Annotated in this window: 48 protein-coding genes and 1 riboswitch; of the genes, 41 read left to right on the forward strand and 7 right to left on the reverse strand. The window is 61.3% G+C overall.

What is annotated here, in order from left to right:
* Positions 1 to 1467, forward strand: a 1467-nt coding sequence (ftsH, locus tag F561_RS0116345; protein WP_019011043.1) for an ATP-dependent zinc metalloprotease FtsH, incomplete at its 5' end; no start/stop codon positions are given.
* An 80-nt stretch (positions 1468 to 1547) separates the two neighbouring features.
* Here ftsH and F561_RS0116350 read toward each other — a convergent pair.
* Both F561_RS0116350 and F561_RS0116355 read right to left on the reverse strand, forming a co-directional pair.
* Positions 1548 to 1754, reverse strand: coding sequence for a hypothetical protein (locus tag F561_RS0116350; protein ID WP_245556554.1), 207 nt, complete (start codon positions 1752 to 1754; stop codon positions 1548 to 1550).
* Positions 1755 to 1770: 16 nt separating this feature from the next.
* Positions 1771 to 2574 (reverse strand): DsbA family oxidoreductase, encoded by an 804-nt coding sequence (locus tag F561_RS0116355; protein ID WP_019011045.1) that lies wholly within the window; start codon positions 2572 to 2574, stop codon positions 1771 to 1773.
* Between the two features lie 81 nt (positions 2575 to 2655).
* Here F561_RS0116355 and msrB point away from each other — a divergent pair, with 81 nt between their 5' ends.
* Positions 2656 to 3138: a peptide-methionine (R)-S-oxide reductase MsrB gene (gene msrB / locus F561_RS0116360; RefSeq protein ID WP_019011046.1), complete on the forward strand. Its 483-nt coding sequence runs from the start codon at positions 2656 to 2658 to the stop codon at positions 3136 to 3138.
* Positions 3139 to 3249: 111 nt separating this feature from the next.
* Here the strand turns inward: msrB and F561_RS0116365 are convergent, their stop codons facing one another.
* Positions 3250 to 3645, reverse strand: a complete 396-nt coding sequence (locus F561_RS0116365) for an excalibur calcium-binding domain-containing protein (protein ID WP_026298991.1) — start codon at positions 3643 to 3645, stop codon at positions 3250 to 3252.
* Positions 3646 to 3722: 77 nt separating this feature from the next.
* Complete coding sequence (carB, locus tag F561_RS0116370) at positions 3723 to 6809, reverse strand: carbamoyl-phosphate synthase large subunit (protein ID WP_019011048.1); 3087 nt, start codon at positions 6807 to 6809, stop codon at positions 3723 to 3725.
* Between the two features lie 245 nt (positions 6810 to 7054).
* Between carB and F561_RS25715 the strand changes: the two genes are divergently transcribed.
* On the forward strand, positions 7055 to 8194 hold the full coding sequence (locus F561_RS25715; protein WP_169389529.1) for a GGDEF domain-containing protein: 1140 nt from the start codon (positions 7055 to 7057) through the stop codon (positions 8192 to 8194).
* Between the two features lie 140 nt (positions 8195 to 8334).
* On the opposite strand, the gene F561_RS0116380 is transcribed toward F561_RS25715, so the two are convergent.
* On the reverse strand, positions 8335 to 8949 hold the full coding sequence (locus tag F561_RS0116380; RefSeq protein ID WP_051096967.1) for a LysE/ArgO family amino acid transporter: 615 nt from the start codon (positions 8947 to 8949) through the stop codon (positions 8335 to 8337).
* A gap of 94 nt (positions 8950 to 9043) precedes the next feature.
* On the opposite strand from F561_RS0116380, the gene F561_RS0116385 reads away from it, so the two are divergent.
* The 23 genes from F561_RS0116385 to F561_RS0116500 all read left to right on the forward strand — a co-directional run bounded on the left by F561_RS0116385 (position 9044) and on the right by F561_RS0116500 (position 39987).
* Positions 9044 to 10204, forward strand: coding sequence for a pyridoxal phosphate-dependent aminotransferase (locus F561_RS0116385; protein WP_019011051.1), 1161 nt, complete (start codon positions 9044 to 9046; stop codon positions 10202 to 10204).
* A 47-nt stretch (positions 10205 to 10251) separates the two neighbouring features.
* Positions 10252 to 10722 carry a hypothetical protein gene (locus F561_RS0116390; protein ID WP_026298993.1) on the forward strand — a complete coding sequence of 157 codons (471 nt, stop codon included), beginning with the start codon at positions 10252 to 10254 and terminating at the stop codon, positions 10720 to 10722.
* Positions 10723 to 10866: 144 nt separating this feature from the next.
* A complete protein-coding gene (locus F561_RS0116395; RefSeq protein ID WP_019011053.1) occupies positions 10867 to 11403 on the forward strand; it encodes a hypothetical protein in 537 nt (178 codons plus the stop codon).
* Between the two features lie 128 nt (positions 11404 to 11531).
* On the forward strand, positions 11532 to 12017 hold the full coding sequence (locus F561_RS0116400; RefSeq protein WP_026298994.1) for a hypothetical protein: 486 nt from the start codon (positions 11532 to 11534) through the stop codon (positions 12015 to 12017).
* Positions 12018 to 12301: 284 nt separating this feature from the next.
* The gene (locus tag F561_RS0116405) at positions 12302 to 13531 is read left to right on the forward strand and encodes an argininosuccinate synthase (RefSeq protein ID WP_019011055.1); all 1230 of its coding nucleotides are present in this window, start codon (positions 12302 to 12304) and stop codon (positions 13529 to 13531) included.
* Positions 13532 to 13534: 3 nt separating this feature from the next.
* Complete coding sequence (locus F561_RS0116410) at positions 13535 to 13972, forward strand: DinB family protein (RefSeq protein ID WP_019011056.1); 438 nt, start codon at positions 13535 to 13537, stop codon at positions 13970 to 13972.
* Entirely contained in the window at positions 13969 to 14439 is a 471-nt protein-coding gene (locus F561_RS0116415; RefSeq protein WP_019011057.1) for a GNAT family N-acetyltransferase, read from the forward strand. The genes F561_RS0116410 and F561_RS0116415 overlap by 4 nt, the downstream gene beginning before the upstream one ends.
* The gene (locus F561_RS27295; protein ID WP_019011058.1) at positions 14436 to 15140 is read left to right on the forward strand and encodes a GNAT family N-acetyltransferase; all 705 of its coding nucleotides are present in this window, start codon (positions 14436 to 14438) and stop codon (positions 15138 to 15140) included. Before F561_RS0116415 ends, F561_RS27295 begins: the two co-directional genes overlap by 4 nt.
* A 125-nt stretch (positions 15141 to 15265) precedes the next feature.
* Positions 15266 to 16663, forward strand: coding sequence for an argininosuccinate lyase (gene argH, locus F561_RS0116425; RefSeq protein WP_019011059.1), 1398 nt, complete (start codon positions 15266 to 15268; stop codon positions 16661 to 16663).
* On the forward strand, positions 16660 to 17187 hold the full coding sequence (locus F561_RS0116430) for a hypothetical protein (protein ID WP_019011060.1): 528 nt from the start codon (positions 16660 to 16662) through the stop codon (positions 17185 to 17187). The genes argH and F561_RS0116430 overlap by 4 nt, the downstream gene beginning before the upstream one ends.
* Positions 17184 to 18275 carry a GNAT family N-acetyltransferase gene (locus tag F561_RS30055; RefSeq protein ID WP_245556555.1) on the forward strand — a complete coding sequence of 364 codons (1092 nt, stop codon included), beginning with the start codon at positions 17184 to 17186 and terminating at the stop codon, positions 18273 to 18275. Before F561_RS0116430 ends, F561_RS30055 begins: the two co-directional genes overlap by 4 nt.
* A gap of 153 nt (positions 18276 to 18428) precedes the next feature.
* Positions 18429 to 18899: a GNAT family N-acetyltransferase gene (locus tag F561_RS0116445; RefSeq protein ID WP_019011062.1), complete on the forward strand. Its 471-nt coding sequence runs from the start codon at positions 18429 to 18431 to the stop codon at positions 18897 to 18899.
* Positions 18900 to 18996: 97 nt separating this feature from the next.
* Positions 18997 to 19533, forward strand: a complete 537-nt coding sequence (locus tag F561_RS0116450) for an N-acetyltransferase (RefSeq protein ID WP_019011063.1) — start codon at positions 18997 to 18999, stop codon at positions 19531 to 19533.
* Positions 19481 to 20188: a DNA alkylation repair protein gene (locus F561_RS0116455; RefSeq protein ID WP_169389530.1), complete on the forward strand. Its 708-nt coding sequence runs from the start codon at positions 19481 to 19483 to the stop codon at positions 20186 to 20188. Before F561_RS0116450 ends, F561_RS0116455 begins: the two co-directional genes overlap by 53 nt.
* Positions 20189 to 20263: 75 nt before the next feature.
* The gene (locus tag F561_RS0116460) at positions 20264 to 21952 is read left to right on the forward strand and encodes a hypothetical protein (protein WP_026298996.1); all 1689 of its coding nucleotides are present in this window, start codon (positions 20264 to 20266) and stop codon (positions 21950 to 21952) included.
* Positions 21953 to 22263: 311 nt separating this feature from the next.
* The gene (gene carA, locus F561_RS0116465; protein WP_019011066.1) at positions 22264 to 23448 is read left to right on the forward strand and encodes a glutamine-hydrolyzing carbamoyl-phosphate synthase small subunit; all 1185 of its coding nucleotides are present in this window, start codon (positions 22264 to 22266) and stop codon (positions 23446 to 23448) included.
* A 177-nt stretch (positions 23449 to 23625) separates the two neighbouring features.
* Positions 23626 to 23709, forward strand: a riboswitch (cyclic di-GMP riboswitch).
* Between the two features lie 48 nt (positions 23710 to 23757).
* Complete coding sequence (locus tag F561_RS25730) at positions 23758 to 24285, forward strand: hypothetical protein (protein WP_019011067.1); 528 nt, start codon at positions 23758 to 23760, stop codon at positions 24283 to 24285.
* Between the two features lie 101 nt (positions 24286 to 24386).
* Positions 24387 to 26444, forward strand: coding sequence for a DUF11 domain-containing protein (locus tag F561_RS0116475; protein ID WP_083922502.1), 2058 nt, complete (start codon positions 24387 to 24389; stop codon positions 26442 to 26444).
* A 161-nt stretch (positions 26445 to 26605) separates the two neighbouring features.
* Positions 26606 to 29494: a DUF7927 domain-containing protein gene (locus tag F561_RS0116480; RefSeq protein WP_019011069.1), complete on the forward strand. Its 2889-nt coding sequence runs from the start codon at positions 26606 to 26608 to the stop codon at positions 29492 to 29494.
* On the forward strand, positions 29495 to 34417 hold the full coding sequence (locus tag F561_RS0116485; RefSeq protein WP_019011070.1) for a DUF11 domain-containing protein: 4923 nt from the start codon (positions 29495 to 29497) through the stop codon (positions 34415 to 34417). It abuts the gene before it with no gap.
* A gap of 118 nt (positions 34418 to 34535) precedes the next feature.
* The gene (locus tag F561_RS0116490) at positions 34536 to 38042 is read left to right on the forward strand and encodes a DUF11 domain-containing protein (protein ID WP_019011071.1); all 3507 of its coding nucleotides are present in this window, start codon (positions 34536 to 34538) and stop codon (positions 38040 to 38042) included.
* A gap of 164 nt (positions 38043 to 38206) precedes the next feature.
* Positions 38207 to 38953 (forward strand): uracil-DNA glycosylase, encoded by a 747-nt coding sequence (locus tag F561_RS0116495; RefSeq protein WP_019011072.1) that lies wholly within the window; start codon positions 38207 to 38209, stop codon positions 38951 to 38953.
* The gene (locus F561_RS0116500; RefSeq protein ID WP_019011073.1) at positions 38953 to 39987 is read left to right on the forward strand and encodes a DNA topoisomerase IB; all 1035 of its coding nucleotides are present in this window, start codon (positions 38953 to 38955) and stop codon (positions 39985 to 39987) included. Before F561_RS0116495 ends, F561_RS0116500 begins: the two co-directional genes overlap by 1 nt.
* Before the next feature lie 11 nt (positions 39988 to 39998).
* On the opposite strand, the gene F561_RS0116505 is transcribed toward F561_RS0116500, so the two are convergent.
* Complete coding sequence (locus F561_RS0116505; protein ID WP_019011074.1) at positions 39999 to 41120, reverse strand: alpha-hydroxy acid oxidase; 1122 nt, start codon at positions 41118 to 41120, stop codon at positions 39999 to 40001.
* 125 nt (positions 41121 to 41245) lie between these two features.
* Between F561_RS0116505 and F561_RS0116510 the strand changes: the two genes are divergently transcribed.
* From F561_RS0116510 to F561_RS0116585, 15 genes are all read left to right on the forward strand, one after another.
* Complete coding sequence (locus F561_RS0116510; RefSeq protein ID WP_019011075.1) at positions 41246 to 41746, forward strand: DUF427 domain-containing protein; 501 nt, start codon at positions 41246 to 41248, stop codon at positions 41744 to 41746.
* A 39-nt stretch (positions 41747 to 41785) separates the two neighbouring features.
* A complete protein-coding gene (locus F561_RS0116515; protein ID WP_019011076.1) occupies positions 41786 to 42196 on the forward strand; it encodes a hypothetical protein in 411 nt (136 codons plus the stop codon).
* Position 42197: 1 nt separating this feature from the next.
* The gene (gene pth, locus F561_RS0116520; RefSeq protein ID WP_019011077.1) at positions 42198 to 42863 is read left to right on the forward strand and encodes an aminoacyl-tRNA hydrolase; all 666 of its coding nucleotides are present in this window, start codon (positions 42198 to 42200) and stop codon (positions 42861 to 42863) included.
* Positions 42864 to 42938: 75 nt separating this feature from the next.
* A complete protein-coding gene (locus F561_RS0116525) occupies positions 42939 to 43496 on the forward strand; it encodes a DUF4126 domain-containing protein (RefSeq protein ID WP_019011078.1) in 558 nt (185 codons plus the stop codon).
* Positions 43497 to 43815: 319 nt separating this feature from the next.
* Positions 43816 to 44190 carry a P-II family nitrogen regulator gene (locus F561_RS0116535; protein ID WP_026298997.1) on the forward strand — a complete coding sequence of 125 codons (375 nt, stop codon included), beginning with the start codon at positions 43816 to 43818 and terminating at the stop codon, positions 44188 to 44190.
* A gap of 40 nt (positions 44191 to 44230) precedes the next feature.
* Positions 44231 to 45538 (forward strand): ammonium transporter, encoded by a 1308-nt coding sequence (locus F561_RS0116540; protein ID WP_019011081.1) that lies wholly within the window; start codon positions 44231 to 44233, stop codon positions 45536 to 45538.
* A gap of 383 nt (positions 45539 to 45921) precedes the next feature.
* Positions 45922 to 46239: a V-type ATPase subunit subunit G family protein gene (locus F561_RS0116545; RefSeq protein ID WP_026298998.1), complete on the forward strand. Its 318-nt coding sequence runs from the start codon at positions 45922 to 45924 to the stop codon at positions 46237 to 46239.
* A complete protein-coding gene (locus F561_RS0116550) occupies positions 46236 to 48293 on the forward strand; it encodes a V-type ATP synthase subunit I (RefSeq protein WP_019011083.1) in 2058 nt (685 codons plus the stop codon). Before F561_RS0116545 ends, F561_RS0116550 begins: the two co-directional genes overlap by 4 nt.
* A 17-nt stretch (positions 48294 to 48310) precedes the next feature.
* Entirely contained in the window at positions 48311 to 48613 is a 303-nt protein-coding gene (locus F561_RS0116555; protein ID WP_019011084.1) for an ATP synthase subunit K, read from the forward strand.
* 1 nt (position 48614) lies between these two features.
* Complete coding sequence (locus F561_RS0116560; RefSeq protein WP_019011085.1) at positions 48615 to 49172, forward strand: V-type ATP synthase subunit E; 558 nt, start codon at positions 48615 to 48617, stop codon at positions 49170 to 49172.
* Between the two features lie 9 nt (positions 49173 to 49181).
* Entirely contained in the window at positions 49182 to 50159 is a 978-nt protein-coding gene (locus F561_RS0116565; protein ID WP_019011086.1) for a V0D/AC39 family V-type ATPase subunit, read from the forward strand.
* Positions 50156 to 50509 carry a V-type ATP synthase subunit F gene (locus tag F561_RS0116570; RefSeq protein ID WP_019011087.1) on the forward strand — a complete coding sequence of 118 codons (354 nt, stop codon included), beginning with the start codon at positions 50156 to 50158 and terminating at the stop codon, positions 50507 to 50509. The genes F561_RS0116565 and F561_RS0116570 overlap by 4 nt, the downstream gene beginning before the upstream one ends.
* A 130-nt stretch (positions 50510 to 50639) precedes the next feature.
* Entirely contained in the window at positions 50640 to 52388 is a 1749-nt protein-coding gene (locus tag F561_RS0116575; RefSeq protein WP_019011088.1) for a V-type ATP synthase subunit A, read from the forward strand.
* Positions 52385 to 53794: a V-type ATP synthase subunit B gene (locus tag F561_RS0116580; RefSeq protein WP_019011089.1), complete on the forward strand. Its 1410-nt coding sequence runs from the start codon at positions 52385 to 52387 to the stop codon at positions 53792 to 53794. Before F561_RS0116575 ends, F561_RS0116580 begins: the two co-directional genes overlap by 4 nt.
* Positions 53795 to 53885: 91 nt before the next feature.
* Positions 53886 to 54563, forward strand: a complete 678-nt coding sequence (locus F561_RS0116585; RefSeq protein WP_019011090.1) for a V-type ATP synthase subunit D — start codon at positions 53886 to 53888, stop codon at positions 54561 to 54563.
* 456 nt (positions 54564 to 55019) lie between these two features.
* On the opposite strand, the gene F561_RS27960 is transcribed toward F561_RS0116585, so the two are convergent.
* A partial coding sequence (locus tag F561_RS27960; RefSeq protein ID WP_083922504.1) for a transposase family protein occupies positions 55020 to 55263 on the reverse strand: 244 nt, incomplete at its 5' end.

Genomic DNA, 55263 nt, shown 5'->3' on the forward strand with positions numbered 1-55263 from the left:
GCCGCGAGCCAGTTTGGGAAGTCGAAGGCGGCGGTGATCGCTGAAGGCCAGATCAAGCAGACCTTCGCCGATGTCGCGGGCTGCGACGAAGCCAAGCAGGACCTGCAGGAAGTCGTCGAATTCCTGCGCCACCCCGAGCGTTACCACCAACTCGGCGCCCGCATTCCCCACGGCGTCCTGCTCGTCGGCCCTCCCGGCAGCGGCAAAACCCTGCTCGCCAAAGCTGTCGCTGGAGAAGCCAAAGTTCCCTATTACTCCATCTCCGGTTCCGATTTCGTCGAGATGTTCGTCGGCGTCGGGGCCGCCCGCGTCCGTGACCTGTTCGAGCAGGCCCGCAAAAGTGCGCCCTGCATCGTCTTTATCGATGAAATCGACGCGGTGGGCCGCAAACGCGGCGTGAGTTTGCAGGGCGGCAACGACGAACGCGAACAGACCCTCAATCAACTCTTGGTGGAGATGGACGGCTTCGGCAGTGGACAGGAAGTGATCATTCTGGCGGCCACCAATAGACCCGATGTGTTGGATGCGGCGTTGCTGCGTCCGGGGCGTTTTGACCGTCAGGTGGTGGTGGACGCGCCGGATGTGCGGGGCCGGGAAATGGTGCTGCGAATTCATGCCCGTAAAAAGCCGCTGGATGCCAGTGTGGATCTGGCACTGGTGGCCCGCAGAACGGCGGGGATGGTGGGGGCAGATCTGGAGAACCTGCTGAACGAAGCGGCGCTGTTGGCGGCGCGGGAAGGCCGGACGCGGATTACGGGGCGGGATGTGGATGAGGCACGGGACCGGGTCTTGATGGGGCCGGAACGCCGCTCGCTGGTGGTCCGGGAAGCCGACCGCAAGGTGACGGCCTACCACGAAGTCGGACACGCGCTGGCCGCTCAGTTGCTCCCACATGCAGACAAGGCCCACAAGCTGACCATCGTGCCGCGTGGCCGTTCGCTCGGCTCGGCCCTCTACACCCCCGAAGACCGGATGCACCACACCCGCGCCGCCCTGCTCGACCTGATCTGTGTGGCGCTGGCCGGACACGCCGCCGAGGACGTAGCCACCGGACAGATCACCACCGGGGCGGCCAACGATTTCCAGAAAGCCACCAGCATCGCCCGCCGGATGGTCACGGAATGGGGCATGTCCGGCGCGGGGCAACTGGCCCTGGCGCAGGACAGCAGCAATTACCTCGGCTTTGGCCCTCAGCCCACCAATTACAGCGATCACACGGCCCAGACCATCGACACCGAAACGGCCCTGATTCTCAACTCGCAGTATGACCGCGCCCACGCCCTCCTGACCGAGCATGCCCATGTGCTGCACCGCCTGACCGACGAACTGATGATCCGCGAAAGCCTCAGCGGAGACGATGTGCGAACTGTGCTGGCGGGAGGATTGTTGCCAGACTTGGAAGTTCCCCCCTTAGGCAGCAGCGACGGCCCAGCGCCCAGCGGGGAACTGACCCCCGGCCCAGCGTGAGGTCAAAAACTCAGTCCTGAACATTACAACGCCTGACAACACAGGATAAGACCTGCTCCCTTTAATTTGGGGAGCAGGTCTTATTTTGAGTGTCGTTCGTTGCCCCTGCGGTAGTTTCCGGTGATGCGGGCCAGTAAAAGTTGCTCATCCTCGGGCGAGCTGGCCTGTTGTAGATCGGTGCGCAGGCGTGCTGCACGGATTCCGCCCACAATCACCACCACGCGTCCACCCCTGGAAACCCGCACCGTGCCGCCTTGCACCAGCTGATAGGTAAAAGGATCGTCCATGAGGCCCATATGATGTTCAGGCCTGTTCTGCCATGGGCCGCTCTGAACCGCCCCGCTCAGGCACTGTTTTTTCTGGCACTGCACAGGACCCGTCCTCGCAGCCCTCGGCGGCCTCTGCCCCGGCCACCGGACTGAGCATGGTCAGCGGCGTGGGGTTCAGTTCGGCCCACAGTTGTTCCAGTGCACCGCGCAGTACCTCGGCGGGTTGTGCGCCACTGACGCCGTATTTGCCACCCAGCACAAAGAACGGCACGCCGCTGATGCCGTAGGCCCGAGCCTGCGCCTGATCCTGCCGCACCTCGGCGGCCCCGGCGTCGGTGTCCAGCGCGGCCCGCACCTCTGCACCGTCCAGTCCCACTTCGGCGGCCAGTTTTGCCAGCGTGTCGCGGTGGCCCACGTGCTGCCCCTCGGTAAAATAGGCGGCCATCAGGCGCTCTTTCATGGCGTCCTGTTGGCCTGCGTGCGCGGCCAGATGAATCACCCGGTGAGCATCGAAGGTATTGGTAGGAATGAGTCGCTCGAAGTGATATTCCAGCCCCTCTGCCGCCGCCGTCTGGGTCATGTTGTCCAGCATGCCCTGCGCCTGCGCCGCGCTCTGGCCGTACTTGTTGCCCAGAATGTCGCGCATCTTGCGGGTCTCTTCCACCGGAGCAGAGGGATCAAGCTCGAAGGCGTGCCACACCACCTCTACGAAGTCCCGACCTGTAAAATCGGCCAGCGCCGTCTCGAATCGCCGTTTGCCCACGTAGCACCACGGGCAGGCAATATCCGACCAGATGTCGACGCGCAGAGGTTGGGGGCCGGAACTGAGGACAGTCATTTGCCCAGTCTGCCACGCCCCCGGAACCCCGGCAGAGATCAGGCTTACGAACCGGATTGGGGGCAGCCCATACACTGATTCATGACCTCAACAGACTCACAGGCCCCTGCTTCCCAACAACCTTTCCAGAAGCCCAGCGACGCCGAACTGCGCCAGCGCCTCACGCCCGAGCAGTACCGCGTGACCCAGCACGAGGGCACCGAACGCGCTTTTACGGGTGAATATTGGGATCACGAGGGCGCGGGCATTTATGTGGATGTCGTGTCGGGGGAAGCCCTGTTCAGCAGCCTCGACAAGTACGACGCGGGCTGCGGCTGGCCTTCGTTTACGCGGCCTATTCCCGGCAAAGCCCTGACCGAAAACACCGATTACAAGATCGGCTACGCCCGCACCGAAGTTCGCTCGGCGGGGGCCGATTCCCACCTCGGGCACGTCTTCCCTGATGGCCCACAGGAGGCGGGCGGCCTGCGCTACTGCATCAATTCAGCGGCTCTGCGCTTCGTACCTGTGGAGGAACTGGAAGCTCAGGGGTACGGAGAATTCGCTGGGTTGTTCAGCCAATAGGGAGTCTATGGAGCAGGCCGCCCCGATCATGTGGGCGGCCTGCTTTCCATTCAAGTTTCTGTGGCTCCTGTGCTTTTCCGGTTTTCCCACTCACCACTCACTACTGACGCTTTATTCCCCGCGTTCGCAGGCCACACTGTTCTGATTGCGGTCAAGCGCGGTGCGGTAGGCAGGTTCGCCCAGTTTGACTGGGGCCACGCCTGCCGCCCGCATTTGGGTACAAGTGCGGTAATACACAGTTCCGTTTCCGGTCAGGCGGGCGCTTCCGGTCACGGGTTTCAGGAGGGACTGGGCCACATACCCCGCCGTTCCCTTGTAGGTCGTGCGGCACCACTGCCCAGAGCAGGCCACCAGCACCAGCGTATTCGTGGGCACGGTTCCCAGCACTGCGCCCGTGGTGGTGGGCGTGCGCCGCAAATTCGCATTGGCGGTGGTCAGCGCCGTCGCCGCCTCCGACATCCCCATCAAAGCTGCTGCCAGCGCCATCATCCGGACATAAGTTCTCATGAGACGCAAGATGACACGCCGGGATGAAGTGGGGCTGATGGAACGGGTTGTGGGAATCTGAAGGGACGGAGAAGCAGTCAGCTCACCCACTCCTGCAAGCTCTTAACCTCCAGTTCTGCTCCCTGTGCCACCACTGTTCGGGCCGCTGCAATAGCCTTCGCCGTCCATTCCGCGCCTTCCCGTGTAGATACGATGGGCACGCCGCGTTCCAGAGCAAGGCGCAGGAGTTTGGATTCGGTCACGTCGATCAAGAGGTCGGGCAACGTTTCGCCGTCGCGCTCGCGGATCACGCTCAGGCCCGCGCCTTCCAGCGTGGCGGCCACCTCATCCAGCCCACTGCCCAGCAGCAGCGCCGTGCCCGATAGCGGCAGGTAATTCTTGGCTCCCAACTGCGCCCGGTAAAACGCCAGATAGGGGTCGGCGTCGATGCCCATGCTCTCGCCCGTGCTCTTCATTTCTGGCCCCAGGATCGGCTGTACCCCCGCAAATTTCAGGAACGGCAGATGCACTTCCTTGACGCTGTACATGGCAGGCGTGGGAGTCTGGGTAAAGCCGATCTGCTCCAGCGTGTGGCCCACGGCAATCCGGGCGGCACTCTTGGCAAGCGCGTGATTGATGGCCTTAGACACGAAAGGCACGGTGCGGCTGGCGCGGGGGTTGGCTTCCAGAATGTACGGCAACCCGTCCTTGATGGCGTACTGCACGTTCATCAGGCCGCGCACACCCAGGGCGAGGGCCAGCCGCTCGGTGGTGGCTTTCACCTCGGCCAGCAGTTCGGGGCTGAGGCTGATGGGAGGCAGCACGCAGGCGCTGTCGCCGCTGTGAATTCCGGCGGCTTCCACGTGCTCCATGATTCCGGCCACCACCGCGATCTGGCCGTCACACAGCGTATCCACGTCCAGTTCCAGCGCTCCCTCCAGAAACTGATCCAGCAGGATGCTGGGCTGGCCTTCTACCGCCGCGTATACCTCGTCCAGATAGGTGCTCAGTTCTTCCATGCTGCGAACCGTTCGCATGGCGCGGCCCCCCAGCACATAACTCGGGCGGGCCATCAGCGGAAAGCCCAGTTCGGCGGCCAGAGCAAGGGCCTCGGCGGGGGTGGCGGCCACCTTGCCCAGCGGTTGCCGGATGCCCAGACGCTCGCACAGGGCATTGAAGCTGGCGCGGTCTTCCGCCTCGTGGATGGTTTCGGGAGAGGTGCCGATGATCGGAGCGCCTGCCTCGGCCAACCGTGCGGCCAGTTTCAGTGGCGTCTGCCCGCCCAGCTGCACGATCACGCCCACCGGCTTCTCGTGCTCCACGATGTTCATCACGTCTTCAAAGGTCAGCGGCTCGAAATACAGGCGGTCTGCGGTGTCGTAGTCCGTGCTGACCGTTTCCGGGTTGGAATTGATCATGATGGTTTCGTATCCCGCGTCCTGCAAGGCCCAGACCGCGTGCACGGTGGCGTAATCGAACTCCACGCCCTGCCCGATCCGGTTCGGCCCGCTGCCCAGAATCACCACTTTGGGCTTGTCGGTGTGCGTCACCTCGTCTTCCCATTCGTAGGTAGAGTAGTGATACGGCGTGTGGGCCTCGAATTCGGCGGCGCAGGTGTCCACCGTCTTGTACACGGGTGTGGCTTTGGCCTCTTTGCGGAGGCGGCGCACCTCCAGCTCACTCAGGCCCACCAGTTCGCCCAGCCGCGCATCCGAAAAGCCGAGGCGTTTGATCTCGCGCCACAGCTCGTACTTCCACTCGCCCATCTGACCCAGTTCTGTGATTTCGCGCTCTGCGGCCACAATTTCGGCCAACTGAGACAGGAACCACGGGTCTATTTTGGTGGCATCGAACAGTTGCCCGGTGGTTTCGCCGCGCCTGAGCAGTTCGATTACCGCTTCCAGTCGGCGGGGATTGCCGTACAGCAGGCCGCGCAACTCTTCATCGGTCATGGCCGCGAACGCGCCGCGCACGTCGGATTCCACCGAACGCATGGCTTTTTGCAGGCTTTCTTTGAAGGTGCGCCCAATCGCCATCACCTCGCCCACGCTGCGCATCTGCGTGCCCAGCGCGTCCGAGGTGCCGGGGAATTTCTCGAAGGCAAAGCGCGGAATCTTGGTGACGACGTAATCGATGCTGGGTTCAAACGACGCGGGCGTGACGCGGGTGATGTCGTTGGTCAGCTCGTCGAGGTGATAGCCCACCGCCAGCAGCGCGGCGATTTTGGCAATCGGGAATCCGGTGGCTTTGCTGGCAAGGGCTGACGAGCGGCTCACACGGGGATTCATCTCGATCACGATGACGCGGCCATTGGTGGGGTCCACGGCAAACTGAATGTTGCTGCCGCCCGTCGCCACGCCGATTTCCCGGATGATGGCAAGGCTCTGGTCGCGCAGGCGCTGGTATTCCACGTCGCTGAGGGTCTGGGCCGGGGCCACCGTGATGGAATCCCCGGTATGCACGCCCATCGGGTCAAAGTTTTCGATGCTGGTAATGATGATCACCGTGTCGGCGGTGTCGCGCATCACTTCCAGTTCGTATTCCTTCCAGCCCAAGATGCTTTCCTCCAGCAGCACCGAGGTGACTGGGCTGTCGCGCAGGCCGCCCTCGGTGATTGCCAGAAATTCTTCGTAGGTGTGGGCAATGCCGCCGCCCGTGCCCCCCAGCGTAAAACTGGGCCGAATCACGATGGGCAGGCCGATTTCCTTCTGGTATTCCACGGCCTCTTCCATGCTGTGAACCATCTGGCCGCGTGCAGTTTCCACGCCGATTTTTTTCATGGCGGCCTGAAACAGTTCGCGGTCTTCGCCTTTCTTGATGGCTTCTACGCCCGCGCCGATCAGCTCCACACCGTATTTATCCAGCGTGCCGCGCTCGTGCAACTCCATCGCGAGGTTCAGGGCCGTCTGACCGCCCAGCGTGGGCAACAGAGCGTCGGGTTTTTCTTTGGCAATCACGCGCTCCACGAATTCGGGCGTCAGCGGTTCCAGATAGGTCGCGTCGGCCAGATCGGGGTCGGTCATGATGGTGGCCGGGTTAGAGTTCACCAGAACGACTCGGTAGCCCTCTTTTTTCAGGGCCTTCAGCGCCTGCGTTCCCGAATAGTCGAACTCGGCGGCCTGCCCGATCTGAATAGGGCCGCTACCGAGAATAAGAATCGTCTGGATGTCAGTTCGCTTGGGCATTCCAGAGAAAGAGTATGGCACGCCTGAGGCCACGGCGGATGGGAGCGGCGTGCAAGGTTATGCAGGCCGGGTGGGTGAGCTTCTCTTTGCATTGATATTGACAGATAACCTGGTCAGATAATATAGAGTGAACGGATCAGACGAGATATGCTGAAATCAGAAATTCAACGCCAGCGTCGAGACAGCCAGAGGCCAACATGTCTGTATGCCAATGCTAGAGAATGCCACTACTAAGAGTAGGTGAGATGGTGTTCCAAAGCTTACCCGTTCGGTTGAGAGCATGGTCGTCACTTCAGCGGCAATGGAAAGATCCCCCGAAAATTCATAGTGCCAAGCGGCGCATCTATGCCATTTGCCTCATCATGGCTTCGATGGCGCTGGTCGTCACCACTTTTCTGTCACAAACAGATGTACGTATCTTCCAACTGAATTTGATCGTTAATAGCTTTGGAGTGATCTTGTCGCTGATCGCTTTATTATTATTATGGCGTTGGCATCTGTGGATGAGAATTATCGAAGTATTGATAGTGACAGGGATTTTCAGTTACACGATCTTGTGGGACGCGATGTATCTGAGATTTAACCTGTTGCCCAACCGTGAGTTTGTGATCACGTATCAACCTGTGTTTTTGCTGGGGGCCGTGATCCTCAGCCTGATGGTTCCTCAGCGGGCGCTGCTGCCTTTGCTGTCCGTTCCTTTTTTTACTCATGTGGTGCTGTCTCGGCTGCTGCTCTCGCACTTTATTTGGGGTGAGGTTCATTCTGCTCGGCTGATCACCGAATTGTCTACCTTGATCACGCTGATTCCCCTGACGTTGATAGGCGAGTACCAGCGGGCAGTGATTTTGGCCGAACAGGCCGCGCAGTCGATCCACAAATTGGCCGAAACCGATTCACTCACCGGCATTTTGAACCGCCGGGGTCTGATGTCACAGTTTGGTCAAGAGTTCGCGGTGGTGGCCCTGCTGGACATCGACCACTTCAAATCCATCAACGATACCTACGGACATGAACAGGGCGACGCCGTGTTGCAGGGAGTGGGAGAGTATCTGCATGGCTGGGCCAGCGCCGACCTGTCAAGCCATCAGAGTGTGCAGGTCGGGCGCTGGGGAGGAGAAGAATTTCTGGTGCTGCTGCGCCAGTGCCCCGCCGAGGGCATCGCGGTGTGGGCCGAGCGATTGCGAGCGGGCCTTGAGCGGCTCTGTCCCAGCGGCCTCGCCATTACGGTCAGTATTGGGGTGGCTGTGAAGTTATCCGAAGAATCTGTCACGCAGACCTTAAGAAGAGTGGATAAGTTGATGTATCAGGCCAAATTTGGTGGCCGCAACCGGGTTGCTGTCGCAGGTGGAGTGTCCCAACAAAGTGCCCTGGAAGTGACCCAATAATACGGATTCCGATGAAAGACCGGGCTTTTTGGTGTTTCATCCGGCTTGCAAAGCGAAGCGAGCAGGGAAGAGTACGGGCTACGTGTTACGGAGCTGCAAGCGGTGCTTCAGGGTTGTGGTGGGATGAAGCGGCGTCCGTATCATTTCCCCTGCACTGCGCCCCACACCAGCCCCGCCGCGATGACCCACATTATCACGCCGATGATCAGATCAAGAACCTGCCACGCACGCGGGTTTTTCATGATGGGGGCCAGTTGGCGGCCCGCCAGGGCCAGCCCAAAAAACCAGATCCACGACGCCAGAATCGTGCCGCCCAGAAAGCCCATGCGTCCGCTGCTGCCGAGGCCCGCGCTGGCCCCGCCGATCAGCACGATGGTATCCAGAAAGACGTGGGGATTGAGGAAGCTGAAGGCCAGAGCCGTGGCAACCACCGTGCGGGGCGACTGCTGCGCCTGACCTGCCGTTTCCAGCGTCCCCGGATGCTGCGCCGACCTAAAGGATTTCCAGCCGTACCACAGCAAAAACGCCGCGCCTGCCAGCGTTCCGGCCAACGTGAGGGCCGGACTGCGGGCCAGCCAGGCACCCACGCCCAGCACGCCCACACTGATCATCAGCGAATCGGTCAGCGCACATACGAGGGCGGCCAGCAGCGCATATTGCCGCGTCAGCCCTTGCCGCAGCACAAAGGCGTTTTGCGGCCCAATCGCCACGATCAGAGACAAACTGAGGGTCAAACCACGCAGAAAGGGAGGCACAAGTTCAAGATAACTGACCGCCCGATCCTGCCTTCTGGCTGCCTTGTCTGAACTGCCCCGCGCCCGCTTCTCCGCTTGCACCCAGACTGCACCTATGCCCGACCTCCTGCCCCGCGCCCGCACTTCTTCGGAAAGCATTTTTTCCCAGATGAGCCGCCTCGCCCTGCACTACGGCGCGGTGAACTTGGGGCAGGGCTTTCCCTCCGACCCGCCCCCGACCTTTTTGCTGGATGCGGCGCGGAGTGCGCTGGGCCGCTGGGATCAGTACGCACCCCCGGCAGGTTTGCCCATCCTGCGCGACGCCATCGGTGCAGATCTGGGTGTGGACGGTGCAGATGTGGTGGTCACGTCCGGCGCAACAGAGGCGCTGAATGTGCTGGCCCTGTCGCTCTACGGCCCTGGCGACGAGGTGCTGATGCTGGAGCCTGTGTTCGACGTGTATCTGCCTCAGGCCCGTCTGTCGGGGGCCACACCTGTCACTGTGCCCATGCGCCTGGACGATGTTTCGGGCTGGATACTGGATATGGACGCCCTCAAAGCCGCTGTCACTCCCCAGACGCGTGCACTGCTGCTCAATAGCCCCTTCAATCCTACTGGGACGGTCTTCAGCCCTGCCGAATGTGCCGAACTGGTGGCCCTCGCCCGCGCCCACGACCTCTGGATCATCAGCGATGAGGTCTACGACGAGCTTTATTTCGGGGAAAAGCCTGTATCGTTCCGCACGCTGGCCCCTGAACGTACTTTTACAGTAGGCAGCGCGGGCAAACGGCTGGAGGCTACCGGCTGGCGCGTGGGCTGGATCGCCTGCCCGCCGGGGCTTGCGCCGCTGCTGGCGGCCATTCGCCAGAACGGGTCTTTTTGTGCGCCCACGCCGTTTCAGGTGGCGGTGGCGGCGGCGCTTCCGGTGGCCCGCGAATCGGGGTTTTATGCCGGTTTGCGGGCAGGTTACGGCCAGCGGATGGAGCTATTGGCCTCGGGGCTGCGGGAATTGGGAGCCACCGTCTTTTTGCCCAGCGGCACGTATTTTCTCACCGCCCGGCACCCCCACTGGACCGCCGAATCATTGGTCAAAGAAGCGGGAGTCGCGGTCATTCCGGGCGCGGCCTTCTATGCACAACACGCCGCCCCAGAAGGTTTATTACGGTTTGCCTTCTGTAAATCGCGCTCCGAGATAGAGCGGGCGCTGGAATCGCTGTCGCGCAATAACGCTCCTGCTGCAGCCTCCACTGCTCATCAAAATGTACAGACTTTGTAAAGGTCGTCAACTTCCATAGCATGGAAAGCGACGTTACACTTGCGCCTATGAAGAAGGCTCTGATCGGAATTGCGCTCCTCGCTGCCGCCTCCTCTGCCTCGGCAGCCAGCTACGTTGGCGGCTCTATCGGCACGGGTCTGACGGTTCACCTTCAGAACGACCTTGACGCCACCTCGGCTGTCCGGTACGGCCTGAACCTCGACGCCATCAACCTGTTTCGCGGCGGCTCCCTAGCCGTTGGCGGCGACGTGGCCTACCTGAACGACATCACCGGTCAGGACCTGGGCGGCCTCAGCCCTTACTACGGCCTCGGCCTCGGCGCTTACGTGTCTTTGGGTAGCCCCACCGGTGTGTCGGTTTACCCCAACGGCATCCTGGGCCTCAAGTTCCAGGTTTCCGATCCCCTCTCCATCTTTGTGGAAGGCTCGGCTGGCCCCAGCGTCAGCATCTCCAGCGGTGGCACGGGCATCGGCTTCGGCTTCGGCGCACGTCTCGGCGTCAACTACCAGTTGCCCTGAACCCCGAATCCTGATCCGGCCGCCCTGCCTTGTGTGGGGCGGTTTTTCGCGTCTAGCAGGCAATTGAGATAAATTCTCCACGGTTGTCTAGCCAGATTCATCACTTGCGCCTAAGAGATTTGTGAATTTTGTTAAGGTTCAAGTGTGAAAAAGATCATTCTTGCCCTGACCGCTCTGACCGCTGTTTCGACTGCGGGGGCCGACAGCCTTGGCCTCCGTGCCAACTACAGCCACTTCTTTGTTGCCAATTCCACGGGCAACTTTACCTTCGGTGTGGAATACGCCTACGACCTCGACAGCAAGTCTGCCGTGCGCGTGGGTGTTGACCTCGACCCCGACGTGATCGGCAGCGGCGTCTTTGCTTTGGAGGGCGACGTGGCCTACCTCCGCAACTTCGACGGAGTAGGCAACGCCAGCTACAACGTCTACTACGGCGGCAGCCTTGGCCTGGGAGTGGCTACCGCAGCTTCTGGAAGCGCCCGCCTTACTGTTCTGGAAGTTTCGCCCACTGCCGTTGTGGGCACGCGTTACTTCCTGACTCCCGAGTTTGGCCTCAGCGCTGAAGCCAACGTTGGCCCCACGTTTGCGTTTGGATTTGCCAGCGGTGGTTCTCAGAGCGCTTCCGCAAGGGAAACTGCCTTCGGCGCAGGCGTGCGCTTCGGCGTCAACTACCGCTTCTAAGCCCTCACTCTGACCCAGCCGCCCTGCCTTGTGCGGGGCGGTTTTTACGATCTTTGGTCAGCCATATCTGTCTAGTCACGTGGTCAGGTTTTCCCGACCTTCTTCATGAAGCCCATTACAGTGACCGAGTGAATAAAACACTTCTGAGTTTGTCTGTTCTGGCTGCCCTGTCCACCGTTTCTACTGCGAGTGCCGCAGAAAAAGTTGGCTTTTTCCTCGTGGGCGGCCAATATGAGCGCGACATTAACACTACCGATTCTTACCGCGTGGGCGTGGGCTTGCCGCTGGTGGGCCTGTTTGGAGTTTTTAGCGTATCCGGTGACGTGTCTTACCTCCGCCATACCACCCCGCTGACAACAGGTGGGTTCCAGCCTTACTACGGCGGTGGCTTAGGGTTGTCTGGAACTGTTTTCACAGGTGCTGATATTTCACCCTATGTCGGCCTAACGTTGTATCCCAATGTCTTGGGCGGCGCAAATTACGCTTTTACCGATCAGTGGAGTGCTTTTGCAGAAGCTTCGGCTGGCCCCAACATCTCAATCGGCAATAGATATGGTTCTGGTATCGTCTTCGGCTTGGGCATCCGCTTGGGAGCCAACTACAAGTTCCGCTAAAGAAGTACTTCATTCCAAAAAAGAGGCCGCCCCGTGCGGTCTTTTTGGGTTCTGGCCTGCCCAGCGGCTTGACCCCTCCCCCCATGCCTGCTACCCTCTGCATACCTATGCGTTAAACGCGCATAACCATACGCTATGACCTCTCTTTCCCTCCGACGCTAAAGCTCCAGCCTTCCTGAATCTAGGATTGGCTGGACGCGCTGCGCCGGGGGATTTTTGCGCTGCCCGCCAACGTATTCAAGCAACCCCTCTTCCTTCCTCACCCAAACCGGAGACAATAAGCCATGACCACCGATACAGCACCCAAGCAAAAAATCGTTCTCGCCTATTCGGGCGGCCTCGATACCTCCATCATCCTGAAGTGGCTGCAAACCGAGCGCAATTACGATGTGGTGTGCTTTACCGCCGATCTGGGGCAGGGCGACGAGGTGGAAGAAGCCCGCGTGAAGGCGCTGAATACGGGCGCAGTGGCCGCCTACGCACTGGACCTGCGTGAAGAATTTGTGCGCGACTACGTGTTTGCCATGTTCCGCAGCAGCGCTCTGTATGAAGGCTATTACCTGCTGGGCACCTCTATTGCCCGCCCACTGATCGCCAAGAAAATGGTGGAAATTGCCCAGAAGGAAGGCGCGGTAGCGGTGTCTCACGGCGCGACGGGTAAGGGCAACGATCAGGTGCGCTTTGAAATGACGGCCTACGCCCTCCAGCCCGACATCGTGACGGTGGCCCCCTGGCGAGACTGGGAGTTTCAGGGCCGCGCCGACCTCGAAGCTTTTGCCCACGAACACGGCATTCCCGTGCCCACCACCAAAAAAGACCCGTGGAGCACCGACGCCAACATGCTGCACATCTCCTATGAAGGCGGCATTCTGGAAGATCCATGGGCCGAGCCGCCCGCCCATATGTTCAAGCTGACGGTGGCCCCCGAAGCCGCGCCCGACGAGGCCGAATATGTGGAGGTGGAATTCCTGAACGGCGACCCGGTGGCGATCAACGGCGAAGCCCTCAGCCCCGCCGCCCTGCTGACCAAAGCCAACGAAATCGGTGGTCGGCACGGCGTAGGCCGCCTTGACCTCGTGGAGAACCGCTTTGTGGGCATGAAGTCTCGCGGCGTGTACGAAACACCCGGCGGCACGCTGCTGTATCACGCCCGCCGCGCCGTGGAAAGCCTGACCCTTGACCGCGAAGTGCTGCACCAGCGCGACGCCCTGGCCCCCAAATACGCCGAACTGGTCTACAACGGCTTCTGGTTTGCGCCCGAGCGCGAGGCATTGCAGGTTTACATGGATCACGTTGCCCAGAGCGTGACCGGCACCGCCCGCCTGAAGCTGTACAAGGGCAACTGCATCGTGGTGGGCCGCAAAGCTCCCAAGAGCCTCTATGACAAGGACTTGGTCAGCTTTGAGGCGGGCGGCGACTACAACCAGCACGACGCCGGAGCCTTCATCAAGCTGAATGCCCTGAGAATGCGCGTGCAGGCGCGGGTAGAAGCCAAGGCCGCCAAGAAGGACTGACCCATGACCCTGACTGATCTGGTGGCCCACACCCTGCCCCGCCTGCAAGCCCTGACCGATGCGCAGGCCAGCGCGAAAGCCTCGCCGGACGTGTGGAGCGCCAAAGAAATCCTGGGCCACCTGATCGACAGCGGCGTGAACAACCATGCCCGCTTTGTGCGGGTCAGCAGACAGAGTGGGCTGGAATTGCCCGGTTATGCCCAGAACGAGTGGGTAGCGGCGGGCGGCTACGGGGCGCGGGCCTGGGCCGATCTGGTTTCCCTCTGGGCGGCCTATCAGTTGCAGTTGGCGCACGTTATTACTCTGTTGCCCCCGCCTTCGCTGGCCCATACGGTGCGCGTGGGTGGGGGAGAGGCCGTGACGCTGGAATTTCTGACGACAGATTATGTGGCCCACCAGCAGCACCATCTGAACCAACTCTGGGAGCGCACAGGCGCATGAGTTGGCCTGACGGGTACGTGTTGCGCCCCGCCACTCCTGCCGATGCCGCCCTGATCGCGGCCCAGCGGGAGGCCATGTTTGCCGATATGGGCGTGGAATACAGCGAAGACACCGCCCAGTTTGCGCCGTGGGTAGAGGCGCGGCTCTCGGCGGGCACCTATCTGGGCTGGATCGTAGAACACGGTGAGGTGGCGGTGGCCGGTGCGGGCCTGATGATTCTGGATTGGCCGCCCCACTTTATTGATCCACAGCCGCTTCGCAGCTATTTGCTGAATGTGTATACGCACCCTCAGCACCGGGGCCGGGGCTTGGCGCGTGTGCTGACCCAGACGGCCCTTCAGGAAACGCAGCGGCGCGGCATCCGCATCATGAGTCTGCACGCCAGCGAATTCGGACGGCCCCTCTACGAAAAACTGGGATTCGCGGCCACCAACGAAATGCGAATTGTACTGGAGGGCGGGGAATGACCTTTTCCCTGCGCCCCGTCACCCGCGCCGACCTGCCCGCCTTCCACACGGTCATGATGGCCGCTGGCATGGATTCCCGCTCCAGTTGGAACCGTACCACCGTCACCGATCTGGAACGTTCCCTGTTCGGCGTCGGCTCGGGCGGGTTTCTGGCCTGGGCAGGTGCGGAGGCGGTGGGCTGCGTCGGCTTTCGCCCTGATGGCTTGGACACCCTCACCCTGAATAAATTGGCAACCCTGCCCAGCGCACGCGGTCAGGGCATCGGCGCGGCGCTGGTGCAGGCTGTAGAAGAGTTGGCCGCCGAACGGGACTACGGGCGTGTTCTTTTGGCCGTCTCGCAATTCAATCTGGAAGTCATCCCTTTTTACGAACGGCTGGGATATGGGCAGGATTCGCAGGCGGTGTATGCCCATGCCAACCTGAATAGTCCGAAGCCAGTGGTGCTGGTGAAGGGCGTACTAAATGAAATGCACCTTAAACGCCTTGCGGAGCAGGGGCACTCTCTACGCTCATTGATAGAGGTCTGTAAAGGGGTTGGATATGGCCCAGCAGGGATTGCAATTCTATTTGCGAAAGCATTTAAAATCCCAATTCGATATGCACATGACATAGGTGGTTATGCTGAGACTAAAAACCCTTCTTTCCTAAAAAATTTAGAGGAAGTCCCTCAAATCAATAAATACTTTGGAAGGAACCTTTGAAAAGCATGTTATGTAAGTGTTTGTGGTTTTTCTATCTCTTCTAAAGCAATAAATAAATTCATTCATGATTTTAGACCAGAGAGAAATTTCCAGTGAAAGTGTTTTTAGTTGAATGAGGAGTCGAAATGACCAATACAACTCAACCTAAAAAGCTCTGGGGTGGCCGCTTTGCCGAAGCCACGGACGGACTTGTCGAACTGTTTAACGCCTCTGTGGGCTTCGATCAGCGCTTGGCCGAGCAGGATATTCGCGGCAGCCTCGCGCATGTGGCGATGCTGGGCAGCGTGGGCATTCTGGACGATACGGAAGTCGCGCAGATTACTGATGGCCTGAATAACGTGCTGGCCGATATCCGCGCCGGGAATTTTGAATGGCGACTGGACCGCGAAGACGTGCATATGAACGTGGAAGCCGCGTTGCGTGACCGAATTGGCCCGGTGGCGGGCAAGCTGCACACCGCCCGCAGCCGCAACGATCAGGTGGCGGTGGATTTCCGGCTGTTTACCAAAGAGGCGGCGCTGGATCTAGCCGACAAAACACGGGCTTTGCGGGCAGTCATGCTGGCCGAGGCCGAAAAGCACCTGGCCGACGAAGTGATTTTGCCGGGCTACACGCATTTGCAGGTGGCCCAGCCCATCTTGCTCAGTCACTGGTTCATGGCCTACGTTGCCATGCTGGAGCGCGATGAAGGCCGCTTCCGCGACGCTGCCGAGCGCATGGACGAATCTCCGCTGGGCAGCAGTGCGCTGGCGGGCACGCCCTGGCCCATAGACCGCCATAGCGTTGCCGCCGCCCTCGGGTTTGCCCGTCCTACCGCCAATTCTCTGGACGGCGTGGGCAGCCGCGATTTTGCACTGGAATTCCTGAGCGCCTGCGCCATTCTCAGCGCCCATCTGTCGCGCCTCTCCGAAGAACTGATCCTGTATTCCACCTTTGAATTCGGTTTTATCACGCTGCCCGATTCGCACACCACGGGCAGTAGCATCATGCCGCAGAAGAAAAACCCGGATGTGTCCGAGCTGGCACGCGGCAAGGCGGGGCGCGTATTCGGCAACCTGATGGGCCTGCTGACGGTGGTCAAGGGCACGCCGCTGGCCTACAACAAGGATTTGCAGGAAGACAAAGAGGGTGTGTTCGACTCCTACGACACCCTCAGCATCGTGCTGCGCCTGTATGCCGACATGATGCCCAAGACCGTCTGGCACGCCGAAAAAACCAAAGCGGCAGCGGCGCGAGGCTACAGCACCGCCACCGATGTGGCCGATTATCTGGCCCGGAGTGGCGTCCCCTTCCGCGAGGCCCATGAAGTCGTGGGCGGGCTGGTGGGCATTGCTTCGCGCTCTGGCCGCCAGCTCTGGGAACTGACCGACGCCGAACTGAAGGCCGCCCACCCGCTGCTGAGTGCAGAAGTAGCCCAGAACCTGACCGTAGAAGAAAGCGTGAAAAACCGCGCCAGCTACGGCGGCACTGCGCCCCTGCGGGTGCGGGAAGCGATTGCTGCGGCTAGGGCGGCGCTGGAATGACCTATTCAGAGGTTTGGGGGACGTTGGAACAGGGTTGGTGTGGCCCTGACGATGACATTTGGCGCGGAAAACTTGAGACAGAAGACGGCAATCTGTATCTCTGGATTGAGGCTCAAGAAATGCCTGACCTGCTGCCTCAACCTTTCCAACGCGCTCTTCTGCAAGAGGCTGTGACCGACTGGCAGGCGCTCAAACGTAAAGCAGTGGTTTATATGCGTGAGCGTATCTTGGCTACTCCCGCTCACTATGGTCTAGACCAAGACGAACGCCGCAAAGATGGCGGCCCGGACTGGTTACGGGCGAGTCTGGACGAGTATCTGCACGATTTCAAGCTGCGTCAGATCGGTGTGCCTGACCAGAGAGTTGATGCTCAGCAGGTCTACCTTGGGCTTGAGACTCACATGGACATTGAACATGGCTGTGCGGTTGAAATGAAGGCTGGGCAAGCTGTGTTCGATGGAATGTGGGCGGATTTCGGCTCCATGCTGATTCTTGAGAGCGAGTCGCATTCGAGACTGCTATGAGGCTAGAGCTAGAGCTGGACGGCACATTGCTGGGCAAGCGCCAGCAGGAATGGGCGCAGCATCTGGCGAACCCGGCCCAGAACCCGCTGCTTAACCGCGCCGAGTTTGCAGGCGGAGAAGTCGTGCTGGAAAACGACCTGTGCGTCTATACCTACGACAGCCGTTACACAGATGGCCTGCCATTCTCTGGCCTGATCGTGACCAAGCGCCCGTGTGCCACCGTATTCGACCTCACGCCCGCCGAAGCTGCTGCCACACACGCACTTTTGGCCGAAGTGAAGGCGCACCTTGACGCCACCGTGCAACCCGACGGCTATACGGTGGGCTGGAACGTGAACCCGGCGGGCGGGCAGCACATCCCGCATGTGCATCTGCACGTCATTCCCCGCTGGAACAGTGACGCGGCGGCAGGCGTGGGCCTCCGCTGGTTTTTCCGGCAGGTGGCAGACCAAGAAGCGCAGGCCAAATCGGTACAGGAACGACGACGAAGTCTGGCCGAAGCTTCCGCACCCGCCGCACCTCCGCCCGTTTCTGAATCTGAAGGAGTTCCCATGACTGCCACTGAACTCAGCACCATTCCCACTGTTCTTCCTCTGGCCCAGCAGCACGTCAAATTGCGCGAAGCCCTGCCCGCCGACTTCCCCGTGATTCTGGAACTGCTGACCCGCTGTGACCTGCACACATCAAGCGTGACGCCCGAAGGCAGCACCTACTGGATTGCCGACCTGAACGGCGTTCCCGGTGGCTGCATCGGCCTGGAGCATGGGCAGGGTGTGTCCCTGATCCGCTCTACTGCGGTGCTGCCCGACTCACGTTCTCAGGGTCTGGGCCGCGCTCTGGTGCGCAGCGCACTCACGCAGGCCAGTTTGCGCGGCGACCATACCGTGTACCTGTTCAGTCAGGAGGCGGGCGACTACTGGCGGCGGTTCGGGTTTGTGCCCACCAGCGGCGACGAGTTGTCGGCGGCCCTGAACGACGCGCCACAGGTCAAAAGTGGCCTGTGCCGGGGCTGGATTCACGAGGAACAGGCGTGGAAACTGACCCTTATCCATCAGGAGAGCGTGCAGCAGGAGAGCGCGGGGCAGTGAAACAGGGTGTGAATCCGGTTGCTGTCCGCACATGGGAGCGTTCCCAAATGGGCGCGGTGCGCTATGCTGTCGCCACGCAAAACCCAAGCGACCCGGACGCCCCCTCAGGCTTCCCCGCCGCGCCGTTCATTCCCACAGCTGGAGGCATCTACCATGACCGACTCATCTGTTCAAATTCGTCTCGCCAATGCCCAAGACAAAGACACCGTGGTTCGCGTGATGGAAGAAGCGGGCCTCAGCACCGAAGCGGCCCTGGCCGAAGGCACCACCTACTGGGTTGCAGAGCGCGGCGGGCAACCGGTAGGGGCCATCGGGCTGGAGCACGGCGACACGGCCTCCTTGCTGCGTGGAGCGGCCATTATTCCCACAGCGCGGGGCGGCGGGCTGGGCAGGCGCCTGGTCATGAGTGCCGTGGAATATGCGCAGGGACGCGGAGACCGCGCCATCTACATGTTCAGCAAGGGCGGCGACTGGGGCACCTTTGGATTTACGCAGGTGCCGCTGGCTGTAGTCATGGGCGACCTGCCCAACGCGCCGCAGATTCAGGCCTACAAAGCCAAAAGCGAGCGCCCCGGCGGAACCACATGGATGCGGGCACTGGATACGGGCGCAAGCAAAGCGTAAGTGGGGTTGTAGAGGGTGGATCGTGGATCGTCGTTTGGTCTAAATCTTTTCCCACGATTCACGTTCCACAATCCAGTTTCAGTCTTGGGGGCCACCCATGACCCTTTCCCTCGATTCCATCGCCGTTCCCGACCTGCACCCCGACGCGCCCCTCAGCACCCGTAAGGCCCGCCTTAGCGATATAGAGGCGATTCATGAGCTGATCGGATACTGGGCGGCGCGGGGATTGATGCTGGTGCGTTCGCGGGCACTGCTGGCCGAAACCATCCGCGACTTTCACCTGTATCTGGCTTCAGCCCACGCGGGCCACCCCGGCGGTCTGGCGGGTGTGTGCGGCCTGCACATGCTGGCCCCCGATCTGGCCGAGGTGCGCGGCCTCGCCATTCATCCGGCCATGCAGGGGCGTGGGCTGGGCAAAAAACTGGTGGAAGCCTGTGAGCAGGAGGCACGCGAAATTGCCCTGCCTGCCCTTTTTGCATGGACCTATCAGCAGGGATTTTTTGAAAAGTGCGGCTTTGTCCGCATCGACAAAACCAACCTTCATCCCAAAGTCTGGAGCGAATGCCAGCGCTGCGCCTTCTTTGAAAATTGCAACGAAATTGCGATGTTCAGAGAGCTGGGTTCAGGGAATTGATCTGACCTCTTCTCTGGCACAGGACATTCGCACGGGCCTGCATGACCGGGCCAACCCTGCCCTTGCTCCGGTCATGTTCGCCTATATGAAAGGCATCCAACCATTTTTGGGGGTGCAGACTCCAGCACGGCGCGAAATAGTCCGGGCAGCGCTGAAGTTTGAGCCTGACCGGGCGGCTCGCTTGGTTGCCGCCTCAGAACTGTGGGCAGGCGAATTCCGGGAAGAGCGGTATACGGCGCTCGACATTCTGGCAAGCAGTCGCCCCGGCCCCGCCGATCTGCCCTTTCTGGAAGGTCTGTTGCCAGAGGCCGACCATTGGGATCTTCTCGACACTTTGGTGCCGCTGCTGGCTCAGGCTTTTGCCGATGGGCAGCAGAGGCGCGAGCGGGTAGAAAGCTGGCGGGTCAGCCCCCACCTGTGGACGCGGCGGGCGGCAGTCCTGGCCCAACTGAAGGCCAAACACACCACCGATCAGGATCTGCTGCTGGGCACCATCCGCACCGTGCAGCACGAGCGAGAGTTTTTTATTCAGAAGGCGATAGGCTGGGCCTTGCGTGAGTACGCCAAAACCGATCCGCAGTGGGTGAGAGAAGCTGTAGAAACGCTGGGCCTCACCGGGCTGGCGCGGCGGGAAGCTCTCAAGCATCTGACCTAACCAAGCCCTCATCTGATGTGGGCGGTAGGCCAATATGCGCCTCCATCCGGCCTGCTGCCCCCTTAAGATGAACTCATGAAAAGAATGCTCTCGCTGACTTTGCTCCTCGCTGCCCTTGGTTCGGGGGCACAGGCCGCCACTCTGGCCCAGAATATGCCGGCTGGGGCGCTCCTGACTCTGGAAAGCAAGAATGCGGGTGGGGCTATAGACCGCCTGTTCGGGCTGGTGGGTCAGGTGGCTGAAACTGTCGGTGCAGACTCAGACTCTGAAATGGGCGACATCAGTCAGACTCTGGCTGGATTTCAGCAGATTTTGAAGGGATCGCTGGGACAGGAAAGCGCATTGGGGGTGTTCACGGTGGGCGCACCCGGCAAACCTTTTGCGCTGCATGTGCTGGCTGCCTCGCGCACCGATGACCTCTCCAAAGAGCTGCTGAGTGACATGCTGTCCGGCAAGCCCGGCGCGAAAGTCGGGCTGTATTCCTTTTCGCGGCAGGGTGACCTGTTCGTGGGCCAGTCGCAGGGATTGGTCTACATGTCCAGCAACAAAACCCTCCTGATGAACTACCTGGGCCGCCTGAGTGGCAGCACGGCCCCCCGCCTGCTGAATTCGGTGGCTTATACCACTCCTACTGCGGCAAAAGGCGCACAGGAACTCTCGTTCTTCGTCAATTTCTCGGCGGCAGCCAAAGTCGCCCGCAGTCAGTTCTCACGCTTCTTCCTGCCGCGCCTGCTGTCGCCCATCGTGGATGCCATCGATACTCTGGGCCAGTATTCGGCGGGATTCACCACCACGGCGGCGGGCCTGACCGGGCAATCGGCGCACGCAGTGAACTCGGCAGGCAAAGACAAACCGCTGAGCCGAATGCTGACCAGCACCACCGATTTTGCCGTGCAGAACATCATTCCTGCCAGTGCCGAAACGGTCAAAGCAACGGCCTGCGCCCCCGAGGCCAACGCCTACGCCGCCCGCTGGCTCACCCGCATCGATCTGCTTGATCCGGTGGGCTTCCTGACCGACAGCCAGCTTGCCAGCCACCTGGAGCGTTCGGCGCAGTACCTTGGCAACGAATGTGCTCAGGTGACGTTGGAGGGTGCGCAGGCAGCAGGCTTTGACGCCGCCAACCCGCTGAGCACCCTGGATTACAGCGTGACCTATCAGCGTGTGTCCGATCTGGACGCCGCTGAAGCGCATATGCCTGAATATACAGAGGCTGTGAATACGGCGCTGACAGGCCTGGCCCAGAGCCTGCGCGATCTGGTCAAGAACACGGATATGAGCGATCTGCCGGACATGGGCGGTATGAGCGAACTTCCCAGCGGTGCACAGGCAGGTGCATTGGCCGCCGCGCTCGGCAGCGTGGACAACCTGACCGATCTGATCGGCGGCCTGAAGATGGTGTATGCCTTCCGGGACGGCTACCTGATCACGGCTTTCAGCCAGACCGCCCTCGACGCAGCTCTGGACGAGGAAACTCCTGTATTGGCCGAGGACACAGACTTCAAGGTCGCCGAACTGAAAGCTCAGGGGTCGGCAGGCTGGCAGTATGCCCGCAACGCCGACGACGTAACCGAAGAACAGGTCATGGGCGTGTTTGCCAATGCCCTGCCCGAAGACCTGATGGACAGCGATATGGGGGATATCTTCAAGCCCGTGGGCAGCGTCCTGACCGATCTGATCAACCGTTACGACGGCATGACTTCCCAGAGCGCGGTCAGCGGCAATCTGATCGTCAGCAAATCCAACATCAAATTCGTCTGGTAAGACCGAATCCATCCATCTCAACAGCCAACACGCGGATCCTCTGTCCTGAATAAACGTTCCCAGCTTCCCTATTCATTCCAGATGCATTAAAATACGGCCTGCCAATGGGTGCGGCAAGCAAAAGAGGCTTTCCTGACTGCGTTTTGGTTGGGAAAGCCTCTTTTCTGGAGTGTATGAATACAACACCTTTGGTGCGGAGCTGTGCATCTCGCAGGTATTGCCCATCCGGATGCCCGCTATGATGCAGCACGCGCCATGAACTGCGTCCTGAGAGGCGCGAATGGAGGAGGACAGATATGAGTCTAATCAGTATGCTGAAAAAAGAACGGGCGATTTTGGCCCTCGAAGACGGCACGGTTTACCGGGGCTACGCGTATGGGCACCGGGGCGAAACGGTGGGCGAAGTGGTGTTCAACACCTCCATGACCGGGTATCAGGAAATCATGACCGACCCCAGCTACAACGGGCAGATCGTGACCATCACGTATCCGCATGTGGGCAACTACGGCGTAGCGATCTACGACATGGAATCCAATAAGCCCTATGTACGCGGCTTTATTTCCCGCGAGTTTTCCGGCACTTACAGTAACCACCGCGCCCAGCAGTCTTTAGAGGCGTTTATGCAGCAGTACGGCGTGGTCAGCATTCAGGGCATCGACACGCGGGCGCTGGTGCGCCGGTTGCGTTCGGGTGGCGTGGTGAAGGGTGTCATCGCCCACCGCTCCTACACCCATCCCGAAGACGCTTACGGCGAATTTACGCCCGCCGAAGAACAGGTCTATGTGCGCCGCGCTCAGGGTCATCAGGACATTGACGGCTTTGACATGACCCGCGAAGTAACCACCGCGCTGCCCTACGCTTTCCCGACCCTCCGCAGCGGCAAGCGCGTAGTCCTGATGGATTTTGGCATCAAGCACACCATTATCGAGCGGCTGGCCGAGGTGGGCATCGAACCTATCGTGGTTCCGGCCCACACGACCCCGGCGCAGATCATGGCGTTGCAGCCTCACGGCCTCTTTCTGAGTAACGGCCCCGGCGATCCCGCACCGCTGGAATATGCCCACAAAGCTGCCTGGGAACTGATGGGCCTGCTGCCCACTTTCGGCATCTGCCTCGGCCATCAGATTCTGGGCCTCGCGGCAGGCGGCAAAACCTTCAAGATGAAGTTCGGTCACCGGGGCGGCAATCAGCCTGTCAAAAACCTCTTAACAAACACGGTAGAAATCACATCTCAAAATCATGGATACGCTGTCGATCTGGAATCCATTCCCAATGGAGCCTTTGTCGCCACGCACGTGAACCTGAACGATGGAACATTGGAAGGGATGGCCCATACCCGTTATCCGGTGTTTTCGGTGCAGTATCACCCGGAGGCCAGTCCCGGCCCACACGACAGCCGCTACCTCTTCAACAGATTTATAGAGGAGATAGATTTATTTGATGGGGGTACTGGTACACCCGTTGCCAAAGCTTCTACGGGCCGCTTTGGGGTTTGACAAACACTCTTCGGACCGGGATGATGCTGGAGGCTGAGAAGTAAGAAATTTCATACTTCAATAGAATTGCCATTCTATACTCAGCAAGTACTCATCTTCAGCGGCCTCTGCCCACGCGTCAGAGGGTGTCAATGTTCACAGTCCTATTTTTGATTTGTGAATTTTTCGACATATAATTAGCTGTTCCGGAGCTATGAACCATCTGGCCTATACGGGCGCCTGCCAGATGCGGAGCGAGTGGCGCGACCGACAGAACTGTGGAGTTTTTTCCACGTCTGTCGGTCTTTTTTTGTATAGGAGGAGTTCACGTTGAACCGCACCCCTGTTGTTCTTTCCAGCCTGTGGCTTGGCCTGACGGTCATGGCCGTGGCCCAGACCACCCCGTCCACCAGCGGCACGGTCAACAAGGCCATCAAATTCGTGCTGGCACAGGATCTGATCAAGATCACCACTGCCGAGGGCAAAACCACCGAGCAGGTGATTCTGGCTCCCAAAACAGTGCTGCCCAACGACATTCTGCGCGAGGAAGTCAACGTGACCAACATCAGTGGTCAGGTGCTCAACGGGGTCCTGGTGGGCATCCCAGTACCCAAGGGGACCGAGTTTAGCGGTCAGGCGACGCCCAGCAACGAGCGCTGGAAGCTGCTGTATTCCATTGACGGCGGCAAATCGTACTCGGCCACACCGACCCGGACGGTGACAGTAACGGAAAACGGCAAAAGTGTGACCAAGCAGGTCGCTGCCCCGACCAACACGTATACCCACGTGCGCTGGACGCTCGCCACCCTCAAGAAGGACGAATCGTTGAAGCTCAGCTTCCGCGTCAAAGTCAAATAGCACCTCAGCCGTTCAGCCCCACTTATTGAGCAGGTTTTTGTCCGGAAGTTCATTTGCATTGTCAGGAAGTCGTTGAGTCCGAGCACTAAACAGGAGAACACATGAAGAAGTCTTGGTCGTTCATTTCTATGCTGGCAGCCCTCGCTCTGGGCACCGCCTCTGCCGCAGGCACCACCGCTGGCACGCAGATCATCAACAAAGCCGAAATCGTGTTCACGCCCGAAGTTCCCACGGGTACCACGCCTCCCACTCCTATCACTGTGCCTTCTAACCCTGTGGTGACCACGGTGCTGCCCGTGCCCAGCTTTACCATCACGCCCAACGATGAGGGTGCGGCTGGCCCCACCTTCGAGACCCAGAACAACGATCTGAAAAAACCACTGAAGCCCGGCGATACTGCCGTGTTTCATTACGTTTTGACCAACACCGGCAACGTGCCAAACGAAAGCTACGCCCTGACCAGCCTGACCGACAGTCTGTCCGGTGCGCCCAAGCCTACCGACGTGCGTTACTACCTTGATGCTGATAAAGATGGCGTTCTTAGCCCTGCTGAAATTACAGCAGGTCCTATCACGAGCATCACGGGTGTCAACCCCGGCGATACCGATGCCAAACAATTCTTCCAGGTGTACACGGTGCCCACCACCGCTGTAGACGGCAACAAGTTGGGTGCCGATCCCGTCGGTACGCGTCTGCCCAATGCGGGCACTAATCTCGAACCCGCTGCTCCTTTCACGCAGCCTGTCGATAACGACAACTACAACACCGTGACCGTACAGCGTACCGACGCTGGCGTAATCGGGCCTAAGAGCGATCCTGACGGCAACGGTACGCCCACCACGCCTGCCTACCCCTCCACCGATCCTACCCCCGTGACCGTGACGCCCACTGCGACCGATACGCAGGAAGCTCCCGCCACCACGACCACCACCCAGATTACCTTCACCAACACCGTCCAGAACAACGGCAACCGTCCTGATGTTTTCGATATCACCACTGTTCAGGACAACTTCCCCGGCGCAACGGTGGTCCTGTACACCAAAAACCCCGACGGCAGCAAAGGCCCCGTGTTGCCCGACACCGACGGCGACGGCAAGCCCGACACCGGCAGCCTGCAACCCGGCGAGGTCAAGGACATTCTGGTGCAGGTCACCTTCCCTGCAGGCACCCAGCCCGCCGATCCTCTGGTCAAGCCCACGGTAGTTGTCACGGCCACAAGCAGCAACGATCCCACCAAGAGCGACTCCACCAAGGACATCGTGAACCTGCCCAAGGTTTCGTTCGGTGATCCCACGCCGACCCCCGGCGGTGACATTACGCCTCCTCAGACCGGCACTCCACCCGTCGATTCCACTGGCACCCCGGTCAACCCCGGCACTCCCCAATGTGTTACCACCGTCACCAGCTACTTCGCTATGGAAGTCGCCAACCTCGGTACTGCTCCCGACCTGTTCAACATCAGTGGCGTAGCCCCCATCAAGCTGACCAACGGCACGGTTGTGAACACCCCTGTGACCTACTACCGTGACGTGAACGGTAACGGCGTGAAAGATGCTGGCGATACCCTCCTGACCGACAGTGCCGCCGACACCGACAGCATTCCCGATACGGGCCTCATCGCTCCCAACGCCGAAGTGAAGCTGATCGCGGCGCTGGCTATTCCCTGTGACGCTGCTGCCCAGACCATCGTGCTGAACCAGACGGCCACCTCGCCCATCAGCGGCGTAACGGTGACCGACCCCAACGACACGGTCACGGTGGGCACGACGCCTGTTGCCATGCCTGACAAGAAAGGCCCCGCGACTGCCAAGCCCGGCGAACTGATCACCTACACCATCGTGGGCAAGAACACCAGCAACGCCAACATCACCAAGGCGTTCGTGAAGGACACCGTGCCTGCCAACACTGCCTTTACGTCCCTCGTAAGTGGTGGCGTGACCAAGACGGCCAGCTGGACGGCCACCAGCACGGCAGCGGGTACCATTCTTTACAGCACCAACGGCACCAGCTGGAGCGCCACGGCCCCCGCCGTTCCTCAGGCGGATAGCACGACCTTCTACGCGGCTGTCGATACCAACGGTGACAGCACCATCACCATTGCCGACATCCTGAAGCCCGGCGAGAGCATCACCGTCACCTTCAGCGTCATCGTCAAGTAATCCTCTCCTGGCGCACCCTGCCTGCTTGGTGGGGTGCGCTCTGCACACCGAATCCCCCATTTTTCTTTGACTTTGAATCCCAGCTTTCTCTGACAACATAAGACTTCTTTTTCTCAACACTTCGGAAGATCAGACCCCTGAGTCCATTTCCGGGAGGCAACGTGCGTAAACCCTTTGTGCTCAATACGCTGGCGGCTCTGGCGCTGGCCCTCGCCAGTTCCGCGTTCGCCGCAGGCTCGCCCGCCGGAAGCGTGATTCAGAATCGGGCCTTCCTCGAATTCACGCCCGGTGAGGGGCAGCCCCCTGTGGTTCTTCCCTCTCCTCCGGTAGAAACCACCGTATTGCCTGTCTGTGCCGTCAGTGTGCTGCCCAATGGTACGCGGGCCGCGCCTGGTCAGAGTTACAGCCTGCTGCCCGGAGAAGACGCGGTGCTGCGCTATGTGGTCGCCAATACCGGCAACGCCAGTAACACGCTGTCATTGCAAGTAGCTACCGACGCGGCGTCCCAGTTCACGCCCGGTGACCTGAGCCTGCACATCGACAGCAACGGCAACGGCATCATCGACGCCAATGAACCCGCCGTGACCCAGATCACGCTGGCCGCCGACCAGACCGCAGACATGCTGGTGCAGGTCGCCACTGCCCAGAACGCACGCGGCGACGCCTTCCTGAACCTGATCGGCAGTTGCACGACCAATCTCACGGCAACGGCAGGCGAGCGCGACGAAGACAACGTGGCCCGCGTAACTGTCGGTGATCCGCCCACCCTCAGCGTGACCAAAACCTTCTCGCCGCCCAGCCTGAAACCCGGCGAAGAAACCACCGTGACTGTCACCGCCCGCAACACGGGTACAGGCGCTTCCCGCGAGGTGCTGATCACCGACATGATCAACACCGCCGCCATGAAAGACTTTATCTTCATTGGTGGTAGCGCCCGCCTCACCGACGCGCAATCTGCCGCCATTGGCAGCATCGAGTACACGCCCGACGGCACTGTTTGGCAAGCGGCCGAGTCCGTGCCTCTGGCGGGCTTGCGGGGCCGGATTTCCAGCCTTGCGCCCAATACCAGCGTTGTACTGTCTTTCCGCCTGCGTGCGCCCCTGACCGAACTGGGCACGCGCCGTAATATCGCCAACCTTGTCAGCAGCGACCAGACGGTAGAGGCCCCCGCTGACGTGACCGTGAAATATAACCCCGAGCTGGCGCTGGGGCCGGTGGGCAACCCGCGTGCCCTGCCGGGCGGCGAACTGAGCCCCAACGATCTGCAGGTCAAAGACGCGGCGGTGCTGGGTCAGGAAGTCTGTTTTGTCCAGACGGTGCAAAACCTGGGAGACCGCCCCGACACGCTGACCATCACGGGCCGCCTGCTGATCGGGGAAGCCGCCCTGCGCTTTACGCAGGTAGACGGCACCGCGATCACCGAGCCATTCCAGATTCCTAACCTTGCACCGCAGGCCACTCAGGATTTCCGGGTGTGCGTGACGCCCAGCAAGGCAGGCATGGGCACAGAAGCCCTGCGTCTGGAACTGACGGCCAAGAGCAGTGTGGGAGCCGCCGACAACCTGACCATCGACAGCATCCTGACCCTGGCGGCCAATGCCCTGAAACCCGTCAAGGCCGTGGACGCGGGCGACATGAAACTGGTGGATCCGGGTCAGAACCTGACCTATACCCTGACCTTCACCAACGCCCAGACCTTCGCCCTGACAGACGTGGTGGTGCGCGATAACCTGAACGTGATTCAGATTCTGGACGCCGCAGGCAAGCTGACCCGCACAGATACCCTGGAATTTGTGAGTGCCGATCAGGGGGGCGTACTGGAAGGCACCGAAGCTGTGTGGCGCTTTCCCAGTGTGGCAGCGGGCCAGACCTTGACCCTGACCCTGAAGACCCGCGTGCCTGCCACCACCCCTGACGGAGCGAGCGTCGTCAATACCTTTACCGTCTCCAGTGGTGAAATCCCCGCGCCCGTACCGTCCAACCCCATCAAAAACCCGGTGTTCGACGATGCCAATCTGACCCTCGTCAAGAGCAGTACGCCCGCGCTGGTGTCGTTTGGACAGGAGATCACCTACACCTTCACCGTGACCAACAAGAGCACTGCCGCCAACCTGACGCTGATCGAGGTGACGGACAATCTGCCCAAAGGTCTGGTGTATGTGGAAGGCAGCAGCACGCTGGACGGCGCGTCCATCACGCCCACTGTCACGGGCCGTCAGTATGTCTGGCGCATTCCTGGCCTCGCCGCCGGGCAGGTGGCCGAGGTCCGTTTCCGCGCCCTCGTGACACCCGATGCGGGCACCGAAATTCGCAACAGCGCAATCGCCTCAGGGATCTCGCCCGGCGGCGTGCCCACCAACCCTACGCCTCCCAGTACGACCGTGACCATCATCACCCCTGAGAGCATTTTCGGGCGCAGCACCGCCGATATCGTGGGCTACGTGTTCCTCGACCGCAACCGGGACGGCATTTACAACAAAGGCTCGGATGTGCCCTACCCCAATGCCCGCGTGATTCTGGCAAACGGACGCATTGCCCTGACCGACCTGGAAGGCCGCTACCACTTCGGCAACATTATGGAAGGCACGGTGGCTGTGCGCCTCGACCCGAACAGCGTCGTTCCCCAGAATCTCAGTGTGCCGCAGGACGCTGGTCTATCGGGCAGCCGCCTGGTGTACGTGCGGAACCTGACCAGCATCGACTTCCCCCTCGCCCCGGACGGCGGCGACATCGCGGTGATCCGCGACACCACCCTGCGCATGCGCGGCGGCCTGCCCGAAGCTCAGAACAGCTTTGCCGTTCGCAAGCAGGTCTTCACCACCGAGGAGACGGGCGTGTACCGCGTGCAGCTGATTCTATCGGCCAGCGCAGACCTGCCAGGCTTTGAACTCACCGATCCCTTGCCCGCTGACGCCACGCTGCTCGACGGCCAGAACGTCCTGAATTTCGACACGCTTCCCAGTGGAGAACGGGCGGTCACGTACCGCTTCCGCTGGGCAGGCGATTCCAAAGGTGCCGTCACCGACCCGACGGCCAGCTGGAGGTACTGAGTGAAACGCGCTCTGACAACCCTCACGGCGGCGCTGCTCAGCACAGCCGTCGCCCAAGAAATCGCCACTTCTCTGCCCATGACCAGCATCGGCAACAAGCTGATGTGGACGGTCGGTGATCAAGACCTGAAACTGGTGGTGGGCCTGAGTTCCCGCGTGCAGCTTGATGTCTACGGGGCACAGTTCGATCCGCAGGATTACCGTGGTGACAACTACTACGGCGATGAGAACTATTCGACTGAACGCCCCAAAGTACCGGTCACCAGCACATTTACGCTGATCGATGCGAGTGGGCAGGTGGTCAAAGAGCAGAACTTCGGTGTGGGTGCCCAGGACTGGCAGACCTTCCTGAATGCCGACCTGCCCGCTGGAAACTACACCCTGAGGGTTCGCACCGAGGGTAGCGGTAAAAATACCTTCGCCTTCCGCCTGAACTCCATCAGCGCCGCTGTGGAAGCCGAGCACCTGAACGTCACCATCCGGTCGAACGACTGGGTTCCGGCGCTGAATGTGATCAATCCCGGCGGCGACATGAGCATCCGGATGTACGACGGCGACGGCGCGGGCGAACTGGAAGCCGAACTGCGCGACGCGGCGGGCAACGTCTATCCCCAGAAGGTCAGCGGCCAGTTGCAGTGGGACGACATTCAGGTGCCTGCCGAGAAGGGGAACTACACCCTGTATCTGCGCCAGCCCAAGGGAACTTTTCAGTATTCCAACTCGGTCGGCTTTGAGCTGAGTACTGGCCCGATCAAGGTTGTGGTGGCCGATACCACCGGACGCCTGGAAGTGCTGGCCGAACTGGTGCTGCCCGACGAGGTGCTGCCCACGCAGGCGACCGTAACTGTTGGCGAGCAGGCTTACAACGTGAACGGTTCGGTCGGCCCGCTGACTGTGCCTGCCAACGACTACCCGGTCAAGGTGGAGCCCATCAAGGGCGCGGTCGTTACCTCCGACAAAGAAACCGTCACGGTCGTCAAAAAAGAGACCGCGCAGGTCAAGGTACAGGTCAAGCCCGATGTGGCTCTGTCCTTCAGCGCCGACAAGCCGGAAGTGTGTGTGGGCGACGTGGTGACCTTTACGGCCCGTGCCAGCACCGAATTTGTGCGTCAGACCCTGCCCGCCCAGTTGCGTGTCAAGTTGCCTGCGGGCTTCACGGCTGCCGGAGAAACCACTGCCACCGCCCGCATAGATGCCAGCAATCCCAGCGTTCTGACCTTCGAGGCCAAGGCCGATACGGCAGGCAGCGGAGACTTTACCGCGACCCTGTTGCCCTGGAACAAAACTCAGGCTCTGGGCGTCAAGGTGCTGCCCACCGCCACCCAGATCGAACTGCGCCGCGCACCTCTGGCCCCCACTCTGGCCGGAGAAGTGGTCACGGTCAGTTTGACGGTCAAGAACACCAGCGCCGCAGACGCGCCCTATACCCTCACCGATACGCCCGGCGAGACGCTGGAAGCCCTCGATCCGGTGGTCTTCAGCGGCACCCTGAAACCCGGCGAAGAACAGACCCTCAGCTACCGCGCCCGCGTGCGTGGCGACGCCGGAGCCGAAGGCCAACTGAACGCCACCCTGACCAGCAACTGTGAGAGCAGTCAGACGGTGGGCGGCGTCCTGGGCGTGCAGACTCCGCCGCCTGTGGTGGTCGCTCCGACGCCTGTGGTATCGGTGGCCCGTGAAAGCACGGTGCGGATTCCCTTCGACGCGCCCAAGGCGGCCACCCAGATCGTCATCGCGCATCAGCCGCCCGCTGCTTCGGTGTATGTGCCCGGCACCAGCACCCTCAGCGGCAAGGCGATTGCCGACCCCCAGACCGGTCCCAGCGGGAAGTTTTACTGGACGACCCCCGGTGCGGCCACTGGCGTACTGACCTACCGCGTGACGCATGAGGGCAGCCTGCCCGCGCTGGCAAGCCCCACCCTTATCGGCAAATACGCCAAAGACCGCCTGGAAGTCCTGGTCGGTGACGGCCAACTCGACGACCTGAAAGCCCTCACTTCGCTGACCCAGAGTGCGGTGGCCGCGAATGAAAATGCCGGGGCTGTGAAGTTACCCCTCGACGGGGCCGTCTTCCGTGACCGCGACCGCATCACCATTGCCGTGCAGGGCGACGTGACCGACAGGGCAGTGCCCAGTATCAACGGCGCACCCATCAGCGCGGCGACCCTCGGCAAGACTGTCGTGGACGCTACGGGCACGACTCAACGTCAGGAATATTTCGGGATTCCGCTGCGTACCGGTGAAAACACCATCACCTACGGCGGCCAGAGCATCAAAGTGTTCCTGTCGGGCAGCCCGGTCGCCGCCCAATTTACGCCCCAACAGCTCATTGCAGACGGTGTGACTCCCCTGCGCGTGGGTATTCGCCTCACCGACGCTGCCGGAATTACCACCGCCAGCTCCAACGTGACGGTGCAGGCCGATCTGGAAGTCACCCAGGGCGACAGCCAACCGCGTGTGGGGTCGTATCAGGTCAAATTGACCGATGGCGTGGGTGTGCTGGAACTCGAACCCCTCAGCGCCCCGACCAGCTTTACCGTGCGCCTGCTGCTGGGCGAAAAAGTGATCAGCCGCTCGTTCGAGGCGGTGCCCAGCAAAACCCGCGTGGGCATCGGCATGCTCAGCGTGGGCGCAATCTTGCAGCAGGGCGGCGACCTCTCGGGCACCGTTGCCAGCGAAGGCCGGGTGCACGGCTACCTGGAAACCCCGATTGGCGACGGCAAACTGTACGTGGCCGCCAGCGGCGCAGTAACCGGGCAGGGCACCACCTTTACCCGTGATCTGGGCGTCAACCTGCCCACCACAGCCAATCCGCTGGTGCGTTACTCCAACTACGGCGATTCCTCCAGCGAGCAGATTCCGTTGCAGGGTATCGACCCCATCGCTGCCCGCTACGAGCACCCGGCCTTCAATGTGCAGTACCGCCAGTCGGCTGTGCCGGTCGATGTGTTCAATGTCGGGGTCACGCCCACGGCGCTCAGCGGCTTTACCCGCAGTAACCCGCAGGTGTCGGGCTTTGCGGCCTTGTTGCCTGCCGACCTGATCACCAAAACCTTTGCAGCCAACGGAACCCGCATCCTGACGCTGGGCAGCAGCGACCTGCAACCCGACAGCGAAACGGTAGAACTGGTCACCCTGGACCGTCTGACCGGAGCCGAGCAGATTCAGACCCTCCGGCGTCTGACGGACTACACCCTTGATCCAGCGGCGGGCGTGCTGTCTTTCCAGCGCCCCATGAATCTGGTCGATGAGCGCGGCAACGAAGTGCGTGTGCGCGTGTCCTACCGCCTGAACGATCCCCTCGGTGAGCGTCAGTTGGCGTGGGGCGTACAGGTCGCTTCTCGCCTGGGCGATTCCCTGAAAGTTGGGGCCGCTGTGGTGCAGATGGACAGCGTGACCTCGGTGGGAGCGCGTGCCCAGTACGACGACGGCACCAGCCGCGCCGACGTGCTGGCCGCCTACGCCGGATCGGGCCTGCTGCTGAACGGCACGGCCAGCGCCCAGACCGACCGCTTCAGCGCCAGCGGCAGCTTCCGCCTTCAGGGAGACGGTTATACGGGCCTGAACAGCGTCAAACCCGGTCTGGCCGTGGCTGCCGACGCCACCTATAAACTCAGCGACCACTTTGGCGTGAATGCACGCGGCACCTACCACCGCGAAGCCGACACCAACAACAATCCCAGCGACGATGTCAGCGGTGGCTACGCCGACCTGCGCGGCCTCTATACTTTTGCCCCATTTACGCTGGGTGCGGGGATCCGCGCAGGCGTCGGCGATCAGCAGGGCTTCGGCGTGGTGGGCAGCGTGGGCTATACACGCGGCGGCACCAGCCTGACGCTCGACCACGCCCAGGGCATCAGCGGTGACCTCGCCACAGTCACCACCCTGAAAGCCAGCGTACCTGTGGCCGAAAACGTGACTGCCGAAGCTCTGGACGTGTATACGTGGGGCACCGGGCACCGCGCCTCGGTGGGTCTGAAAGCCAAACTGGGGATGACCAACCTGGCCCTGAACTACGATCTGCCCACCGCAGACGGCGCAGGCAACCGTGCCCGCTTCGGCGCAGATACGGCCCTGCCGCTCTCCGACAAATTGTCGCTGGGCCTGAACGGCAGCTACGTGATGGATCTGGCAGGGGATGAGGATGGCTGGAACACCGGAGCGAGCCTGCGCTTCAAGGAAGAGCGCCTGAGTGCCACCGTCGGCGGCGATCTGAGCAGTGTGGGCGAGGGTGGAGTTCGCGCCGTACTGAAGGGCGGAGCCGCCTACAGCTTGAACGACGAATGGACACTCAGCGCAGACGGCACCCGCGTGTTTGCCGCCACTGCCGCCGAAAGTGGCAGCGCGTTCGCAGTCTCGGGGACGTTGCGGGCCAGCCAGTGGCAGGGCCTCGCCTACCTGCGTTACAAAGGCGGCGTGCTGGCGGGCGGTAAACCCGAAGTCATTGCCGAGGCCAACCTCGAATACCACGTGCCCAAATACGCGGTGCGCGGTGGTCTGGCTGCCCGCTCACTGCTCGACACACCCGGTAGCCTCACCTATCAGGCGTCGGCCAGCGGCACCTATTACGTCACCGACCGCCTCGGCCTCGGCCTGGCTGCCCGCGCCCTCGTGCAGCCCGCCACCAATGTCAGCGCCGTCAGTTTGGGCCTCGAGGGCAGCTACCGTGTCCTGCCCGGCACCTGGGTCACGGCAGGGTACAACCCGCTGGGCTTTCAGGGCATCGGCACCAATATCTACACCCGTCAGGGCGCGTATCTGCGCCTCGACCTGATGCTCGACGATGGACAGCCCAACGGCGTCCGGGTGGGTTCGGGGTCTCCGGCCTCGATTCCAGCGGGCCTGACGGCCTCGGCTGATCCTTTCTCGGCTCTGGCCCCGGCTCCAGCCTCAGGCTTTCCGGTTCTGCCAGGGGATCGCTGATGGATGCCTTGTTTCAGAGTGGGTTATCCAAATTCATATCTATACGCTTGTCCGGACTGCGCCGCGCCCCACGCACAGTCGTTTTAGGTAAAGACCATCCTTTTTGGAGAAATAACATATGAGACTGAACTGGTTGCCTGTTTCGCAAAGGCTCAAGGCGTACGCGCGTTCGGCCTTCCGCCTCGGTTTCGCAGTTCCGGTCTTGGGGGCAGCCCTCTTGGGCAGCTCGGCACTGGCCCAAACGACTGCTCAGAGCGGAAGTTACTGCACGGCCATTTACGGCGTCGGTTCGGACGGCGCGATCACGTTTTTCAATACGGCCAACAAGACGTTTATGCAACTGTCTAGTGCGCCAGTGACGAACATCAATGCGGCGGCGGTTGATCCTTCCAGTGGACTGCTTTATTACATAGACCGGGCGGTATCAAGGCTGTACAGCTACAATCCAGTGACGCAGGCCCACACGGCCATCGGTTTGTTCAAGTCTCCTTCCGGCACCAGCGACAGCAGCCACCTGATTGCGGGTGGGTTCGATGAAAACGGCAACTACTATATTTATTACGATGACGGTCAATATACGACGATCAACAAAGCCACAGCTGCAATTACTGGCTATAAAAAGTTGACCTCGACCAGCGCGTTATCCACTTTATCCAACGGTGACTTGGCCTTTAACGGTGCCAGCGGGTACGCCATTTTTGAAACAGGCGCGGAGCGGCGATCCAATGTCTTCCGGTTCAATCCGTCCACAGGCGTGCTGTCTAATCCCAAGCCAATGACGTTGAATGGAAACGCCGTCTATAACGTCATCAACGGTCTAGCCTACGAAGCTGTTTCGGGCAAGTTTTTTGTCAGTGCCAGTAACGCATCTGGAGGTGCAGGCACGTCGCTTGGCCTCTTTGAACTCGATGTCACCACTGGAAACATGACCTCGGTCAACAACATTGCGAATCTGACAGACCTTTCCAGTTGCTCGCGTCCCCTGCCGTTTCCTCCCACCCTGACCAAGAGCTTTTCTCCTCAGAATGTGGTGGGCGCTCCAGCCACGACCCGCCTGAGTCTCACCATCGGCAATCCCAATGAGGCCCCGATCTACCTCAATTCAGACTTTGTCGATCAGTTGCCCAGCATTCCTGCCCAGATGCGGGTGGCAGCCCAGCCCAATATTGGCGGGACTTGCCCGGTCAGCGCCGTTACGGCAGTCGCAGCCGACACCAAAGTCGTTCTCAAAGCTGGCACCGCCATTCCAGCATCGGGCTGCACGATCAGTGTCGATGTGACCGTTCCGCAGGCGGGCACCTATACCAATGTCGTTGCGGCGAGTGCCCTGAGTACCACGGTGGGTTCTCCGTCTCAGCCCGCCACTGCCACGCTGACCGTGACTGCCGCCTCCAACCTGTCGTTGACCAAAACTGCCGATAAAACCAGTCTGCTGCCTGGCGGCGACGTGGTCTTTACGATTATCGTCAACAACACTGGTGGAGCAGCAGGGACCAACGTCGTGATCCGCGATCAGTTGCCCAAGGGCTTCACCTTCGTGAGCGCCACCCCAGCCCCGACCAGTACCGCCCCGACCAGTGATGGCCGCGCCACCGATCTGATGTTTACGTTGGGCACCCTGGCGGCCAACTCGCAGACCACCATCACGGTGCGGGCCAAAGGAGTCAACCCGAACCTCATCGTCGCTCCCTCTTTCGACAATGATCTGAATTACCGCAACATCGCGGAAGTGTTCAGAAACGATACGCCGGATATCAACAGCGTTCCTGCCAACTGCACCAGCAGCACGCTGACCGCAGAAGACGATTGCAGTTCGGTGCGTGTGCCTGTCACCGTGCCTCAGGTCTCCACTGACCTCGCGGTGTACAAGTACGTCGATCTGACGAATGCTGAATATCCCAGCCGCAATCCCGAGATCAGCCAGTACTACAAGGGCGACACCGTGCCGTACTACTTTGAGGCCTACAACAACGGTCCGAATGCCGCCGACGGAGCCACGCTTGTCGATGCACCGCGATTGGCGGGTCAGCTGACCTACGTGTCCTGGACCTGTACGGCCAGTGGAGGTGCACAGTGTCCGGCTGCCAGCGGTCTGGGCGCTCCCAATCTGACTCTGCCCAAGTTTCCTTCCGGCGGAAAAGTGGTGGTGCGCTACCTCGCGGTGGTCAACGTCGTGATCAGTCAGTTGTACAACGTGGTCACGATTGCGCCTCCTCTGGGCGTCACCGATACTCAACCTGCCAACAACAGCGACACAGTCTATATCTGTGCCCACCTTGTCCCCGACCTCACGCTGACCAAGACCAGCAACGGGCCTTGGACGGTCTTGCAGCCCGGAGCGACCTACACGCTCACGGTGACCAACATTGGTACGGCCAGTACAGGCGGCGCACTGATCACCGTTGAAGATTTGTTGCCAGTGGGAATTGGCGCGGCTTTCACCAGCGGCTTTTCTCCTGCGCCTGGCTGGACATGCACGTATTCCGATGAAGCCAGTCAGGGCCGAGGCACCAATCTGAATCCTTACGAAGCCCAGCGGGTGTTGTGTACCAGCACCGTTTCTGTGGCCGTCAACGGGGTCGTGAGCCTGACCCTGCCGGTCAACGTGACGCCCAACGCCCCCGCCACCGTGTTTAACCGTGCCAGCGTGGGCAAAAGCAACGACTCCGATCCCCGACCCAACCCAACGATGTGCAGCAAGACTTCCTATCCGTGTGCTGTAGATACCACGGCGGTCACCCCGCGCCCCTTGCCCCCGACCGCCTGTGTGGTGGGCAGTGCAGCCGCGACCAACCTGTTGGCCCAACCGCTCACCGGTTATCAGAACAACGACACCGCCACGATCGAAACCTCTGCCACCCTGGTGAGCAGCGCCGCTGGCCTGACGGCGGGCACTGGCCCCAATGGAAGCTTCGTGATTGACGGTACCTATACCTTCAACAACGGTTACGGCCCTATGAGTAGAGCCACACGCTTTGAACTCGTGGTTGACGGTACGGTCTACGCCACCTTCCTGACCGAAGACGGTTACAGTGGCCGTGCCAGCGTGACTGCCCAGAACGGCGCGACCCTGGTGGGTGGGGCCACCTCCTTGCAGCTCAACCGCATCGGTTCTTCGCGGGTATGGGTCACCTTGCCCAGCAGTGTCCAGTCTGTTGCGAGCCTGAAAGTCAGATTCGTACCGAGTGGAACCAGCGGCCAGATTTCGGACGATTACGGGTTCAGCATTACGGGCCTGCTGGGGTGCGTCAGACCTGACCCCAAAGCTGCCGTGACCAAGACCGTACAGAACATCACGGCGGGTGGGCCAGTGGGCGCAACTGGAACAGGCAAGCCGGGTGAGGTACTGGAATACTGCATTGCCACCCTGAACACCGGCAACGTGAACCTGACCAAGCTGGGCTTTGGCGACAACGTACCTGCCAATACCTCCTTCCAGATAGGCGCGTACGGTGTGGACAAGGACATCCGGCTGACCTACCCGACAGGCGACGTTTTCCTGACCGCTGCCGCCGACGCTGATACGGGCGTACTGACCGCAGGACGTGTCACAGTCAGCCCCGGAACCTTCGTGCTGGTTCCTGGTGCCCAATTTACGGTGTGCTTCCGGGCCACCATCGGCTGATCTAAAGATTCTTCTGGTTCAGGCGGGCCGCTCTCTGTACGGGGGCGGCCCGCTTCCGACCAAGCTTGAATTTAAGCTTTCTTGACCCTGCCGGATGCTGAACGGAAACCCACAATTATGTTGCAGGGCAGGCGAGACACTGCCGCCCAAGGAGTTTGCCTGCCATGAGCGACCAACCCAATCTGTTTGACGATGCCCTCACCGATTCCCCTGCCGTGACCCTGCCTGACGACTGGGCCGAGCTTCTGAAGGGTGAAACCAGCCAGCCGTACTTTCGGCAACTGATGGAGTTCGTGGCCCATGAGCGCGAAACTGCCACGGTATACCCGCCGCCCGAGGACATGTTCACGGCACTGAGGCTGACGCCTTACGCGGACGTAAAAGTGTTGGTCCTAGGCCAGGATCCCTATCATGGGGCGGGGCAGGCACATGGCCTCAGCTTCAGCGTGCGGCCCGGGGTGCGCCCACCGCCCAGCCTCGCCAATATCTACAAAGAGCTGCGCGACGACGTCGGTTTTCAGATTCCCAAACACGGATCGCTGACACCCTGGGCCGCACAGGGCGTGCTGCTGCTGAATGCCGTGCTGACCGTGAGAGCCGCAGAACCCAACAGCCACGCCGGAAAGGGCTGGGAGAAATTCACCGACGCCATTATTCGGGCGCTGAACGCCAAGCCGGAGCGCGTGGTTTTCATCCTGTGGGGAGCCTATGCCCGCAAGAAGGCCAAACTGATTACGGGGGCGCAGCACACGATCCTGGAAAGTGCCCACCCCAGTCCTCTCAGCGTTACCAAATTTATGGGCAGCAAGCCCTTTTCACAGACCAATGCAGCGCTCAAAGAGGCCGGACTGACGCCCATAGAGTGGCAACTGCCCATGCAGGCCGAGTCCACCGCGCCGGAGAACAGCTAGTGCCCGGACGCACTGAACTGCTGCAAGATGAATACCTGCGGCGCGGGGGGCGTGATCCCAAAGCCTTCGAGTACACCTTCCCAGATGGCGAGCCGTACACCGACCCGGACGGCTTGGCGCGTATCGCTGCGCTGGCGGTGCCGCCCGCCTATACCGCTGTATACGTATCGCCCGACCCGGACGCCGAATTGCAGGCCTTTGGCCGTGACGCTGCCGGACGGCTGCAATACCGCTACCACCCCGATTTCGTGCAGATCGGTGCCCTGAAGAAGTGGCAACGCCTGACCCGTTTTGCCGGGGCGCTTCCTACCTTGCGGGCCGTGACCACCACTGACCTGCGCCTGAGCGGATTGCCGCCGCGCAAGGTGATGGCCCTGATGAGCCGCGTGCTGCATGTGGCCCGCTTCCGGGTGGGCAGCGACGCCTATGCCCGCAACCACAAAACCTACGGCCTGAGTACGCTGCGGCAACAGCACGTGAAGGTACAGGGCAGCACAGTCACATTTCATTTTCGGGGCAAGCACGGCGTGACGCAGCACAAGGCCACCCAGGACCGCACGCTGGCCGCCAACATAGAACGCCTGCTGGAATTACCGGGGCCGTGGCTGTTTCAGGCCGTGCAGGATGAAACTCGCACCCGCATTCGCGCTCCCGCCCTCAATTCCTACCTGCGTGAAGTGATTGGCCCGTTTACTGCCAAAGATTTCCGGACGTGGGGCGGAACCCTCCTGGCTGCCGAATTTTTGGCCGAGGCGGGCGCTCCGGTCAGCGAACGTGCCGCCCGCAAAACCCTGGTGGAATGCGTGAAATACGTGGCCGCTGACCTCGGCAACACGCCCGCTGTTACCCGTGGCAGCTACATTTGCCCCGTGATTTTTGACCGCTATCTGGAAGGCAAGGTACTGGACGACTACGAGCCTCGCGCATCCAAACTGCCCCCGGAACTGGACGGCCTGACCCGCAGCGAAGTGGCGCTCAAGCGGCTACTGGAGAGCGAAAAAGCGTTGCGTGGGAAGCGCAGGAAGACGGGTTGATTGCGAGGTCCTTAGCGCCGAATCAGATCCCGGCCCAACTCTGCGACAGTGACCTTGCCGCACAGGGCCATCGCCAGCCGCAATTCTTCGTTCAGCAGGTTCAGGGTGTGGGCCACTCCGGCTTCCCCGCCTGCTGCGAGGCCCCACAGCGCGGCGCGGCCCAAGAACACCCCCTGTGCGCCGAACGCCAGCGCTTTGAGCACATCGGTTCCACGGTTCACGCCGCCGTCTAGATAAACTTCCGTTCTTCCCGCCACCGCATCGACCACCTCGGGAAGTGCTTCTATAGCACTGATGGCCGTGTCCAGTTGCCGCCCGCCGTGGTTGCTGACCCAGACATGGCAGCCGTGCTGGGCGGCCAGTTCCGCGTCCTCGGCGGTCAGGATGCCTTTCAGGACGATGGGCAGCGAGGTCACGCCGCGCAGCCAGGCCAGATCGTTCCAGGTTACGGTTTTATCCACCAGACCCTGAAAATAGTTGACCAGTTGTGATCCCGTGGCGGTTTCTACTCCGGCCAGTTCCTGCCGCGTTCCGGCATTGGGCACGCCCAGGTGGGGCGGCAGGGTAAAACGGTTGCGCTCGTTGGGTTCGCGGCGGCCCAGGAAGGGTGCGTCTACAGTCAGCACCAGGGCACGCGCTCCGGCCGCCTCGGCCCGGTGCACCACCTCGGCACTGATTTCACGCTGGCGGTACAGATACAACTGAAACCAGAAGCCGCCTTTGCCCGGTCGGCTCAGAGCCGCCTGAGCCACCGCCTCAATCGGAGTATTGGAAAAGGTGCTGAGGGTCATGACCGTGCCCAATGCCGCCGCGCCGCGTGCCGTGCCCAGTTCCGCGTCAGTGTGCGCCAGTCCGTGAAAGGCGCTGGGGGCAACGGCAATCGGCATGTCCACCGGTAGGCCCAGCAGCGTGGTGCGGGTGTCCACATTCGATACGTCCACCAGCATGCGGGGCCGCAGTTTCAGGCGGGCAAAGCCATCGCGGTTTTCACGCAGCGTCACCTCGTCGTTTGCGCCGCTGACATAATATTCCAGCGCGTTCTGGTCCAGTGCGGCGCGTCCCAGCGCCTCTATTTCGGCCAGATTGACGGTCTGTTGCAGGGCCTCTCTGGACGTTTGCGCGGCAGTGGTCATGGCTTCACCATCCGCTTTCCGGGAGTTCAAGTCAATTGGCTTTTGCCCCGTGCTGCCGTTCCACCGCCCTCTTACTTCGTAGCCCCGCTGACGGCCCCGGCTTCCGCCCCGGCGCACACTGAGCCATGCTGCGTTCTCCGAAACCCATTCCGCCCCGTGCAGGTCAGGAAAGTGTCTGGGACTACCCACGCCCGCCCCGCCTGGAGCACACCACCAGACGCATAGAAATCGTGCTGGGCGGTGTGATGATTGCCGACACCACCGACGCCTACCGGGTGCTGGAGACCAGCCATCCTCCCGGCTATTACCTGCCCCGCGCCGCCTTTTTGCCCGGCGTGCTGGCTGCGGCCCCCGGCGCAAGCTTTTGCGAATGGAAGGGCGAGGCCGCCTACTGGACCCTGAGTGCAGGCAGGAAAACAGCAGCCCGCGCAGGCTGGAGCTACGAGCGGCCTACGCCTGCCTTTGCGGCTATGGCCGGATATGTGGCCGTGTACGCGGGCCAGATGGACGAATGCCGCGTGGACGGCGAGCGCGTGACGCCGCAACCGGGCGGCTTTTATGGTGGCTGGATCACGGCGGATGTGGTGGGGCCGTTTAAAGGTGGGCCGGGGTCGATGGGCTGGTGAGGTCTGTGCTGCCTCCCGAACCCTTGATACCCTGATTCCATGACCGCTTCTGATGACCGCATCCGCTCCAAACTCACGGCGCTGGTGCCTGCGCTCCGGCATTTTCATTCGGCGCTGCTGGACTTTGCCAAGGGTGAATACGAGTTTCTGAACGGGCCGGTGCAGGGGCCATTTGCGCTGTACTCCCTGGTCATGAACCATCCTTCTTTTCAGTGGTTGCGCCCCCTGTCGGGCTTTATGGCCACGCTGGATGAGGTGCTGGACGCCAAAGACACCCCCATGACCGAACGCAACGTGGCCGACGCGAAGCAGGCGCTCGGCTTGCTGTTTGCCGACTCGGACACTCGCTTTGCCGATTTCCGGGCGGGCTACGGGCGGGCCAAAAACGACAACCGCGTGCGCGAAACCGAAGCCCGTTGGCGAGAAATTCTGAATTCGCTGGAGGCGTGAGTTGCGCCTGATCGTGGGCCTTGGCAATCCCGGCACGCAGTACGCCCGCACCCGGCACAACGTGGGCTGGCTGGTGCTGGACGAGCTGGGGCGGCGCTGGGGAGCCGTCTGGCGCAAAGAAAAGGATGCTGAACTGGCCGAAATCCGCGTGGGGGCCGCGCCCGGAACCAAGCTGTTGCTGGTGCGTCCGCTCACCTTTATGAATGCATCAGGTAAGGCTGTGGGGCCGCTGATGGCTTTTTACAAACTGGAGCCAGACGCGCTGCTGGCTGTTCAGGACGACCTCGACAGCCCGTTCGGCTTGCTGAAATTCCGGCCCAGTGGGCGGCATGGTGGTCAGAATGGCATTCGGGACCTGATCCGGGTTCTGGGCACCGAAGCCTTTCCCCGCCTCAAAATTGGGATTTCGCGGCCCCCGTCAGGCTGGGACCCCGCCGACTGGGTGCTGAGCCGTTGGCGCGACGAGGAAACCGAGACACTGGCCGAACTGGTGCGTCTCGGGGCCAACGCTGCCGAAGTCTGGGCGCAGCAAGGACTCAAAGAGGGTCAGGCTCAGTTCAACGGAACAGATCTGCGGCCCAAGCCAGAGCCGGTAAAGCCCGAACCAGTCAAAGTCGAACCCGTCAAAACCGAAGTTACAGCGGATCAAACAGGTTCGACAACCTGAGAAACCGGGTTTTGTTCTCTGGTCTTGCCCCTCACTGCCGCAACATTTCTGCCCCCGACCGCGTATAGAAGTTATATGGAACTCTTGACCGGACTGCTGTCCTCGCTGGGCCTCTCGGGTGCGGCGGGCCTGAATGCCTATATCCCGCTGCTGGTGGTGGGCCTGCTCTCCCGGTTTGGGGTGCTGGAACTGTCGCAGCCCTTCGACCTGCTGGGCAATGTGTGGGTGCTGGTGGGCGTGGGGTTCATTGGGCTGCTGGATTTTGTGGGCGACAAGATTCCGGGTGTAGATCATGTGCTGCACCTCTTCGGCGGCGTGGTCAATGCGGCGGCGGGAGCCATCCTGTTCGCGTCTCAGGCAGGCGTAGCCGACGTGCCCCCGGCCCTGAGTCTGGCTCTAGGACTGATCGTGGCGGGCGGCGTGCAGGCCACGCGCACGGTGGTTCGCCCGGTGGCGACGGCCACCACGGGGGGCCTGGGCAATCCGGTCATCAGCACGGCTGAAGATGGAGCCAGCCTGACCCTCAGCGTGCTGGCAATTTTTGCTCCGATTCTGGCCGTGCTGGGTTTGGCAGGCGTGCTGGTCGTGGCCTACCGCCTGTGGGCGCGGGTACGGGGTCGCCGGCTGCTGTAGATCAGATCTGCCATACCCATCACCAGGGGAGAGGAGCCATCACGCGCCTCTCCCTCTTCCATTGCTCAGATGCTCCTCTACAGATTGTTTGACGGCAAAATGTTCGCTTTTTTATCAACAGGTCGCCAGGTCATCTTCATCTACTGCGCTGCTTCTGTACAACTGATGCAGATTGGACTCCTGAATCTGTACATCTGTGCTGGTTTTCGTTGACAAGTTGCACGCGCTTCCTCACACTGAACCCATGCAGGGATGCACCGAGTGAACCACTTGAGTGAACACTGACGGCCTGCAAATTGAGCAGTGCAAAGGAGACGCCATGAAACTGATCACGGCGGTTGTGCGCCCCGAGCGGGTGCAACAGGTCAAGGAAGCCTTGTTTCAAGCAGGGATCAGCGGGATCACTCTCAGCCGCGTCAGCGGGCACGGCGGCGAGCAGGAAGTTGTAGAGCATTACCGGGGCACCCGCGTGATGGTGGAGTTCCGCGACAAGGTGGAATTTCGGATGGCCGTATCTGAACCCTTCGTGCAGGCGGCCATAGACGCCATCTGCCGGGGCGCACGCACAGGCGAGGTGGGCGACGGCAAGATCTTCGTGCAGAACCTTGACCGGGTGGTGCGGATTCGCACGGGCGAAGAAGACAGCGCCGCCCTGACGCCAGTCACCGAAAAGAAACTGACGCCTACGTCCTGAATCTCGGCCCCAGAATGCCCCCAATCCCGGAGGGAGAGACATGAAGAACCTGAACAAGACCCTGCCCACCCTGCTGCTGCTCGGCGGCGCGGCCCTCGCGCAGACGGCCAAGCCCGAACTGAACACCGGTGATACCGCGTGGCTGCTGGTGGCCTCGGCCCTCGTGCTGCTGATGACGCCCGGACTGGCCTTCTTTTACGGCGGCCTGACCCGCGCCCAGAGCGTTCTGAACACCATGATGATGAGCTTTGTCGCCATCGGTCTGGTGGCTGTCCTGTGGACATTGGCTGGATACACCATCGCCTTTGGCAGCGGCGGCAATGCCTTCTTCGGGAGCTTCGTCAACTTTGGTCTGGAAGGGCTGAAGGATCAGCTCAGCGGCACCATCCCGACCTTTGTGTTTGCCGCCTTTCAGGGCATGTTCGCCATCATCGCACTGGCCCTGATTTCGGGCGCGGTCGTCGAGCGCATGCGCTTTGGCGCGTACCTGCTGTTCGGTGGTCTCTGGAGCCTGCTGATCTACGCTCCGCTGGCCCACATGGTCTGGAGCAGCGACGGCTGGCTGTTTAAAGACGGCGCACTGGATTTTGCAGGCGGCACCGTGGTTCACATCGCCGCTGGCGTCAGCGCACTGGTCGCCGCGATGGTGGTCGGTCCCCGCATCGGGCATGGCCGCACCGCCCACATTCCCCACAACGTGCCGTTCGTGCTGCTGGGCGCTGGCCTGCTGTGGTTCGGCTGGATGGGCTTTAATGCAGGTTCGGCCCTCGCCGCCAACCAGACCGCCGGACTGGCCTTCATCACCACGCTGATCGCTCCTGCCGCCGCCATGCTGGCCTGGCTGGGCTGGGAAAGCGCCCGCAACGGCAAGCCCACCGCCGTCGGTGCCGCCACCGGGTTGGTCGTTGGATTGGTCGCCATTACTCCCGCCTGCGCCTTTGTGAGTCCCTGGGCTGCCATCGTGCTGGGCCTCGTGGCCGCCACGGCCTCTTACTGGGCTGTGCAGCTCAAGGCCGCCCTCAAAGCCGACGACGCCCTCGACGTGTTCGCCTGCCACGGTGTCGCCGGGATCGTGGGCGCACTCCTGACTGGAGCGTTGGCCTGGACGACGGGCAGCGGCAAGCCCTTTGCCGAGCAGATGGGCACGCAGTTCCTGGCCGTTCTGTTTACGGTGGTCTTTACAGGCGTCGGCAGCTTCATCTTGCTCAAGCTGGTCGGCCTGATCATGCCCCTGCGTATTCCGGCCAGCCAGGAAATCACGGGTATCGATATCAGCGCCCACAGCGAGCAGGGCTACAGCGAAAGCGAAACGGGTCTCGGCGCACCGGTGTTCGTCGGCGGCGACTGAAGCTCTCCTGCTCCTTATGATTTTCTTGTCACCTCTGAATCTCTCTGCTTCCCAGGCTGTTCCCTAAAACCCGAACTTCCACGTCTAGCCCGCCACTGACCGCATCCCCAGTGGCGGGCGCTGCTGTGCCTACAGGGTGCAAAACAGCCTCAGAAGAGCGTAACCGTAGTCCAACGGACAGTATTTTGCCCCCGAGTTCCGCCGAGTTGGCCTGACCGGGACGCATGCCCCCCCAGTCCAATTCAGGGCGTGTGTTAGGATGCTTGCTGAGTCTGACGTCATTCTAAGGGTCGGGCCACCACAGCTTTGGCACCCTGTCACGCCACCATTTTTGAGGTGGTCTGGTCGGGTGTCTTGAGCCGCGATGGTAAAGGAGGAGGGATTTGGACGCTTCAAGTCGAGTCTTGAGTGAACTGGCCAGCCGTGAGGCCGCGCTGGACGCCCAGATCGAGGCGGCCCGCGAGGAAGCGAAGCGGGAGGTCGAGGCTGCCGAGCAGGAAGCGGCCCGTATTCTCCGCGACGCAGAGGCGCGCGCTCAGGCCATGCAGGCCGAACATGACGGGCAGCTGAACACCGAAACGTTAGCTATTCGTGCCGACGCCACCGCGCAGGCGGAAGGCGACGCGCAACTGTCGCGTGAACGGGCCAGCGCACGTATCCAGCAAGCCGCCGAGCACATTTTGAAGGCGGTGTTGCCGTGATCAACCCCATGCAGCAGGTTGTGATTGCCGTTCGCAAGCGGGACAGCGAAGCGGTCATCACGGCCCTGCAAGACGCCGGGGTGTTGCACCTCAAGCCCATCACGGGCGGCCCGCTGAACACGGGTTCATTGGCTGGACAAGACGCTCTTGCCCGCCGCGAAGACGAACGTCTGCTGGCGCGTGCAGAAAGCACCATTGCCGAACTCGGCGCCTACCGCCCCGCTCCTGCTCCCCTGCCCGCGCAGGGTGAGTGGGAACATGTGGTGGAAGCCGCCGCAGTGCCGGTGGGTGCCCTCGCCAAAGAGCGGCAACTGCTTCAGGCCGATGTAGACGCCGAAGCTGCCTACGGCCCCGCCGTGCGTGCTCTGTCTCGCATCGTGAGCGGTCTGGACCGCAGCCGCCGCGTGAGCCTCGTGCCGTTCCTGCTTCAGCCCACCGACAACGTGGCCGAACTGGACGCGGCGCTGCAAGGTTCGCTCAAAGACCGTTACCTGCTGGCGACCGAGCCTGTGGGCCAGAACCGCGTGGGCGTGATTGCTACCCTGAAAGGGGAACGCGACGCCGCCCGCACCGCGCTGGGCAAGGTTCGCCTCGGTGAACTGCGCCTGCCCGGACGCTTCGACAACATGCCGCTGTCGGAAGCCGCCTCAGAAATGGAGCGGATTCAGAAGAGCGGTGCTGACCGTCAGGCGCAACTGAACGGCACCCGCGAAAAGCTGGCGCAAACCCACGGCCCCGCGCTCTACGCCGTGCGTGACGCCCTCAAAGACCGGGTCGCCATTCATGACGTGCGGGCCGTGTCTGCGCGGGGTAAATACAGCCTTGCCATGCAGGGCTACGTTCCCGCAGACCGCGTGCCTGCGCTCACTGCGGCGCTGGGCAAGTTCGGTGATGCCGTCAGCTTCGAATTCCACGAGGCCGATGAGCACCACGACCGCACCATCCCCGTCGAATTGAAGAACAACAGCTATGTGCGGCCCTTCAGCCTCGTCATGGGCCTGATGAGCCTGCCCAAATACGGCACCTTCGATCCGACCTGGGTCATCGCCGTGTTTTTCCCGCTGTTCTTCGGCATCATCATTGCCGACATCGGTTACGGCTTCCTGTTCCTGCTGTTCGGCCTGTGGCTATTGGGCAAGGCCAAGCGCAACGAGGGCTGGGATCTCAGCTTCTTCGGGGCGTATGTGCCACCTTCCACCCTCAAGGACCTGGGGTTCGTCACCAACGTGATGGCCGCCTGGTCGATCCTGTGGGGCTTCCTCACGGGCGAGCTGTTCGGCACGCTGGGCGAGCATATTCACCTGTTCTATGTCGATCCGGCCATCGTCAACAGCCTGTGGGGTTGGACGGGTATCGTCGCAGAGGCCCATGAGGGCGTTAAGCATTACGGCCTGATTCCCACCGTGTTCCCCCGCCTGGAAACCGACTACTTCTCCAACGTAGCTCTGGTGTTCGCGCTGCTGTTCGGTATCGTGCAAGTCCTGTGGGGCTGGGGCATCCGCATTCAGCAGGGTGTCAAGCACAAAGACCCGGTGCATGTCTGGGAAGGCCTCGCGCTGTTCGGCGGCGTCGGTGCCCTGATTCTGATGGCCTTTGCCACCAAAGCGGGCAAGGACTTCGGCCAGTTCAGCAACTTCGCCAATCCCCTGATCCTGGTCATGTACGTGGGCTTTGCCCTGTTCCTGATCGGCTGGATTCGGGTCATCAAGCATTACCCGCTGCTGCCTATCGAACTGCTGTCGCAGGGCGGCGCAGTGGTCAGCTACGCCCGTATCTTCGCGGTCGGTCTGGTCAGCGCGATTCTGGCTAAACTCTGCACCGACGTGGGCTGGAGTCTCTACCAGAACATCGGCTTCCTGGGCATCATCATCGGTGTGCTGCTGGGTGTGGCGCTGCACTTTTTCGTGCTGGCCCTCACGCTCATCGGTCACGTGATTCAGCCTCTGCGTTTGCATATGGTCGAGTTCCTGAACCCCACCGGCTTCAACGCCGAAACCAGCCCCGCCTATAACCCTCTTCGCCGCCTCAGCCCCAATGCCGGGCAGGTCAAATAATTTCAGGAGTGTTCCCTATGACCAAGTACAACAAGATCGTTCTCGCTTCCCTCGTTCTCGCCCTCGCGACCAGCGGTCTGGCTCAAGAAGCCGGCGCAGCAGCCAATGACGACGTGTACCGTGGCCTCCGTGCCGTCGGTGCGGGTCTGGCCCTCGGCCTCGGCGCAGTGGGCACGGGCATCGCACAGGCCCGCATCGGCTCCAGCCTGGTCGGCGCAGTGGCCGAAGACCCCAGCAAGGCCGGTAGCCTGCTGCTCTACTTCCTGATCCCCGAAACGCTCGTGATCTTCGGCTTCCTCGCCCTGTTCATCCTGAACTGATATGGCGCTCGACAAGCTTCTCGAACAGGAGGCGCAATCGGAAATCGAGCGCATCCGCGCCGAAGCCCGTGACCGTGCCGCTGCCATTCTCAAAGACGCCCAAGACCGCGCCGAGTCGCTCCTCGACAGCCGTAGCCGCGCCCTGCAAAACCAGCGCCAGGCAGGGCTGGTGCGTGCCCGCAGCGCCGCCGAACTCGAACGCAGCGCTTCCCGCCTCAAGGTGGGCGAGTCCGGCCTGACTCAGGTGTACAGTCTCGTGGAAGGTCACTTGCAAGAAGTGATTCAGGCTCCCGAGTACCGTGAGATCTTGTCTCGCCTGATCTGGCAGGCCCGCGAAGCCATTCCCAACGCCGACGCGGTCGAAGTGAACCCCGCCGACGTGATGGTGGCCCGCGAACTCGTCACCGATCTGCCTGTGCGTGAAAACGCAGGGATCGTGGGCGGCGTGCGCGTGCTGGCAAACGGCGGCAAGAGCGGCATCACCAACACCCTCGCGGGCCGCTTGGAGCGCGTGAAAGGTGAACTCGCGCCGCAGATCAGCCGTCTGCTGGCCGAGTAAAGGACGCTCATGCCCGACGATTACGCTTACATCAACACGCGTGTCCGCATCATGCGAACCAAACTGCTCGACGGGCGCTCGCTCGACTCGGCGCTTTCGTCGGGCAGCTATCAGGAATTTCTGCGCGTGCTGACCGAAACCGAACTGGCCGCCAACATGCGCGAAACCACCGCCGAGGGTGCGGGCCTGCCCGAACTCGACCGGGCGCTGTCTGAGAACCTGTTTGCCACCACCCAGAAGGTACTGAACTTTGCCGACGGCGACGCCAAACGCGAGATTCAGGCCCTGTTGATGAAGTGGGATCTGGTGAACCTCAAGACCATTGCCCGTGGCGTGGTCGGTGGGCGCGGCGCAGACGCCATTCTGAGCAGCCTGATTCCGGGCGGCACGATCAAACCTGCTGCCCTGCAAACGGCGGCCCAGAGCAGCGATCTGGCCGCAGCAGCCACAGCCATCGCCATCAGCGGGCATCCGCTTGCCAAGGCGATGCGCGACGGGGCAAGTGCCTACGCCGCCAGCAGCCGTCTGCTGGACCTCGAAGTGGCGCTGGATCAGGGCTACTACCGCCACGCGCTGAACGTGGCCCGCAACACCAGCCTGCGCCGTTACCTCAGCCGGGAAATCGACGTGACCAACGCGCTGATTGCCCGTGCCAGCAAAGGCCAACCCCTCGACCCCAACCTGTTTGTGGCGGGCGGGCATCTCGACGCAGGCGGCTACTCACGCCTGGCAGGTGGCGACGCAGGCGGTTTGCCCGATATCGTGGGCATTCTGGACGCTCCCACGTTGGAAGATGCTGAAGTTGCGGCCCGCACGGCGCTCGATAACTCGGCCCGGAACGTTGCTGCAGGCGATCCCGAAGGCGTGGGCATCATCCTTGATTTCCTGCGCCGCAAAGAAATCGAGATCGCCAAGCTGCGTCTGATCGCACGCGGGAAGTTCTACAACCTGAGTGCCGATGCTCTGCGTAAAGAGGTGCAAGCATGACCGCCCCAACCCTGGCAGGCGGGATGCAGCGCGTGGCCGTGCTGACCGACAACGAAACGGCCACCGGTTACCGCCTCGCGGGTGCGGAAGTGATCGAGGCCACCGCAGAGAGCGCTGTGCGCGAACTCGAAGCCCTGATCAACGGCAACCGCTACGGCCTGATCGCTGTGGATACCGGCCTGATTCCTGATCCGGCCACGGCCACCGCCCGCATCATGCGCGGCCGCGACCTGCCGATCCTTCTGCCGATTCCCAGCCTTGCTGACGCCTTTAGTGCCGATACCGTGGACGCCAAAGCCTACATGGGCAAACTCGTGCGCGAAACCATCGGCTTTGACATCAAGCTTTAACCTGTCTAAGAAGCACCCTGTCTGAGGGTCATAAGGTCTGAGGGTCTCAGGGCAAGACCCACAAATGGTCTGATTTTTTGCCCTTAGACTCTCAGTCTCTTAGACTCTCAGACTTTTTCAAGGAGAACGAATGACGCAGAACAAAGCAGGCGTCGTGCAGAGTATCGCTGGCCCCGCCGTGATCGCCAACGGCATGTACGGCGCGAAAATGTACGACATCGTGCGCGTAGGCTCGGAGCGTCTGGTCGGAGAAATCATTCGACTGGACGGCAATACGGCCTTTGTGCAGGTTTATGAAGACACCAGCGGTCTGACCGTGGGTGAACCCGTTGTCACCACCAACTTGCCCCTCAGTGTCGAACTGGGACCAGGCATGCTCAACGGCATCTACGACGGCATTCAGCGCCCGCTCGACAAGATCCGCGAAGCCTCGGGCGACTTTATTGCTCGCGGTATCGAGGTCAGCAGCCTTGACCGCGTGAAGACGTGGGCCTTTACGCCCAGCGTGAATGTGGGCGATACGGTCAGCGGGTCTTCGATCCTCGGCACCGTGCCCGAATTCAGCTTCACCCACAAAATCCTGACGCCCCCCGACAAGAGCGGCAAGCTGCGCTGGGTGGCGGCAGCGGGCGACTACACCATCGACGACACGATTGCTGAACTCGAAGACGGAACCAAGCTGCGGATGGCCCATTACTGGCCCGTGCGTGCGCCCCGTCCGGTAGCCAAAAAGCTTGATCCCAGCCTGCCCTTCCTGACCGGAATGCGGATTCTGGACGTGCTGTTCCCTCTGGTGATGGGCGGCGCGGCAGCTATCCCCGGCCCCTTCGGCTCGGGCAAAACCGTGACTCAGCAGAGCGTGGCGAAGTACGGCAACGCCGACATCGTGGTGTACGTGGGCTGCGGCGAGCGCGGCAACGAAATGACCGACGTATTGGTCGAATTCCCCGAACTGGTGGACCCCAAGACGGGCGGCCCGCTGATGCACCGCACCATCCTGATCGCCAACACGTCCAACATGCCCGTAGCGGCGCGTGAAGCGTCCGTGTACACGGGCATCACGCTGGCCGAGTACTTCCGCGATCAGGGCTACAGCGTGTCTCTGATGGCCGATTCCACCAGCCGTTGGGCTGAGGCTCTGCGCGAAATTTCTTCTCGCCTTGAAGAAATGCCCGCAGAAGAAGGCTACCCGCCCTACCTCGGTGCAAAACTGGCAGCGTTCTACGAGCGTGCCGGAGCCGTGACCACCCTCGGCGGCGAAAGCGGCGCGGTCAGCGTGATCGGCGCAGTTTCGCCCGCAGGCGGCGACATGTCCGAACCCGTGACCCAGGCCACCCTGCGAATTACCGGCGCATTCTGGCGTCTGGACGCTGGTCTGGCCCGCCGCCGTCACTTCCCGGCCATCAACTGGAACGGCTCTTACAGCCTGTTCACGCCGATTCTGGACGGTTGGTACCGCGCCAACGTCGGCCCCGACTTCCCCGAACTGCGCCAGCGCATCGGTAACCTGCTTCAGCAGGAAGCCGCGTTGCAAGAAGTCGTGCAGCTCGTCGGCCCCGACGCCCTGCAGGACAACGAGCGCCTGATCATCGAAGCGGGCCGCATGCTGCGTCAGGATTTCCTCCAGCAAAACGGCTTCGACCCCGTGGACGCCAGCGCCTCGATGCCCAAAAACTACGGTCTGATGCAGATGTTCCTGAAGTTCTACGATCAGGCCGACATCGCGCTGAAGGGCGGAGCCACCATCGACGAAATTATTCAAAGCCCCGTGATCGAGAAGCTGGGCCGCGCACGCTACACGCCCGAAGGCGAATTCGCCGCGTACCGTGACAATGTGCTGTCCGAACTCGACACGACCTTCAAGGGAGTCAAGGTATGACCCTGCTCAAGAAGGAATACAACGATGTGGCCTATATCTCCGGCCCTTTGTTGTTCGTCAACGCCGCTTCTGACCTCGCTTACGGCGCCATCGTCGAAATCAAGGACGGTCAGGGCAAGATTCGCGGTGGACAGGTCATCAGCGTGTCTGATGAAAACGCCGTCATTCAGGTGTTTGAAGAAACCCGTGGTCTGGACCTCGCCACCGCCAGCGTGAGCCTCGTGGAAGACGTGGCCCGCCTCGGCGTGAGCAAGGAAATGATTGGCCGCCGCTTTGACGGTCTGGGCCGCCCGATTGACGGACTGCCCCAGGTGGTCGCCGAAAAGCGCGTGAGCATCAACGGCCAGCCCATGAACCCCACCGCCCGTGCCAAGCCCGAAGAATTTATTCAGACCGGCATCAGCACCATCGACGTGAACACCTCGCTGATTCGTGGTCAGAAGCTCCCGATTTTCTCGGGCAGCGGCCTGCCGCACAACGAATTGGCCGCCCAGATTGCCCGTCAGGCCAAGGTGCCCGGACATGAAGGCGACTTTGCCGTCGTGTTTGCCGCCATGGGTCTGACCCAGCGCGAAGTCAGCTTCTTTACGCAGGAGTTCGAGCGTACGGGCGCACTGGCCCGCTCGGTCTTGTTCCTGAACCGCGCCGACGATCCCGCCGTGGAGCGTTTGCTGACGCCCCGCATGGCCCTCACCACCGCCGAGTACCTGGCCTTCGAGCACGGCTATCACGTCCTCGTGATCCTGACCGACCTCACCAACTACTGCGAGGCCCTCCGCGAAATCGGCGGCGCACGTGAGGAAATCCCCGGACGACGCGGCTTCCCCGGCTACATGTACACTGACCTTGCCTCACTGTACGAACGCGCAGGCGTGGTGCAGGGCAAGCCCGGATCGGTCACGCAGATTCCGATTCTGTCCATGCCCGACGACGATATTACCCACCCCATCCCCGACCTGACCGGCTACATTACCGAAGGCCAGATCGTGGTGGACCGTGGACTGAACACCAAGGGCATCTTCCCGCCCATCAACCCGCTGCCCAGCCTGAGCCGTCTTCAGGGCAACGGCATCGGCAAGGGCAAGACCCGCGCCGACCACAAAAACGTATCCGACCAGTTGTTTGCGGCCTACGCCAACGGCCTCGACCTGCGTAAACTGGTGGCGATCACGGGTGAGGATGCCCTCAGCGACACCGACAAACTGTACCTGCGCTTTGCCGACGACTTTGAAAACTACTTCATCGGTCAGGGCGGCCAGGACCGTTCCATCGACGAGAGCCTGACGGTGGCCTGGGGGATTTTGTCCAAACTGCCCCAGAGCCAGTTGACGCGTCTGAGCCGTGACACCATCGACAAGTACTACGGTACCAAGGTCGATGAAATGTGGCGGGGCAACCGAATCTAAAGCGGCTGTGGGACGTAGGCTGTGGGTTGTAGGAACATCCACATCCTACAGCCCACTCCCACGACCTCACCGACAAAGGAGGTGAATACATATGGCAGGACAGATCAGCCCCACCCGCAGCGCCCTGCTCGCCAGCAAGGCCAGCCTGAAAACGGCTTCCAGCGGTGCAGACCTGCTCAAGCGCAAGCGTGACGCCCTCATCGGAGAGTTTTTTGCTCTGGTGAAAGACGCGCTGGCCGCCCGCGAGCAATTGAGCGGCGTGAGCAAAGGCGCGTATACCAGCCTGTTCGGGGCCAAAGCCTGGGACAGTCCAGAAGCTGTAGAAAGCCTGAGCTTGGCAACGGGCGGCGAATATGCCGTTCAGATGGAAATTCAGAGCATCTACGGCGTCAAGGTGCCCAAGATCGCCATTCCAGCGCGGCCCACGGGTGTGAACTTCAGCCCGATCAACGTCGGCGCACGCACCATCCAGGCCGCAGGCGACTTTGGCGGCGTGATGGAAGCCATCGTGAAGGTGGCCGCCACCGAAACCAAGTTGCGGCGCATCGGCGAGGAGATCAAAAAGACCTCGCGCCGTGTGAACGCCCTTGAGCAAGTGGTGATCCCCGGCATTCAGGACGACATCCGCTTTATTCGCGGTGTTCTGGATCAGCGTGAACGTGAAGAAAGCTTCCGCCTGAAGAAGATCAAGGCCAAGCTGGAACGCGAGAAAGAACTGGAAAAAGCCGCCACCGCAGCGGCAGGCAGTCACGGCACCGCCGCCGACTGAAACCAGCAGATAAGTACGTCAAGTACAGAAGAAGGCCGTTCCTGAATAAAAGGAGCGGCTGTTTTTATATTGATTGAATCTACTTGAGTAAGAAAAGCAGAGAGGAGTAAAGCAATGCGGTTTTCTGCTTCGATATTGGTTAGCCGATCTCAAAGCGGTTCTTCGTCATCGGATTTCTAACTGTTATCGATCTGAATCTTCTCAAGTAGACAAACTTCCCTAATCCAGTGTTGGAGTTATGTGTAGCTCTGTAGATGATAAATCGGTTTTCTGGGGTAAAGGTGCTGTTCACTTGAGATTGGAATTCCTCAAATGTACATGACTTGATGACTTTGAAGGTTGAACCGGGCAGATGCCGAAGAAGGATTAACACCCATCTGGTACAGCGTTGCAAAAGAACGTCAGTGAAATAGAGAAGCTTCAGCTTATGCCTCCAGATAAGACCTCTTGCGAAAGTCATGACGGGCAGGCTCGGGTCAGGTTGCAGAGCGCGGCAATGAGTTGAACCCGGAGGGCGAAGCGACGCCGCCGATGTCGGTAGACGCCCTTCAACACGCGAAAGATCTTCATCCGCCGAATGACATGTTCAATGCCCTGCCGGGTATGCGCCAGCACACGGTTTTCTTGGCGTTGGTCGGCGGAGAGGGGCGACGCTCGCGTCGCCTTATGGGTGGTGATGGCGTGCCCGTGGGTTCTCCAG

Origin of the sequence: Deinococcus aquatilis DSM 23025 (assembly GCF_000378445.1) — a bacterium.
GTDB classification, from domain to species: Bacteria; Deinococcota; Deinococci; order Deinococcales; family Deinococcaceae; genus Deinococcus; species Deinococcus aquatilis.

Bases quoted from the DNA above. Each gene is read 5' to 3' on its own strand.
- argH (WP_019011059.1), top strand. From the start codon at position 15,266: ATGACCAATACAACTCAACCTAAAAAGCTCTGGGGTGGCCGCTTTGCC.
- F561_RS0116515 (WP_019011076.1), top strand. From the start codon at position 41,786: ATGACCGCTTCTGATGACCGCATCCGCTCCAAACTCACGGCGCTGGTG.
- F561_RS0116525 (WP_019011078.1), top strand. From the start codon at position 42,939: ATGGAACTCTTGACCGGACTGCTGTCCTCGCTGGGCCTCTCGGGTGCG.
- F561_RS0116540 (WP_019011081.1), top strand. From the start codon at position 44,231: ATGAAGAACCTGAACAAGACCCTGCCCACCCTGCTGCTGCTCGGCGGC.
- F561_RS0116505 (WP_019011074.1), bottom strand. From the start codon at position 41,120: ATGACCACTGCCGCGCAAACGTCCAGAGAGGCCCTGCAACAGACCGTC.
- msrB (WP_019011046.1), top strand. From the start codon at position 2,656: ATGACCTCAACAGACTCACAGGCCCCTGCTTCCCAACAACCTTTCCAG.
- F561_RS0116390 (WP_026298993.1), top strand. From the start codon at position 10,252: ATGAAGAAGGCTCTGATCGGAATTGCGCTCCTCGCTGCCGCCTCCTCT.
- carA (WP_019011066.1), top strand. From the start codon at position 22,264: ATGCTGAAAAAAGAACGGGCGATTTTGGCCCTCGAAGACGGCACGGTT.
- F561_RS0116410 (WP_019011056.1), top strand. From the start codon at position 13,535: ATGACCCTGACTGATCTGGTGGCCCACACCCTGCCCCGCCTGCAAGCC.
- F561_RS0116570 (WP_019011087.1), top strand. From the start codon at position 50,156: ATGACCGCCCCAACCCTGGCAGGCGGGATGCAGCGCGTGGCCGTGCTG.
- F561_RS0116475 (WP_083922502.1), top strand. From the start codon at position 24,387: ATGAAGAAGTCTTGGTCGTTCATTTCTATGCTGGCAGCCCTCGCTCTG.
- F561_RS0116460 (WP_026298996.1), top strand. From the start codon at position 20,264: ATGAAAAGAATGCTCTCGCTGACTTTGCTCCTCGCTGCCCTTGGTTCG.
- F561_RS0116510 (WP_019011075.1), top strand. From the start codon at position 41,246: ATGCTGCGTTCTCCGAAACCCATTCCGCCCCGTGCAGGTCAGGAAAGT.
- F561_RS0116450 (WP_019011063.1), top strand. From the start codon at position 18,997: ATGACCCTTTCCCTCGATTCCATCGCCGTTCCCGACCTGCACCCCGAC.
- F561_RS0116495 (WP_019011072.1), top strand. From the start codon at position 38,207: ATGAGCGACCAACCCAATCTGTTTGACGATGCCCTCACCGATTCCCCT.
- F561_RS0116430 (WP_019011060.1), top strand. From the start codon at position 16,660: ATGACCTATTCAGAGGTTTGGGGGACGTTGGAACAGGGTTGGTGTGGC.
- carB (WP_019011048.1), bottom strand. From the start codon at position 6,809: ATGCCCAAGCGAACTGACATCCAGACGATTCTTATTCTCGGTAGCGGC.
- F561_RS0116415 (WP_019011057.1), top strand. From the start codon at position 13,969: ATGAGTTGGCCTGACGGGTACGTGTTGCGCCCCGCCACTCCTGCCGAT.
- F561_RS0116575 (WP_019011088.1), top strand. From the start codon at position 50,640: ATGACGCAGAACAAAGCAGGCGTCGTGCAGAGTATCGCTGGCCCCGCC.
- F561_RS0116580 (WP_019011089.1), top strand. From the start codon at position 52,385: ATGACCCTGCTCAAGAAGGAATACAACGATGTGGCCTATATCTCCGGC.
- F561_RS0116445 (WP_019011062.1), top strand. From the start codon at position 18,429: ATGACCGACTCATCTGTTCAAATTCGTCTCGCCAATGCCCAAGACAAA.
- F561_RS0116350 (WP_245556554.1), bottom strand. From the start codon at position 1,754: ATGGACGATCCTTTTACCTATCAGCTGGTGCAAGGCGGCACGGTGCGG.
- F561_RS30055 (WP_245556555.1), top strand. From the start codon at position 17,184: ATGAGGCTAGAGCTAGAGCTGGACGGCACATTGCTGGGCAAGCGCCAG.
- F561_RS0116385 (WP_019011051.1), top strand. From the start codon at position 9,044: ATGCCCGACCTCCTGCCCCGCGCCCGCACTTCTTCGGAAAGCATTTTT.
- F561_RS0116355 (WP_019011045.1), bottom strand. From the start codon at position 2,574: ATGACTGTCCTCAGTTCCGGCCCCCAACCTCTGCGCGTCGACATCTGG.
- F561_RS25715 (WP_169389529.1), top strand. From the start codon at position 7,055: ATGGTGTTCCAAAGCTTACCCGTTCGGTTGAGAGCATGGTCGTCACTT.
- F561_RS0116535 (WP_026298997.1), top strand. From the start codon at position 43,816: ATGAAACTGATCACGGCGGTTGTGCGCCCCGAGCGGGTGCAACAGGTC.
- F561_RS0116405 (WP_019011055.1), top strand. From the start codon at position 12,302: ATGACCACCGATACAGCACCCAAGCAAAAAATCGTTCTCGCCTATTCG.
- F561_RS0116490 (WP_019011071.1), top strand. From the start codon at position 34,536: ATGAGACTGAACTGGTTGCCTGTTTCGCAAAGGCTCAAGGCGTACGCG.
- F561_RS27295 (WP_019011058.1), top strand. From the start codon at position 14,436: ATGACCTTTTCCCTGCGCCCCGTCACCCGCGCCGACCTGCCCGCCTTC.
- F561_RS0116365 (WP_026298991.1), bottom strand. From the start codon at position 3,645: ATGAGAACTTATGTCCGGATGATGGCGCTGGCAGCAGCTTTGATGGGG.
- F561_RS0116555 (WP_019011084.1), top strand. From the start codon at position 48,311: ATGACCAAGTACAACAAGATCGTTCTCGCTTCCCTCGTTCTCGCCCTC.
- F561_RS0116560 (WP_019011085.1), top strand. From the start codon at position 48,615: ATGGCGCTCGACAAGCTTCTCGAACAGGAGGCGCAATCGGAAATCGAG.
- F561_RS0116565 (WP_019011086.1), top strand. From the start codon at position 49,182: ATGCCCGACGATTACGCTTACATCAACACGCGTGTCCGCATCATGCGA.
- F561_RS0116585 (WP_019011090.1), top strand. From the start codon at position 53,886: ATGGCAGGACAGATCAGCCCCACCCGCAGCGCCCTGCTCGCCAGCAAG.